Source organism: Mucilaginibacter sp. P1_D10, from assembly GCF_056406215.1.
The window spans coordinates 1-57,671 of record NZ_JBFUAP010000016.1 but is presented as its reverse complement, the minus strand read 5'-3'; the positions used below and the strand labels follow the sequence as shown (position 1 = coordinate 57,671).

Below are 57,671 nucleotides of genomic sequence, written 5' to 3'. Positions count from 1 at the left end.
AAATTTATTTTAATATTTATAATGGGCTGTCTATGGCAGGTTTCGGAATGCTTATTTATCGGACTCGAACTCCTGGTCTACGGCCTCGCGTAAATCGTACAGTAGCCATTGCTTATCGGCAATGGCTACTTTTTTGGCGGCCAGCAGTTTGATGAAATCGGCAACGCCTATGGGTTCGTTGCCGTTGCCGTGAATAAGCACGATGCTGCCGGCATGGACTTGTTGCCCCTTGGCCAACCAGGCATCGGTACCGATGGGGATAAGGCCGAAACCGGTGATCCGATACACCAGCTGCTGATCTGATACCAGCCCCGGGAACCTGAAGAATACCGATGGCAGTAGCCCGTTGCGCAGCATGGCCTGCTCTGTTTGCAGTACTTCGTAGTTAATATCGGTGCCTGGTTCCAGCAAAAAATTCTGTTTGAGTGGGGCGGTGGCGCTCACCCGATGGTTAAAGGAGTGGTTTATCCACGTGATGTGTATCTCGTGCATTGCCTCCATCTTTTTTAGCCAGTCGAGGTCTTGCGGGTGCCGCCGCATCCACACGCCGCTTACCGATAATGCGATGGGTGCGGGCCTTCCAAACTTCTTAAAGCCCGTAAAAATATCGCTGAAGATGCGCTTGTCTAAAGGCCGGTGCGAGGGGCATAAATCGGCCGTAAGGCTGATGCCTGTTTCGGTAGGCAGGCCGGTTTCTATACCGGCATCCTGTATAGCAATGGATTGCTTTTCGGCGCGGGCAAGCGCTTTTTGGTAAGGCGTATCCTTGAATAGGGCGCGCAGCTGCGGCAGCGTCATTGGCGTAAGTTGATAGCCTGCGGCTTCGTCTACCCGGGTTTCCAGCGTCTGCGGGTTCACCAGTAGCAGGGTTTGGCGGTTATGGTTCTCAAAACTGCGCAGCGCGACCCATGGCTGCCCAAAGCGTTTGGCCAGCGCGTAATACACCCGGTAATTTTCAACCTGCACGTTATTTATTTGGGCAATGGTATCGAGCGTAAAGGTGATAAGCAGAAGTATGATGAAGGGTATTCTGATGTGTTTCATATCGGCGGAGGCAAATATATGGCTGTTTGACTGTTATTGATGCCGATAGTTAACCCCCTTATATTTTTTAAAATGTATTTGGGGGATGCTCGTCTACCCTGATAAGCGGGGCCTAACCCTGCACCATTAAGATGAACACGATCAACGATAAAAAAATAGCCATTATAGGCGGCGGCCCCGGCGGTTTAACACTGGCCCGCCTGATGCAAATGAACGGTGCCGACGTAAAAGTTTATGAACGCGACGCGCATAAAGACGCCCGGGCCAAAGGCGCAACGCTGGATCTGCACGAAGAATCGGGCCTGGCTGCTTTGGAAGCGGCGGGACTGATGGAAGCCTTCTGGGCTAATTACCGCCCCGGTGCCGATGCCCTGCGCATTGCTGATAAGCACGCTAATTTGATATACGATGATAAAGATACTCCGCGCCAGGAAACCAAGCGCCCGGAAATTGACCGCGGCCCCCTGCAAAATATCCTGCTCAATTCGCTGGAGCCGGAAACGGTTATATGGGATAGCCAGTTTGTAGGCATGCAGCCAAAAGGTGAGGGCTGGAATGTGGAATTTAGAAATGGCGTTACCATTTATGCCGATCTGGTAATAGCGGCCGATGGCGCTAACTCCAAACTGCGCCCGTACTTAACGCCCATCAAGCCTTTTTATGCGGGCGTTACCGCGATTGAAGGCGCAGTTTATCATTCGGAAGTAGCTATCCCAAGGATGCATGAGTTGTTAAACGGCGGGAAGATATTCGCATTTGGCGATGAGAAAAGCCTTATCGTAAGCTCTAAAGGCGATGGCAGCCTGGTGTTTTATCCCGGTTTTAAATGCGCGGAGGATTGGGTACATATCAGCGGGATAGACTTTACGGATAAAGCACAAGTACTCGCCTGGTTTAAAGCCGAGTACGCCGGTTGGGATGACATCTGGCTGGAACTGTTCGAGAACGCCAACGGCCCCTTCTTTGCCCGCCCGCAATATTGCATGCCATTGGACCAAACCTGGGAAGCCCAATCCAACCTGACCATGTTAGGCGATGCCGCCCACCTGATGCCACCCTACGCCGGCGAAGGCGTAAACATGGCTATGCTGGATGCATTGGAGCTTTCGCAATGTTTATTGAGCGAGGATTACCGGGATACGCTTTCTGCTATTGCTGCTTACGAAAAGCAAATGCGGGCAAGGGCATCCGAAACAGCGGAGACGACGATGCAATCGACGGAGGCTTTGCATTCTGAGGAGGCGATAGGGTTTATGATGGGGGTGATAGGGTAGATTTTTTAACCGCAGGGCGCGGAGGAGGCGCAGAGATTCGCGGAGCTTTTGCGTGGTGAGTTTTTCACGCAAAGGCGCGGAGACGCAAAAGAAGGCTCAGAAACATTTGAATAGCTCTACGGTAAATAAAGGTTTCATTATCGACACCGTATTACTTAATTTAGTGCACACGGGCGAAATAAACTCCGCAATGATTAAACCTAATTATAACCTACAATGGCTTACCGACAGATTCGACAGCGGTGAGCCTATTAAATACATATTCTTCTGGGGGCATACCAACAAAAGACGCGAGGATGTCGGGAAATTTTGTTTCAGCCAATGGTTTGAATTGCCTTTTACGGTAGACGGCGTAAAATACCGCTCAACCGAACATTGGATGATGGCAAACAAGGCTTTATTGTTTCAGGACAAAAATACCTACTGTAAGATTATCTCAGCCACTAGCCCTGCCGAAGCAAAAAAACTAGGGCGGGAAATTTCGGGTTTTGACGAACAAGTTTGGTTAGCTCACCGATATGAGATAGTTGTAAAGGGCAACATCCATAAGTTCAATCAAAATCCAAAGTTCAGCGACTACCTTATTAAAACGGGTAATCGCATTTTGGTTGAAGCCAGCCCGGCAGACAAAATCTGGGGCATAGGCATGGCAGAAAACGATGAAGGTGTCGACAATCCTTACTTTTGGGAAGGGTTGAATCTTTTAGGTTTTGCGCTAATGGAGGTGCGCGAATTCCTGATAAAATACGGCTATTTCCAGGAACTCGCGGATGCTGTCTCGCCCCCATGGAAAGTACATCCAGAAATTGATCCCTCAGATATGTTTTGGCGCATGGGTGCTGGAGAAAGCATCGTAATGAACTTCAGTAAATATTATGACGGCCTTAATGAGAGAGACAAAATCATTTTCGACTTAACTCATCCAGCACCTTTCAATTGGCCATAACGCTCAATGATAAACTTGTAAATCTCTGTGTTGAAAAATCACCGCGCACTTTCTTTTAACCGCAGAGAGGCGCAGAGGAGCCACAGAGGTTCACAGAGCCTTGCAGGCGAATTATTATCACGCAAAGGCGCGGAGACGCAAAGGAATCTCATCAAAGATAATCTGCTATAAAAAACAGTTTATTTTTGTGTTTTATAGCAGACTCGCATATCTCGAGTATTGCAGCAAACTCCTTTTCAACATTAAGTTCATCCCGCAATGTAATAGATTTGAGGTGCACGTAAAACTCCTCAAGCCGATCTACCTCCACCTCGCCTTCGGTATAATCTCCCCAAGTCTCCTTTCCGTATAAAGTCGACCAGCAATATTTATAAAGAATACTTTCCTTGGGAAGAGACTCGTAATCAGGATATGAAAACAAAATCCAATCGAAATAATACCACCAAATCAAAATCTCAAATATGGTTTCGCCAGCCATATTTTTTTCTTTAAAAACTGCCTCATTGATCTGAGCGACAGACCTTTTCTGAAAATCGCTTACTAAATCGATTGTTTTTATAACGTTACTCACTTGTAAAGATTAAAAAATTCAGCCTCTTCTCAACCAAAAAAGGCCCCCAAAATAGGAGCCTCAATCTAATCATTTTATCTGCACATTTGAAATCTGCACATCTGCACATCCGGATTTACGTTCCGTATTCCGGCGTAGTTACTTCGCTTTCTTCAAACTCGTAATCGCTTAGCGGCGGGCAGGAGCATATTAAAGTCCTGTCGCCATAGGTGTCGTTTACGCGGCCAACCGATGGCCAGAATTTGTAAGCTGCTACATATGGCAGCGGGAAACCTGCTTTCTGGCGAGTGTATGGGTGCTCCCATTCGTTGCTGGTAATTACGGCTGAGGTGTGCGGCGCATTTTTCAGCGGGTTATCTGTTTTATCTAACAGGCCTTTCTCTACATCCTCAATTTCGTGGCGGATGGAAATCATGGCATCGCAGAAACGGTCAAGTTCATGCTTCGGTTCCGATTCTGTTGGCTCTATCATTACCGTACCTGCAACCGGGAAGGATACTGTTGGCGCGTGGAAACCGTAATCCATCAATCGTTTGGCAATATCCACTACTTCGATGCCATAGGCTTTAAACGAGCGGCAATCCAATATCATCTCGTGCGCACAACGGCCTTTGCTGCCGGTGTACAATACGTTATAATGCGCTTTAAGGCGGGTTTTGATATAGTTGGCGTTGAGTATAGCGTAACGGGTGGCGTTGGTTAGCCCGTCGCCGCCCATCATAGCGATGTAAGCATGCGAGATAATCAGGATAGAGGCCGAACCCCATGGTGCCGATGACACCGCGTGGATAGCTTTGCCGTTATCGATATCAACCACAGCATGGCCCGGCAGGTAAGGCACCAGGTGTTTCGCAACACCGATAGGGCCCATACCCGGGCCGCCACCGCCGTGCGGTATGCAGAAGGTTTTGTGTAAATTCAGGTGGCAAACATCGGCACCTATATTGGCGGGGCTGGTTAAGCCTACCTGCGCGTTCATGTTAGCGCCATCCATATAAACCTGGCCGCCGTTAGCGTGGATGATCTCGCAAATCTCGATAATCGACTCCTCGAACACGCCGTGGGTTGATGGGTAGGTCACCATCAGGCAACTTAGTTCGTTTTTGTATTGCTCGGCGCGGGCACGCATGTCTTCCACGTCGATATTACCGTTCTCGTCGCATTTTACCACTACGATCTTCATCCCAGCCATTGCTGCAGATGCAGGGTTGGTACCGTGGGCAGATGACGGGATAAGCGCGATGTTCCGGTGCGTATCGCCACGATCGTGATGATATGCGCGGATAACCATCAGCCCGGCATACTCGCCTTGTGCGCCGGCATTCGGCTGCAGGCTCATGGCGGCAAAGCCGGTAATTTCGCTCAGCCATTTGTTCAATTCATCAAACAATTGCATGTAGCCGCCAACCTGGTCGGTTGGTGCAAAGGGGTGCATCTTGCTGAACTCAGCCCAGGTAACGGGTACCATTTCGGTTGTGGCGTTCAGCTTCATGGTGCAACTGCCCAGGGCAATCATCGAGTGGCAAAGCGAAAGGTCCTTGGTCTCTAATGATTTGATGTAACGCAGCATCTCGTGCTCGCTGTGGTGCGAGTTGAACAAGGCGTGCGTTAAGTAAGCCGAGGTACGCTGCAAATCGGCCGGGATAACCGACTCGATGCTGTCGCGCAACCCATCGAAATTGGCATCGCTCAGGCTTTTGCCTTTTACTTTGGCAAAGAAACGTACGATGTTCTTCACATCCTCAGGCGAGGTAGTTTCGTCTAAGGAGATGGTTACCTCGGTACCGTTGTAATGGAAATTTGATTCGTTGTTTAAGGCCTCTGAATGTATCGGCCCGGCCAATACGCCCAGGTCGAATTTCAGGGTATCAAAATATACTTTGTTCAACTGCTCAAAGCCTAATTCGTTAAGCGACGAAGCCAGCAATACGGTTAAGCCGTGAATGCGTTCGGCTATCAGCTTTACGCCTTTTGGGCCATGGTACACGGCATACATACCGGCCATAATAGCCAGCAATGCCTGTGCGGTACAGATGTTGGAGGTTGCTTTGTCGCGGCGGATGTGCTGCTCGCGGGTTTGCAGGGCCATGCGCAAAGCGTAGTTACCCGCTGCATCGATAGTTACGCCGATGATACGGCCGGGGATAGAGCGTTTGTATTCTTCTTTAGTAGCAAAGTAAGCCGCGTGCGGGCCACCGAAGCCCATGGGTACGCCAAAGCGCTGGGTGCTACCCACCACGATATCCGCACCCCATTCGCCCGGAGGGCTGAGCAGGGTAAGGCTCATAATATCGGCAACAACGGTCAGTTTTATATTTTTTTCGTGGAGCTGGTCGGCAAAGGCTTTGTAGTTATACACCTGGCCATCGCCGGCAGGGTATTGTACAATGGCGCCGAACATATTATCGGTTAGCTCCGCGTTTTGGTGGTTGCCTATCTGCAGGGTAATGCCATAAGGCTGGCTGCGGGTTTTTAAGATGTCGATAGTTTGGGGGAACAGCTCCTCGCTCACAAAAAACACGGTTGCTTTTTGGTTTTTGCGCAGGCTGTATTGCATAAACATCGCTTCAGCAGCGGCGGTGCCTTCGTCCAGTAACGATGCGTTGGCAATTTCCATCCCGGTAAGGTCGATAACCATGGTTTGGAAGTTGAGTAGCGCCTGTAAACGGCCCTGGGCAATCTCGGCCTGGTACGGGGTGTATTGGGTGTACCATCCCGGGTTCTCCAAAATATTGCGTTGGATAACGCCCGGCACGATCACATCATAATAACCCTGGCCGATGTACGATTTAAAAACTTTGTTTTTTGATGCCGTTACCTTCAGTGTGTTCAGGTAATCGAACTCGCTTTTGGCAGCGGGTAAATTCAACGGCGCTTTAAGCCTTATTTTGGCCGGTACCGTTTCATCTATCAGTTGCTCAAGCGTTTCCACGCCTATAGTCTTCAACATTTTTTCGGTATCTGCGGGGTTGGGGGCTATGTGCCTGTGCTGGAATTTTTCCTGGTAATCTATGTTCAGCTTCATCAAATGGGTGTCCCTTAAATTTAGCGCAAAGGTACAATTTTAGGCGGTGAGTAACAATTGAGTAACATGATATTGACAGGGTATTTACAATAAGCAAAGTTTGTATCTTTATAGCTGTACCCAAATATGAAGTTGCTCAAATGCCTGATATTGCTGTTGTTGATACGCGGCCCGCTCATAACTTCACGGGCAGCAGGGGCGCCTTTGCCGAAAAAAAGTATTACCCGCCCAAATTTCGATTGCCCCACTATTACCTACGAGAACGAAAAAGTGGTGATGCCCGGCTGCGGCAAAACCGACGGCAGCATTAGCGGGCTCACCATCCACAGCGATGGCACCAAGGTAACCTACGCCTGGCGCAACGGCAGCAATACCATAGTGGGCCATAATCTGGATTTGCCCGCCATAGGCGAAGGGATTTACCGGCTGGAGATTACAGATAACAGCGGCTGCAGTAATTCGGTATTTTCAAAACCGTATGTAATAGCCGGTGCAAACGCCATTACCTTAGATGATGATAACCCTGCTATCGGCAGCGCTACCTGTACAACAAGCGGCTCTATTAAAGGCATCAAAGTAGTTAATGCTTCATCTTATTCGTGGAAGGATGTTTCGGGCAAGGAGTACGCCTCAACTACCACCGCTGATTTGCTGAACGCCCCGGCCGGTACTTATACGCTTACGGCTACCAATAGCAGCGGCTGCGTAGCCGTAAGCAAGCCTGTTACTATACCTATGCAGGCCAATTTCAGTACGCCTACAGTAATCGATTATTCTATCACCAACGGTAGTTGCACGGTAGCCACTTCGCTCATCATCAATCTTTCAGTAGAGCAGGGCGGGCCAACGCTCACCCGTTTCTTTATACTTGCCGATGACCCGGCGCAGTTACACGTAGGCGAAGGGTTGTTGTTTACCGATAGGCCAACCTTTAAAGTGGAATTGAGGGATGTAGACCAGGGTACTTACAACTTTTATGTGCAGCTAGACGGGGGCTGCCCGGCATTGCTGGGCACATACACCATCGGATACGATGACCCCAGCATCGATATGGCGAAAAGCTTCGTAGCCAACGACAGATGCGGGCAGCACATTGGCGGTATTACGCCGGTTACCATCGGCGTGGCACTTGGAGCCACTTATAAATGGGTAGACCTGAAGACGGGCCAAACCATAAGCACTAATAAAACGCTTTTTAGAGTGGGAGAGGGCCGTTATGAATTTACGGCCCGTAAGGGCCCTGCGTGTAAAGCCACGGCTATTTTTACCTTGCTGAACGACTCGCCCCCGCTGCCACCACCAATAGTGGATGGTGCTACCCTTTGCCTGCCCGGCATTGCTGCGCTGAAGATAAAAGACCATGTAGATACTACCGATATTTTCAAGCTTTATCTATCAGAACAGGACACGCTAGCGGTCGACAGTAATAAATTCGGCGAGTTTTACAGGAAGGTGTCTGAGACTACCGATTTCTACGTGTCGCGCAAGCGTTTCGATTGCGAGAGCGAACGCATAAAAGTTACCGAAGTTGTGGTAGCCAGTATTGATTTCCCCAATGCTTTCACCCCCAATAGCGATGGCGTAAATGATGTATGGAAGATATCGGGCATCGAGGCCTTCCCCGATGCGGATGTAAAGGTATTCGACCGTTACGGGCACACGGTATATAGTTCCAGAGGTTATGGCGTGCCGTTTGATGGGCGCAGCCGGGGCCGATTGCTGCCCAATGGCGTTTACTACTACACCATCGACCTGAAAAAGCGGGCCTGTTACGGCGAAATAGCAGGCAGCCTCACTATTCTGCATTAAATTGAAGAATTGCAAGGCAATTGGCTATTTTGCAGGTTGAATATCCGATGCGTTACTCCAGGCTTTTTACCTTCATCATCTTGTTACTATGTGCTTTTACCGCAAAGGCAGATGTGTTTACCGTAACCAGTAATGCCGATAGCGGCCCCGGCACTTTGCGGGAGGCTTTGACGCTGGCCGCGGCGAATGGCAGTGGCGTGAAAGATTTTATCAACTTCAATTTCCCGGATGTAAGCGTAGCGGGGCGGACGATAACGATTGCAACCAATTTGCCCGATCTGAGTTCGAACCTGGCTATTGACGGAAGCACGCAGCCGGGCAATAAGATCGGCATTTCTGATGCGAAAGTTATTTTAAGGACAAACTGGGTGTTTGGAACAACTGTGCAGGGATTATATGGCAAGAGGATTGCCAATATCGAAATATATGCTATCTACTTTACAAATTTCTTTGATTTTGGCAACACCGCCGCTATTCGCATTTGGGATAGCAGTAATATATTGATAGGAAACACCGGCAAAGGCAATGCTTTTGGTTATACCGATGACGGAGTTTATATATTGAGAGGAAATAATATAAAGGTATCATCTAATATTTTTGGCCTGGATCTGGAAACAAACGAGCCGGCGTACGCCACCTATACCAGTAGTTTACGCGTATATGCCTCTACCCCTGTTGTTGTTGGCGGAGATACCGGTGCCGAGGGTAATGTTTTTGCTTTTGGCGCGTACGACAGGCCAAGTTTAATTACAGGTTTCGACGCCAACACCGGCGGTACCGTGCCTATCGCTAACTGCACTATTAAAAACAACACGTTTGGCTTTAAAGCAAACAGTGTAGGAACAACGGGCCAATATTACTTTAAGGCAATTAAAAATCTTTTGATTGAAAACAACATTTATAATTATGATGCAGCCAATCTGATAAGCGATGTAAGCGGCATGGTGGAGATAAAAGGTAACATAACAAACCTAAATGCGGCGCATCAACCCGATTTACAAAGCACCTCTAACACGCCATTTTATCTTTTCTATGTTACTAATGCTATTGTAGGCGGGCCTGCCCCGGGCGATGCCAATATTATAAATAATGGGGCGTATAACAATTATAATATCCCTGCTGTATATTCACATCATTGCGACAGGGTGCGCTTGCAGCGCAATTCGTTCAGTTGCAAAACAACAGCAGAATCTTTCAAGATCATCGAATCCGAGGTTCCGGTGCCGGTGATATCCATAAGTAACATAGATAACGGCATCATCACAGGCACTGCAACACCTGGTGCCGAGGTTGAAATTTTTAGCGATAGCCAATGCCAGCTTTGCGAACCTTCGAAATACCTTGCATCGGTAACGGCTGATGCAAGCGGCTCGTGGCAATACATAACCGCCAATCAGTCCATAGGTTATACGGCATCCGCAACTATCGATGGCCGTACCTCCATGTTTGCCAAAGTAGCTTATGATGATTCAAAACTTGTAAAGATCAATCCGTCGTGCGGTAAGAGCAATGGTTCTATTACAGGCTTAAAGCTCGCCAACTCAACGCGTATCGAATGGAAAAATGCCGCAGGTACGATAGTGGGGACAAATTTAGACGTTAGCGGCCTTCCGGCAGGCGATTACAAATTCACAGCCTACCTAAGCGATAAGTGTAGTATTACCAGCAATGGTTATACATTGGTTGATGCAACCCCGGTAATTAATGATGCGAATATCAGCGTATCGCCAAATTCATGCAGCGGTAACGATGGTTCTATCGGAGGTTTATACATAGAGAACAGCAATGTTGCCAGCATTCAATCTAGCATCTGGCGAAACCAAAGTATGGTTATAGCAGGCAGGGACCTTTACCTGAAGGATGTGCCGGGCGGCGTTTATACATTAACGGTTACAACAACAAACGGCTGCGAAGTTACCTATGGTCCTGTCAACCTCGCAAATGCCTCTGTACCTGTAATTGTAGAATCTTCCTACACCACCACCCCGAGCGATTGCAACAGCCCCACAGGCGCCATCCATGGTATTTATGCAACGGGCGGTACCGGCACCTTAAAATATAGCTGGCGTAACGCGCAGGACCAGGAGGTAAGTACATCGGCAGACCCTACCAATCAATATTCCGGCAAATACCGGTTACGGGTAACGGATGAGTCTAATTGCGCCCCGGTTTATAGTTCTGAGATAGAAATATTGGAAAGCAACGGCGTATCGCTCGATCTAACCGGCCAGGGCGGCCGCTCGGCAACCTGCAATCAAAACAACGGCTCTATCACCGGCCTGAAGGCGCCCGGCGCAACTGCCTTTGAGTGGGCCATCACCGGCACTGCCACCAACGTAGGGCACCTGTTGGATCTTACAGGCGTGCCGGCTGGCTTTTATACGCTAACCATCAGCAACACTACCTGCAGCAAAAGCTATGATTTTGAGGTAGCGGGTTTTCCACCTGCCGTTTTTACAGGCATAACTTATACTTCTACAAAATCGTGCCAGGCGTTTAATACAGGTACGCTAACAGCTAATACCGATAACGCCAACGCGCAGCCCCTCAAATATCGTTGGGTTAACAGCGCGGGCGAAAATGTCGGCTTCGATAAGCTTGTGCAATTCCTGCCCTCCGGAACCTATAAACTGTATTTAACCGATAACAACTATTGCGAGAACCTGTACCGTGACGATTATGTGGTAGCGCAGTACCCCGAATTTAACGTAACCAACTTTGGTACGGTAACTAATACGCAATGCGGCGTTGGCATTGGGGGCGTATCTGGCATTGCCATAAGCGGGGGTACCGGCAACTATACCTATCAATGGCTCGATGCCGATAACAACGACAGCCCAATACCCGGCAAAAATCAGCCGACATTAACCGACGTTTTAAAAGGCCATTATAAACTGCGTATTACCGATGGTGGCTGCAGCCTTGCCGAAATCCCTTACACCATAATTGATGAGGCGGTAACGCCCCCCTCGCCATCTGCAAATAATATACAAGTTTACAATACCGGCCCCGCTGTTATAAAGGTTAACAGCCCCTTCCCAACGGCCATATACCGCATATACGAAACAGCAACCAGTCCGCAGCCCATTAAAGATACAATAGGAGGCAATATCAAAATTAACGTAACCGAAAGCCGCAGCTATTATGTGAGCCTCACCTATGGTTATTGCGAAAGCGCCCGTACAGAAGTTAAGGTGTTTTTGAGTGCCTTAAATGGCAATATCCCCAATACGTTTACCCCCAATGGCGATGGCATCAACGATTACTGGAACATACCGGGCCTGGATACTTACCCAAATGCTAAAGTGAATATTTTTAACCGCTACGGAACCCCGGTTTTCCAATCAATAGGTTACGCAAAACCGTTCGACGGCACAAGCAACGGCAAACCGTTACCAGTGGGTGTGTACTACTATATCATCACTTTGAAAAAGGGCGATGTGTTATCGGGTAACGTCACTATCATCCGTTAAGCCAATTGGCGCAGGTACATCTGTATGGTGTTTTCAAGGCCGTAATACAGGGCGTCGCTGATGAGGGCATGGCCTATACTTACCTCATCCAGCGTGGGGATATTTTGGGCGAAGTATTTGAGGTTGTGCAAATCCAGGTCGTGCCCGGCGTTTATGCCCAGGCCAAGTTCATGGGCTACTTCGGCGGCCTTTACATAAGGCGCAATGGCTTGCGCTTTGTTTTGGTGATATTGGGTGGCGTAGGCTTCGGTGTATAGTTCTATGCGGTCGGTACCGGTGGTGGCGGCGGCTTTCACCATATCAACCACCGGGTCCACGAATATCGAAACGCGAATGCCTTCATCTTTGAACACCTTGATTATCTTTTGCAGATAATGCTGGTTGGCTATGGTGTCCCAACCGTGGTTGCTGGTAATCTGCCCCAAAATATCGGGCACCAAAGTAACCTGCTCGGGTTTATTGGCCAGCACCAGGTTCACGAATTTTTCTTCCTCGCAGTTGCCCTCTATATTGAACTCGGTTTTTACCACCCGCTTCAGTTCGAAAACATCGTTGTAACGGATGTGCCGCTCATCGGGCCGGGGGTGTACCGTTATGCCCTGTGCGCCAAAACGTTCGCAATCTTTTGCAACCTGTATCAGATTGGGGTTATCGCCGCCGCGCGAATTACGCAGCGTTGCAATTTTATTGATGTTTACAGATAAGCGTGCCATAGGGGCAAAGGTAATAGTTATGGCAATATAGCGGTAAGGTTTATATTTATGCAGGAATTACCACAATTTCCTTATCGTTGCCTTTATCTACAACTTGTTTTACGCCGGCTGCTGCGAGGTCGTTAGCAAGGCTCGTAATCATCCTGTTGTCCCAACCATCCTGCCAGGGCACTAAAATTGCCAGGGTTTTTTGCTTACATTCCATTTGCAGGATATTCCTGAGCGGCTTTGAATGCCCGAAGCGGACGCCAACAAACTCTCCAGGGCCGCGCCCATAATAATCAAATCGTTTTTTATAAGTGAAGTACGCTTCCTCAAAAGGCACTGTATCTATTACCGTATTCGTGCGGCTTTTGCTTACGACGATTACCTGCTTTTTATCGGTGTTGATCACCACGCTGTAGGTATATTCCCATCTCAACTGCACGGTTGTGAAAATAGTTGTGACGATTCCTACTATTATGATAATGCCTAATGGCGGTTGGCTACAAACAAGCAAAAACACAACAAGGATTGCAATGAGCGCTATCATTGCAAAGCCTTTTCTTTCAACAGAATAAGTTATCGCAGGCATAGTTGGTCACCGAATAGCGCCCTCATGCAAATCGCTTACCGGGAATATCAACTCATAGTCATTCCAGTTGAGGTTGCCGTCAATCAACTTGAATTGTTTAAACAAATCTTCATTTAGATACCTCGATACAGATGGGTGTAAAGATTTGCAGAGAAATGGTTTAAAGTCTACTAATTTTTCAATACCATCGTTAAAAAATATCCTGATTGCATAATCCCCGATATACTTTGCAGAAGTAATTTCTATTACATCAACAGACTCATAGCCTGTATAATCCTGGATGATTTTCATTTTAATTTCCCGGTGATTCGTTCAAATTCTATGTTCTTATGGTAGATAAAGTAATCGACCCATTTTTCAACTATCTTATCAGCATAGACTTCTAAGAATACTTCAAAATCTTTGAGCTTAGCGCCTTTTAATGGTTTTCTGTCCTTTACTAATTTAATCCTGATCTCTGATATTTTGCCATTCACAATATAAAACTCAGCCTTGCTTTCTGATCCACTATGCGTTGCATGGACATGAATTGGTTCATGTTCATTCGAATAGAAAAAGAGGATGATACCTAAGTATTCAAATATTTTCGGCATAATTTCTTAACGCTAATATACCAAAATCGGCGTTAAAATCCACCTATTTCCCCCTCACTGCTATCACCACGCTATTCCGGCCATCGCGCACTTCGGGGTTTAGCCCTACGGTCATCAGGTACTTGCCCGAGTAGCTTGCGGTGGCGATGCCGGCATTGTGGCCCGGCATCAGGTTGGTTTCGCTTACTTCGTATAGCTTATCTTCCTGCAAGCCCTTCATGCGGATGGGCAGGTGGCTGCCTGCCTGGTAACGGTTGCTCACGAGATAGTTGAACATGATAGCATTGTTTTTGGCGGGGTCTACGTACATCACCGAGGCAAAATCGTTGCCCCATGGGCTTTGCAGGCGGTATTGGTCGCCGTGCCAGATGGCTTCGCTGAATTCTTTATAGGTTGCCAGTGCGCCGTGTGCATAAGCCAGTTCTTCGGGTTTTAGTTTGCTTACCACAATATCGAAACCTAGCTTGCCCATCATGGCTACATCCGTGCGGAACTTGATGGGTTGCTTGCCCCAATCGGTAACGTGGTTGCTGCTGGTAAGAGCAGGGTAAAAGTATGAGTATTCCCACTGGATAAACACGCGTTCGATTGGCTCGGTATTATCGCTTGCCCAAAATTCGGTAAAGTATTTAAGCGCGCCGTAGTCAACACGACCGCCGCCGCCGCTGCAAAGCATCATGGGGACTTTGGGGTATTTGGCCCGCAGCCTATCCAGCACGCTGTACAGCCCGCGTACGTAGTCGAAATAAAAATTGCCCTGGTTTTTTTGGTATGGCGAGTATGCATTGTACATCAGCGCATTGCAATCCCATTTGATGTAGGCCAAATCGGGGTTCTCTACAAAAAGCTTATCTACCACGCCGAACACGAAGTTTTGCACGGCAGGGTTGCTCAAATCGAGCACCAACTGGTTGCGCATATAAAATTCGGGGCGGTTGGGTTGTTTTACCACCCAGTCCGGGTGTTTTTCATACAGCTCGCTTTTGGGGTTCACCATTTCTGGCTCTACCCAAATGCCGAATTTTACGCCATTTTCTTTAGCTACCTTAACCAAAAAGGGTATTCCATCGGGCAGCTTGGCTTTATTTACTTCCCAATCGCCAAGGCCGGCGTGATCGCCGTTGCGGGGGTACTTATTGCCGAACCAGCCATCATCCAGCAAAAACAAATCAACTCCCAAGTCCTTGGTATCTTTCAGCAAAGCCGAAAGCTTATCATTATTGAAATCGAAGTAGGTAGATTCCCAGTTGTTCAGCAGCGTTAAGCGCGGCCCCTGCCCGTCGAGCACTTTGTATTTGCGTGCCCAGCTTTGCAGGTTGCGGCTGGCGTCGCCTTTGCCTTTATCGCTAAGGGTGTAAACAAACTTCGGCGTTTCGAAGGCTACACCTGCTTTAAGGGTATAATTGGCGGCGTAGTTATTGGCACCGGCTATAATGCGCAGGTTGTTAGTTGGGTCAACCTCCAGGTCGATACGGAAGTTGCCGCTCCACTCCAGGTTGCCGTATAGTACCTGGCCCTCGTCTTCGCCGGCAGGCTTGTTTAGCGATACCATAAATACCGGCGGCTGGAAGATATCTGCGCGCGACCCCAGCTTGCTATCCAGTGTTTTGATGCCGTGGTTTAGCTGCTCTTCCTCGGGGCGCATTTCCTGCGCCCACTCGCCATGGTAATGCTTCAGCCAGTAGCTATCGGCCTGTACGTATAGATTTGCCGATGCATATTTGTTCAGCACCACGTCCTTTTTTTCGTGATGGGTAATAACGCTCCATTGCTCGGTTACGTTTTCGGCGTAATAACTTTGGTAATTCAGTGTCACCTCGAAATTGTAAAGCGAATCCTTAAGATGCACGCTCACTAGCGATACATCATCGCTTATTTTGGTAACCGTATGGCTTACGTATTGCAGCTCGAGCGATTTATTGCCATCGGCATGGGTAACCTCAATGGCGGGCTCCAGCAGGTTATGCGTGCCCGATGTAGTGTAGGCCGAGTTGTACACATTATCGTACCTATCCAGCTTAGTGGTTTTGGGTACTGCCGCGTATTCGCCCGGGTTGTTAAGCCTGCCGCCGAAATGCACCATGCTGAGCCGTTTATCATCGCCTACGCGCAGTACGATGGCGTTGTTTTTGGTTTCGATAGGGATAACGATAGATTGTGCAAGTGCGAACAAGCTATTAAATGTCATTGCGACAATAATTGTTGCCGGGCGCAGTGAGAAGCGAAGTGCGGAATTCATAATACAGGTTATATCGGTTGGCTTTGTTTATTTGTTAAGCGGATAGATAACCCCGTCTTTCATTACCAATGTAACTTGTTTTACCGCTTTGATATCTGTAGAAGGGTCGCCGTTTACGGCCACAATATCGGCTAAATAATTTACTTTGATGTTGCCTAAGTCTTTCAATTCAAAAACCTGGGCGTTTACAGATGTAGCCGAGCGCAGCACATCAATAGGCTTCATGCCATATTCTACCATCAGCACCATTTCGCGGGCATTATCGCCGTGCGCGTAAACGCCTACATCGCCGCCCATACAAATTGTTACGCCGGATTTAAGGGCTTCGGTAAAAATATTTTTTTTGATCCTTACGCTTGCAGGGTCCGGGTCGATGCCCTTTTTCCAGCCGCTGTAGGTGCTATAGGCTTCTGTTGCCGATAAAGTGGCACATAATGCGATACCTTTAGCTTTCATTTGTTTAAATAGTTCCGGTGTACCGCCGTCGCCATGCTCAATAGTGCTGGCGCCCGCCAATATCGCTCTGCGCATACCCTCTTCCGTACTGGAATGCATTACCACCTGCCTGCCGCTGCTATTGGCTACCTGCACGGCGGTTTTCAATTCATCCAAAGTAAAAGTTGGCGTGGTAGTATCGTTGGTTCCCCAAAGGTAGTCGGCATATATTTTTACTATATCGGCACCATAACCAATCTGCGAACGTACAACATGGCTTATGCCGTCAATGCCATCAGCTTCTTCGGCACCTTTTATCAGTTTAAGGTCGGTAACTTCAGTTTTTGGCCCATAACTGCCGGTTGCTACAATAGCCCTGGTAGCCACCAGCATCCGCGGACCGGGGATAATGCCTTTATTGATGGCTGTTTTAAGGCCCACATCGTCGTAGCCTGCGCCTTCGGTGCCCAAATCGCGCACGGTGGTGAAGCCTGCCAATAAAGTTGCCCTGGCATGGTTTATGGCACGGGCAAGGCGCTCAGGGCGGCTTTCGGTAAGCACCTGGTTATCCCAGCTGGTTTCGTTATAGGGGTGCAAAAAAAGGTGCGAGTGGCCCTCAATGATGCCGGGCATCAGCGTGCAGCCTTTTAGTTCAATAACCTTTGCATCGGCAGGGATAGTGATAGATGAGGGCAGGCCTGCGGCTTCGATGCGTTGATTTTTTACCAGCACCCACCAGCCGGCGTGCATATCCTGCCCGTCGAAAACGCGATCGGGCTTCAAAAGGGTGTAATGTGTTTGCGCAAAAAGGGTTTGGCCAATAAAAAGCGCGCTTATCAGCAGGGTAAGTAATTTTTTCATAGCTATATTAGAAAGTTAGGTTACAATTCTCCGGCACTCTTCAAGTGCAAGGTTTTCCGGCATCGGGGTTATGCGGAAATTAGTTTACTTTATTTTGCTTATCAAGGGTTTGATTGAGGGAATTAAACCAAATGCTTTGCTCTAGATAATAACGCTAATTGTGCCGGTAACAGCTATTTCTAATTGTTATGCAAGCTTCCGGGCTTTTAAGTCGTCTAATATAACAGTACTATTCGTTATTTTCTAATGCCAAAGTTATTTTCGTCGCCGTGGTAACCGGAAAATAACCACAATGTCTCCCGCTTTCGGAAGAGAGAGGGAGGGGGTGAGTTGACCCGCGATGCGGACATTACCGCCAGGTCTCCAACCTCCTTTTTTTCAACGCCATCGCTATTATCATTTATATTCGCAAGCCCCGTCAAACGAGCCTTTACTTTTCTCCCTCAAAATAGTTAGAATTATTTTATTGTGCATGCAACCATTTTAACCAGTTTCCCATCTTACTTTTAAATGATGTTTTTGGAACCTAAAATCACTATTGACGAACTGGTACACCGTTGCAAAACCGGGCAGCGTAAAGCGCAGGAAATGCTTTACAAACGCATGGCCGCAAAAATGATGGGCGTATGCCTGCGTTACGCTACCGACCGTATGGAGGCCGAAGACATGCTGCAGAATGGCTTCATCCGCGTGTTCCAAAAGATAGAAGATTTTAGGGGAGATGGCTCGTTTGAGGGTTGGGTGAGGCGGATAATGGTGCACAGTTCTATAGAATATTACCGCAAACACCACCGCATGATGCAGGTTGTAGATATCGACGAGGCAGGGCAGGAGCCATCGGTTAACGCAGCGGCAGCATCGAGCCTGGAAGCAAAGGATTTATTGGTACTGATAACAACCCTTTCGCCGGGCTACCGCATGGTTTTTAACCTTTACGCCATAGACGGGTATTCGCACAAAGAGATTGCCGAAATTGTGGGCATTACCGAGGGTGCCTCCAAATCGCAATTATCAAGGGCGAGGGCCATTTTAAAAGAACAGATACTAAAGGCAGAAAAAAAAAGCTATGAATATGCAGGATAAGGAATTCGATGAATTGTTCCGGAATAAACTGGGAGACCTGGAGGTGGAACCTTCCAAAGGCTTATGGGATAATATTGCTGTAGAAGTAGTTATCGATAAAAAGGACCGCTCGGCGCTGCCGTTCATTAGTATAGCTGCCAGTGTACTGGTTTTGATAAGCGCGGGCCTGTTTTTTATCCCTAAGATAAAGCCCGATATTACCAAACCATCAAAGTTGATAGCCCTTAACCATGCCGGCGGCCAAAAGGTAAACAACGTGCTGCCAAAACCCGCCGAAATTAAAGCGGTAGCGCCGCAAGCCCAACAGGTAGCCATTGTAAGCTTGCCCGCAAAACAGCACAGTGTTAAGCAAAGCATCAAGAAACAAAAAAGCGACCTGCCCTCGTTGAATACCGGTGCCATAGCTCAGCAGCAACCGCAACAAATTACACAGCAAACACCGCATAACGATGCTATATTAGCGGCCGTTAACCCCGGTGGGGATGCACTGGCCACCATTACGCCAACCGTAACCGCCGAAGTAAAAGATACGCACATAGCCGCGCTCACCGTGCCTGCCCTGCCGGCCAAAACCATTGCTGCCGTGCAGCCAAAAAAACGTCGCATCCGCAGCTTTGGCGACCTGATAAACGTAGTGGTAGCCAAGGTTGACAAACGCAAGGATAAGCTGATAGAATTCAGCAACAAAGACGACGACGAGTCGCTGATTACCGGGATAAACCTGGGTATCATCAGAGTAAAAAAAGAAGAAGTTATTGCAACTAATAAATAATCATGAAAGCATTTATATACACCCTCATCATATGTTTTGCGGCAAGCAGCCTGTTTGCCCAAACCGATACCATCAAAACCCGCTCCAGCGACAAAGGTGATGCCGATACCATCATCATTATCAAAAGCAAAAAGCGGCACAAGTACAAATTCGGCATAGGGCAGGATGTCGCCGAAGTAAACATCAATAATAACGAATACGATACCACCTACACCGCCTCTAAGGCCCCAGGATTTTCGTTCGGACTTACCTTTACCCGTTTTGATATCGGGCTGGCCACGCTGAACGATAACGGCAGCTTTAAACTGTCGCCGCAGAACCAGTTTTTGAACTACCGTTCGTGGCGCAGCAGCAGTATTGGGTTCGATGTGCTGCAGTTGAGCTACCGTTTTAACTCATCTTTCAGGATATACACCGCCGGTGGTTTCGATTGGTTTAACCTGCGCCTGCGCGAAAGCGGCACCATACAGCGCGATGGCGACGTACTTACTTTTGTGCCCGATGATATCAAATACACCAAAAACCGCCTGAGGGCAAGCTACCTGCGCATCCCGGTGGCGTTTGATTTCCGCACGCACGATGATGCCGATGGCCGCAGGTTCCACTTCGTAGGCGGGCTTGATATGGGCGTGTTGCTAAGCAGCAGCCTGTTGCAGGAGAGCAAAGAGAACGGCAGCCAAAAACGCGGCGGCGACTACCACTTCACCAAGTTTCGCTACGGCCCCTTCGTGCGGGTGGGTTACGGCGGCATAGGCGTATTTGCCCGCTATTACATGAACGATATGTTTGATGATAGTCCAGCGCAAAAAGGCCTGAGGAATTTCTCCTTTGGGATGAGCGTGGGTTGGTAAACACGATTGGAAGAGGATTTTTTACAGGATTAAGGGATTGAAGGATTAAGCAGGATTTTTTGCCTATTCGGGAAGGCGGGCTGATTGGTTTGGGTTGAAAACGGTTAGATTTGATAAATTATTCCTACTTTGAATTATGGATAAGTTTGCAAATATTAACGAGTTAACGCACAAAATAATTGGGTGTGCGATGGAAGTTCATCGGGTTATTGGAACAGGATTTCAAGAGGTGATTTATCAAAAAGCCCTGGGGATTGAATTAGCCTTTCAAGGACTATTATTTGAACGGGAAAAAGAAATGCACATCTACTATCGTAATGAACTGATAGGCACTCGCAGAGTTGATTTTTTCGTCGAAAACCTTGTGATGTTAGAAATCAAAGCCTTAGATAAAATTGAAGACATTCATAAAAATCAGGCCATTAATTATCTGGAGGTTTACAACATAGCTGATGGGTTACTAATCAACTTCGGTGCACCTAGTTTAGATTTCAAAAGGCTTTACAATAAAAAGCTGATTAAGCCCTATAAGCCAAACAACAACTAATTTAAAGGGTATGAATTTTTGACGGCCTCCCAATCAGAAATCCGACAAAAGCTATAAGTCGTTAAATCCTATTCTCTCTATTGCAAGTAAAAAATCCTGTCAAATCCATCAATCCCTTAATCCTGTAAAATGCTGTCAAAATCGTGTGTATCTTTGTTTAATGGCAGATGTACCTTTTTTGCAGGCGGTTTCGGTAAGTAAAATATATCCCGGGGCGACCCAATCGGGGGTGAAGGATATAAGCATAGAGATCATCCCCGGCAAGATAACTGCTATCATTGGCGAAAGCGGCAGCGGCAAAAGTACCTTGCTGCGCATGCTATACGGTTTGCTATCGCCAAACGAGGGCACCGTTTTCTTTAAGGGCGAACGCATATGGGGACCCGAGGAAAAGCTTATCCCCGGGCACGACGAGATGAAGATGGTTACCCAGCATACCGACGACCTGAACCTCTTCGCCCGTGTGTGGGATAACGTGGCCGCCATGCTGCCCAGCACCAACGTAAAGCTTAAGGAAGAGAAAACCGAAGCCGTACTTACACAACTCAATATGATGCAGATGGCCTACAAGCGTGTAGCTGACCTGAGCGGTGGCGAAAAACAACGTGTAGCTATAGCCCGCGCCATTATTACCCGCCCGCAGGTATTGTTTTTAGATGAACCCTTTAACCAGGTAGATACCTCATTTAGGGAGGGCCTGCAGCACGATATACGCCAGATAGTACGCGAAAGTGGCATCACCGTGGTCATGGTATCGCATGACCCTGCCGAGGTGCTTTCCATGGCCGATGAGCTGGTGGTGATAAGGGGTGGTGCGATAGTAGAAAAGGGTCACCCTAAATACCTTTATCAAACCCCGCAGCACCTGTACACCGCCGAACTGTTGAGCAATTGCAACGTACTTAGGCCCGCAGAAGCTAACTTATGCGGCATAGACACCCAAAAAGAAAGCGTCGTAGTGTACCCCGAATGGATAAGGCTGACCACCACGCCGGAGGCCACACAATGGACGGTACGCGAAGTACTTTTCAAAGGCTTTTATGAAGATCTGCTGCTGGAATATAACGGCGTTATCATCCGCGTGGTGAACGGTGAGAACGACAGGTTTAAGCCGGGAGATATGATTGGTATTAAAGTAAAGAAGTGGCTGGAGTATTAGGCCCCTAGTCCCTGACGGGGGTGCTTTTTAATGGTAAAGAGCCCGGCTACACTAAGTAGGCGGACTCTTTGCTTTTATATGTCACCAAAATTATATCTCAAAAGACGACAACTGCACGAATTGCTGTACGCGTGCGGCAACTTCCTCCTGGGTAAGGTTCTTGATTTTTTCTGTTCCGAATTTCTCTACGCAGAACGATGCCAGCGCGGAGCCAAAGATGATGGCGTTCTTCATGTTATTGAAGTTTACAGTGCCTACCTTGGCCATATAGCCTATGAAGCCACCGGCAAAGGTATCGCCCGCACCCGTTGGGTCGAAAACTTCGGCCAGGGGAAGGGCAGGGGCAGAGAAGATGTGGTCCTCGTGGAAGAGCAATGCGCCATGTTCGCCTTTTTTAATGATGAGGTATTTTGGGCCCATCGCCAATATTTTGCGGGCGGCTTTCACCAGCGAGTACTCGCCTGATAGCTGGCGTGCTTCGGCATCGTTGATAGTAAGCACGTCGATCATTTTAATGGTTTCGAGCAAATCATCCAGCGCAATGTCCATCCAGAAGTTCATGGTATCCATAACGATGAGCTTGGGGCGGTTTTTAAGGCGTTTGATAACCGTTTGCTGTACCTGCGGGGTGAGGTTGCCCAGCATCAGGTATTCGCAGTCCTGGTAGCTATCGGGGATGATGGGGTCGAAATCCGCCAGTACGTTCAGGTCGGTGATGAGCGTATCGCGGCTGTTCATATCATTATGGTACTTGCCGCTCCAGAAGAACGATTTTTCGCCTTGCTTTATCTGCAGGCCCTCGGTGTCGATGCTATGGGCGTTAAAGTCGGCAATCTCTTCGGCGGGGAAGTCGTCGCCCACTACTGCAACTATCTTCACCTTATCATAAAAGTACGAAGCGGCCAAACCTGCGTAGGTTGCGGCACCGCCAACGATTTTATCTGTCTTACCAAAGGGGGTCTCAATTGCGTCAAACGCCACAGTACCAATAACTAACAAACTCATGCGAAAATATTTTAATTTTTTTTTACGCAAATATTGCGAAATTACCCCAATAATCATACTTTTGCACACTCCAAACCGGAAAATACTGCTGACGAGTTCAACAGTATAAAAAAAGGAAGATTCCTGAGTAGCTCAGCCGGTTAGAGCATCTGACTGTTAATCAGAGGGTCGCTGGTTCGAGCCCAGCCTCAGGAGCAAAGCCCCGCACGTCTGCGGGGCTTTTTTTATGTTACTACGTTTCATGAGGGAACATCCCGGCCATTAGTGATATATCGAATTTGGGATCTGAGGAAGCGGGCGTGCCCTGCATCATACGCAAGGGCCTAAGATCAGTACTTGCTTATTTAATGAAAAGATCAGCAAGCCGCTTACATCACTCTTTGAACCGGCAGATCATATCTCGTTCGCAACCTTCGCAAACTTATTTCTGTACTCTATTGGTGTAAGCCCTGTTATCTTCCTGAAAATATCCCTGAATGCTTTGGTATCGGTATAACCTACGCCATACATCACTTCAGTAACATTCTTTCGTGAGGCTTCAAAAAACTTCTTTGCAGCTTCTATCCTTACCCGTTGTATGTACTCGATCGGTGTGTTGGTTGTTGCATCCTTAAATCTTCTTTCAAAAGTTCTGCGGCCAACATTGATAAGGTTTACCAGATCTTCAATGGTGATCTTATCTTCATAATTTTCTTCGATATACGCCTGTACCTTTTGAATGCCCGCATCACCATGGCTTTTCTGTCCCTTGAAAATGGCGAATTGGGATTGGCTGTCCCTGCCTATATCCAGGGCAAAATATTTGGAGATTAGGACAGCCGTTTCCCTGTCGGAAAATTTTTCGAGCAGATACAGGATCAAATTCCACAAACTGCTTGCACCACCACTGCTGTAAATGTTATCGTGTTCTGTGATAACCGCACCGTCTTCTACTTCTACCAGCGGATATTTTTCTTTGAACTCGGTTATGTGTGCCCAATGGGTAGAACACTTCTTTCCATTTAACAGTCCTGTTTCTGCCAGCAGAAAAGCCCCTATGCATAAACTGGCAAGGCTGGTGCCATTCTCATGGAGCTTTTTGAAGTAGGGTATCGCTTCGGCATTGGCCCGTATCCCCGTGTCGGTGTTTCCGAAAGTGGGTGGTATAAAGAGCAGGTCTGTATTGCTAACATCTTTGAGCAGCCTATCTGTTTTTACCGTGTATTCGCCACTATTGGCCGGTACATATTCATTTAAGCCCACATACTCTACTTTGAAAATGGGCGCTTTACCAAATGCAGTTAGAAACTCATTGGCCGTGTGAAAGGTCCTGAATGGTGGTGTAATAGCTTCTATTACTCCATACTGGGGAACGAAAACCGAAATTTGCATAAAACTTATCTTAATTAAAGATACGCATGTCTTGTCGTAATCCTACCCCTAATTTGTCGTTTTTACAACATACCAGATCCTGGGGCCTATAGCATCTTTGTACTGTAAACTTTAACTAAAAATATATACGATGACAGCACAAACAAAAATTACGGTAGAAGCAACAATAAATGCGCCGGTAGAGAAAGTATGGCAGGTTTGGAATGCCCCGGCCGACATTGTGAAATGGAACACTCCCGACCCAAGTTGGCACACCCCGCGCAGCGAGAACGACCTTCGATTAAACGGCAAATTCAAGAACAGGATGGAAGCTAAAGATGGCAGTTTCGGTTTTGATTTTGAAGGCACCTATGATAAGGTTGACTTGCACAAGGAAATAGCCTATACCATGCCCGATGGCAGAACCGCCACAACATTGTTTGCAGCTAAGGAAGGTATAACCACGGTTGCAACAACCTTTGATCCGGAAACAGAGAACGACCCTGAATTTCAGAAACAAGGGTGGCAGGCTATCTTAAACAGTTTTGTGAAATACGTGGAATCAAATAATTAACAATAAAACTTAACAATATGAAAAAGAATAAGATCATTTTTTGGGTGGCAACTACTATCATCGTTCTATGGGAAGGTGTAATGCCACTTGGTACCATGCTGTTTGCACCACAATATGTAACTGCAGGTACAAAACTTTTAGGCTATCCTGACTACTTCGCTTATGCGCTTATTATTTGTAAGGTGCTTGGAGTTATAGCAATTTCTTACCCTAATGCCCCGGCTAAGTTAAAGGAATGGGCATATGCAGGGCTAACATTTAATTTGATGTTTGCGTTCATCAGTCATACCTATGTAGACCAAAATATTGGGTTTATGTTAATGCCATTGGTATTTCTGGGTATTCTTGCCGTCTCGTACCTGTATCACGATAAGATCCGGGATCATGGCCAAACTAACGAAGCGATCAATGAGTACCATCGGTCATTAAGTGTAAAGCTTTAGGAATAATAATTGACAGATCACAAAAAACTTAAAAAAATGAAAGATAACACAGTTTCATTACACCGGGTAATTCAGGCAAGTCCTGAAAAAGTATTTCGTGCCTTTGCAACCCCAATAGCACATTCTAGCTGGATACCCCCTTACGGCTTTATATGCGAAGTGCAGCAAATGGACTTTAGGACAGGCGGCAAGTTCCGTATGACCTTTATTAATTTCAGTACCGGCAACGGCCACTCATTTGGCGGAGAATATTTAGAGATAAAACCGAATGAGTTTATTAAGTTCAGCGAGAAGTTTGACGACCCTAATTTACCAGGGGAAATGATAACGACAGTATGGCTGGACCAGGTTTCCTGCGGCACCGAACTTAAAATAGTACAAACAGGTATTCCTGATGTCATTCCGGCTGAAATGTGTTATTTGGGCTGGCAGGAGTCCCTTGAGAAATTGAAAAAGCTGGTTGAACCCCAAATACCGGATGCCTAATTTATTGTAATATGTTATTTCAAAATAGCGATAGATTAACCGGCGGGGTCTTCATCACATTTTCTGGAAATTGCAAAAAAGCACTTACTTTTTACCAGACCTGCTTTGGCGGCACGCTGCATTTTGAAACTTTTGATAAGGAATTACAGGGTTATACGGAAATACCTGTCATTAGCGGTTCCCTGGTTTCTGATAGTATAGTTATTCACGGTTCGGATCTGGTACACAACGAGGGCAGAAAAATTGGAAATTATATTTCGATCTTTCTGCCATGTAAAAATGCTGGTGCCAGAAAGATACTTATCGAGAAAATAGGATCTGACCGCCGTGGTGTGGCAACCAGGAATTATGCAGCGGATAGTCTGATCGAAGTGACTGATGCTTTTGATGTGAAGTGGGTGTTCGGTTTGTGAGTTGCACGTACCACGTCCGCCCGGAAAGTAAACGTTCAACTTGCCTGAGAGAGTCTCCTGAAAGCACAAACCCGCTTTACCCAGGATAAAGCGGGTTTGCAGCCATAGGGAGATCGAACCACTTAAGTTGCTTCGAATAGGCTTAAGAGTTTCAGTTGCCCTACCAAATGGTTCGGTGCAGCCTCAGGAGCGAAAATAGTTCGGTAGTACCGAAGGTTACTGTAAAAGCCTCACTAAAATTTTTAGGAGGCTTTTACATTTACTTCATCCACCTTAAAATGAATTAGCTAAGCCTTTTCATCGTCACTTTCCAGATGTGGGGGAATTAATTTATATATCACTGGTGTTACGATCCGCGATAGTATAGTAGAGCTAAATTCGTCCATTACAATTTTGCCAATATTTTATTTCAAAAAGCAATAGATCATAGGCGGCTCTCGCCAAAATTTCCAATTCTCTTTAATTTTTCTATAAATGGAGCCTCGTGACTACTCTGCACTTAAACTGATCGACTTTTGTGGTTGTAACAGATTAGACAAAATTTTGAGCGTGATTGCCAATGGAAAAGAGACAAGCAATAATTTGTAACGCTTATATATTAAAATGTTCCAGATTTTAAATGCAATTTGCTTAAACACTTTGAACAACCTTGTTTAAGTATAAAATAACAATGCTTGATTTTTTTAGCATTTGTAGTTTAGGTGTGCTTAATGTATTTTAATACTGTTTAAATGTAGTTCAAAACAGAATCAATTGGGAATGGCGGAGTTATTACATCGGATACAACATAACGGCGATGAATCGGCCTTAAATGAATTATACCGGGAGCAATATCTTAAATTGTATCAGTATGCATACTCATTTTTAGGCGAGAAAGAGCCCGCCGAAGAAATTTTGCAGGATGTTTTCTTGAAGATTTGGATAGGGCGCCATAAATTGCCCGTGATTAAAAATGTACAAGTTTATTTATATGTGGCGGTTAAAAATGCATGCCTAAACAATATCCGCAGCCAAAATTCAAAAAAACTGAATGAAGAATATGTAAGCGATGCATATTATTTTCAGCTTACTCCTGATCCTTCTCAATTGCTTATATCCAAGCAACTTCACAGCAACATACTGCGTGCGGTAGATGGTTTGCCCACAAAATGCAAGATGATATTTAAGATGGTAAAAGAGGATGGCCTCTCCTGCAACGAAGTTGCACAGATACTTGAGCTATCGCCTAAAACCGTTTTTGCCCAATTAGCGATAGCACTTAAAAAGCTGGAGAGCACTCTAAAATAGCACCGCCCGGCAGCTATTAAAATTTATTTAAAAATCTTTTAGGAAAAACCCAACGGTTGTGTGTCCTTACAAATAGAATGACCAACCATGGGAAAATCAAGGTTTATTGAATTGATGGCTAAATGCCTGGACAAGTCTGCCAGTGCAGAAGAACTAAAAGAGCTTGAAGTTTTTTTAGAAGAGCATCCGCATTTAAAAAAAATGCATGATGTTACCTATGCGCTTAAAACCGGGTCATCCCCGTCTGATGCAAACTTACAGGATGAAGATATTAACACAAAACTTGATGCACTGTGGGTAAATATCAAAAACACCGAAAATGCCCAACAGCACAACTATAAAAAGATTATCCCTATTCGCACATACCTTAAATGGGTTGCCGGGGCAGCGGCTATATTGGTAATAGGTGTTTTAAGTATAACATTTTATAGCCGTACAGTAAATAAAGATAACACGTTATTGGCCGCTGTCAATCAAAAAATAGACGTGCCTTACGGACAGACGATTAAACTTACCCTTCCCGATGGCACTAAGGTACGGCTGAATGCGGGCAGCCATTTTGGATACCCCGCAACCTTTGTTGGCACCCGCCGCGAAGTTACCCTTGACGGCGAAGGCTTTTTTGAGGTAACTAAAGATGCCCAAAAGCCTTTTTTAGTACATACAGCGGGCTTTACCGTAAAGGTGTTAGGAACAGTATTTAATGTGAGGGCTTATAAGCAGGACAAAAAAACCGAAACAACGCTGTTTAAAGGTAAAGTACAAATTGAACTAACGGGCGACCCCGACAGGAAAATAGTTTTAGCCCCGCGCGAAAAACTTACCGTGCTAAACGATGCTGCACCCGCAAACCATATACCTAATGCGCATAAAGAGGTGGCTAAGTTAAAGTACGAGCTATCGGTACTGCCGGTAGTAGATAATGATGAATACCAGGAAAACGCCTGGCTGGAAAATAAACTGGTTTTCACCAACACGGAATTTGAAGATGTTGCTGTAAGTATGGAACGCAAATACAAAGTACGATTCGTATTTGAGGATGAAGCGCTTAAAAAAGAACAGATAAGCGGTGTACTTCAGGACGAGAACCTGGACAGTGCATTGTTCATTCTAAAACAGATCACCTCTTTTCAATCAAGGGTAGCCGATAATACGGTTTATATAAGCCGGTTAAACAAGTAAAAACTATACACTATTTAAACTAAACTAAACGTATGCAGAAAAACAATTACTTATCAGATTCCTGATAGATCCATATAGAACAAGCAAGGGAAGAGTTGGCGCTCTTCCCCTCAAAAATTCTGGGATTTATTATTAAGAGTAAGGAGTTTAAGAGCACTTACTCTATCCATTAATTTTCAAACAAATGTAATGAAAAAAACAAGAAGGGCATTTTCATGTCACGGTATTCCTGTATGCCTTAAAGTCATTTTGCTAATGAAAGCGGTATTTTTTCTTATCCTGGTTACATGTATGCAGGTGTCTGCAAAGGTGTATTCGCAGCAAAAATTTTCACTTAACATTAAGCAGGCCGATGTAAGTAATATTCTTACCAAAATCCAAAAACAAAGCGATTATCGTTTTTTCTACAACTATGCTTCAGTGAAAAAACTGGGCAAGGTTGATCTGAATGTTAAAGATGCATCTATCAGCGAGATACTGGCTACCCTGATGGATAATAAGCTATCATTCAAACTGGCCGAAAACAATGTGGTGATCATCACCTCGCAGGATGAAGCTAACAGCCAGATAATTGTGAAAGGCAAGGTAGTGGATAAAGCAGGCCAGCCGCTGATTGGCGTAAGCGTTAAGATCCAGGGAACTACCATTGGTATCACCACCGATGTTAACGGTAACTTTACCCTGAACGCACCCGATAATGGCGTACTGGAACTAACTTATATAGGCTATGTAAAAAAACTGGTTACCATAACCGGCAGCGAGCCTATAACCATCACTATGGAAGAACTACCATCTGCACTTAAAGAAGTTGTGGTAGTAGGTTATGGTACCAGTAAAAAAATTGATATCACGGGTTCTGTTGCCAGTGTTAAAGGCAGCGATTTTCAAAACCTGCCGGTAAGCTCGGCCGCACAGGCATTAGAAGGCCGTGCAAGCGGTGTAAATATTGTACGCAATGATGGTTCGCCGGGTGCCGCGACCAGCATTCGTATCCGTGGTACCGGTACTTTAAATGATTCCAACCCGCTGATTGTTATTGATGGTGTGCCAACCAGTAACCCCGATGCATTGAGCGATATTAACCCAAATGATATTGCTTCAGTAGATATATTAAAGGATGCATCATCCGCGGCTATTTATGGTACCCGTGCTGCCAACGGTGTGGTATTGGTAACTACTAAAAAAGGCGGTTACAACCAAAAGCTAAACACTACGATTAATTTTTACAACGGTTTCTCTAACCCCACCAAATACCTTAGTCTGCTAACCGCGCCCGATCTGTATACATTAAAAAGGGAGCGTTATACAAATGACGGTGTTGCTATTAATGATTTATGGAATAACAGTTATTACGCCACGCAGCGTACCGACTGGCAGCGCGCCATTATGGGTACGGGCCATGTTACTAATGGCGATGTAAGCATACAGGGCGGCAACGAGGTTTCTAATTACTATCTCTCTACCTCTATTTATAACGAGAAAGGTACTATTGATAAATCGGAATTTAAACGGGTAAGTACGCGCATCAATTCTGAGCATAAAATTAAACCCTGGTTTAAACTGGGCGAAAACATCCAGTTATCTTACGCCGAGCTGAACGGGTTTGATAATAACAACTCGCAAACCGGGCTGCTCTTTTCGGCCCTGCGTTTTAACCCGGCTATACCGCTGATAAATGACGACGGCACCTACGGAACTGCTAAAGCTAACTCTGAATTAGGCGATATTAACAGCCCCTACTCTACCATACAGCAGGCAGACAGATACAATAAAAAGTACCGTGCCTTGGCTAATGCCTTCGCAGAGGTAAGCTTTGTTAAGGAATTAAAATTACGTGTTAACTATGCGTTTGATGGCACCCTAAACCGGGGGTATAATTTCAATATCGCCGATGCAAACCAGGTAAGGCAAAACCCGGCCTCTGTATTAACACAAACAGAAGAAGAGATCTCATCGCAACTGCTGGAGGCTTTTCTTACTTATGATAAGGTATTCGGTAAAAGCCATGTTACTTTTACAGGGGGGTATTCTTACCAAAATTTCAAGGATTATGGTTTTACAGCTTCACGCATTGGATATGATGATACCGACCCGGCCCAAAGGGTACTTAGCACCGGGAACGCTCAGTTCAATTCCAGCACGCCTTATCCGTTTCAGCCCTCTGCTTTACAATCAGGTTTTGCCAGGTTATTTTATGATTTCGACAGCCGCTTCCTGGCCACAGTAACCTTCCGTGCGGATGGCTCTTCCAGGTTTGCGAAAGGAAACCAATGGGGTTACTTCCCAGCGTTTTCATTAGGATGGAGGTTATCGAACGAGGAATTCATCAAAAATATAAGCTGGATAAGCAACCTGAAACTAACCGGCGGTTATGGTGAACTAGGCAATCAAAGCGTTCCTCCGTACCAGTATTTAAGCTTAATAAAAACAGGTACTACATACCAGAATGGTGGTTACGCATTTGGTGGTACCGGTGTAAGCGGTGCTGCTATTACCACAATTGCCAACCCGGATATTGCCTGGGAAAGAACAGCAATGACCAACATCAGTTTAGAGGCAGGTTTTTTAAATAACAGGCTAAACACAACTCTAACCTGGTTTAATAAAAACACCAAAGACATGCTGATAGCCCCTCCTGTAGTTGGCTCAGCAGGTTCGGTTACTATCCCTACGCAAAATATCGGCGCCATGAATAACAAAGGCGTTGAGATTGACCTGAATTACCAGGGCGGCGATAAAGTGCGTTACTCGGTGGGTGCAAATGCATCATTCATCAAAAATAAGGTAACCAGGCTTAATGGCGAAGGCACATTTGTGGGCTCAACTGTTTACGGCAGGTCAAGCCAGGAAATTTCCCGTACTTACCAGGGGCAGCCCATAGCATCTTTTTACGGCTGGAAAACCAACGGTTTATACCAAACCCAGGCAGAAATTGACAGCGATCCTGCTCTAACCAATGATTCTCGTAAAGGGAACATCAAACCCGGCGATGTGCGCTTTCTCGACCTGAACAGCGACGGCTTGATAGATGGTAACGACCGCGCCATCCTGGGTAACCCAAACCCTAATGCGGTTGTAGGTTTACAGGGCAGTGTATCTTATAAAGGTTTTGACCTGGCTGCAAATTTCACCGGCGTATTTGGTGTGAGTTTATACAATGCCGATAGGATGCAGGGCATCGACCCAACCTATCCATTTAATATGTATGCCGAAACTTTAAACAGGTGGACGGGCCAGGGTACAAGTAATACCATTCCGCGGATGTCTTTAGACCGCTCTAACGATAACTACCGTACGTCGGACCTGTTTGTGGAAAGCGGTAATTATTTCAGCCTTAAAAACGTAACACTGGGTTACACGCTTCCCTTAGCGTGGAGCAAAAAAGCGTCGCTAAACAGCGTAAGGCTTTATGCATCCAGCCAGAATGTGTTTATGATCACTAATTACAAAGGTTACACGCCAGAGCTGGGTTATACAAACGGTAACGTACAGCGTGGAGTTGATGTAGCGCAATATCCCGCTGTAAGGACAATCACATTCGGTTTAACAGTTAAACTATAAAATCATGAGATCGAAAAAAATCATATATACAATCATTGCCCTTGCGTTATTTAACAGCGCATGTAAAAAAGCACTTGATCTGGAGCAACAGGGTGTTTACACCTCAGATAACTATTTCAGAAATGAAAAAGATGCGGTTAACGCAGTATCCGGTATTTACAGCTTATTAGAAGAAGAAGATTATATAGGCCATGCCGAAACTACTTTTGATACTCCATCTGATGACTACTGGCGCTCCGGCGACCACGGTGAAGACGAGGGAATTGAAAACTTAACCTACGATGCGTCAAACGCGGCTATCCGGTATCCATGGAAATGGCGTTATGAAGAGATCAACCGTTCTACAAACTGTATCATTAATATCCCAAAAATCACCGCAATATCTGCCGCTGTTAAAAACCGCAGCATGGGCGAAGCTTATTTTTTACGCGCTTTCGGTTACTGGCGTTTGATGGTTATCCATGGCGATGTGCCTATCATTACTGATGAGGATTATAGCAAGCAGAACTTTAACGTTCCAAAATCATCTATCGAAGAAGTGCGCAAGCAAATAGAAGCAGACCTGTTAAAAGCGGTAGACCTTTTACCGGAAAGCTACGGCAGTGCAGATCGTGGCCGTGTAAGCAAGGGCACAGCTTTGGGTTTATTAACCAAGCTGTATATGTACTGGGAAAAACTACCCGAGGCTATTGCAACCGGGCAAAAAGTAATCGCTAACAGCAACTACGCATTGGCGGCCAATTACCGGGATAACTTTACCCGCGCTAACGAAAGCAGCACCGAATTGCTGTTTTCTATCCAGGCGGTACAAAATGTGGTACAAAACGATTTTACAATTTATTACATACCAAGGGCCTGGGGAGGTTATGGCTTCAGCCAGCCGCTGCAAGGTTTATCCAACGAGTTTGAGGCCAATGACCCGCGCAAGCAAGCTACCTTATTAACTGTTGGTGACCAAGTGGATTTAGGTGATGGTAATGGTTTAACCACTTTTACGGCAGACCTATCAGCCACCGGCTTTGCCTTTAAAAAGTATGCCGTGTTTAATACGGTTGCTGGCGGCGGCGGCGTAGACCATACCTTTGCTGTGCCGTTAATGCGCTCGGCAGACATTTATCTACTGGTTGCCGAGGCGCTGATCCGTACGCAGGGAGCAGGTGCGGGTGATGCGATCATCAATCAGATCAGACACCGTGCCTCTACGGCTTTACCACCGGTTGTTGGTGCAGGTATGAAGGAATTGATTCACGAACGCCGTGTTGAACTGGCCGGTGAAGACCAGCGCCACCAGGACCTGATGCGTTGGGACAAAGCCAAAATTATTGATATTGCTGCTATTTATAACCTGTCGGTTTCAAAGGCACCGATAGACCAAAATAAAACGGTAACATTTGTACGCCCTAAAAATTACTACTTCCCTATACCACAGGTAGAGATAGATAAAAGTAAAGGCGTTTTGATTCAAAACCCTAATTTCTAATATACAATTACATAAGCCGGCAACCTGTTATAACACTATTACCAATAGCTTATACAGGTTACCGGCTTTGTTATTAATAAAGTACTGATTAATGAGAAAGTGGTTATTTGTTTTTATAGGGATAACAATAAGCTTAAAAGCCGCCGCACAGGTTGATGAGCAGGTCTTAAAAGCATTTATAAACAGGGTGATACCCGGCGATAGGGCTGATGCTTTTATCATAGAAAGTATTCCGCAGCAAAACGGTAAGGATGTATTTGAACTGGCCGACCGCAATGGTAAAATTGTATTACGTGGCAACAACGGCCTGTCAGTTGCGTCGGCATTAAATTACTATCTTAAAAATTATTGCCTGGTAGAGATCAGCTGGAATACGGATGTGAAAATACCGGCAAACCTGCCACAGGTTACAGGCACCATCCATAAAAACACGCCGTACCAATACCGCTACTATCTTAATTATTGCACGTTTAACTACTCTATGTCATGGTGGGATTGGGAGCGTTGGCAAAAAGAAATTGACTGGATGGCCCTGAATGGCATAAGCATGCCTTTGGCTATTACCGGCGAAGAGGCCGTTTGGCAGGATGTATACAAAAGCATGGGATTCAGCGATAAACAGTTGGACGAGTTTTTTAGCGGCCCGGCTTATTTCTCGTGGTTTTGGATGGGTAACATTGATGCCTGGGGCGGCCCGCTGCCACAGCATTGGATGGATAGCCATAAAGACCTGCAAAAAAAGATCCTGGAGCGTGAGCGCTCATTCGGGATGAAACCGGTATTGTCATCGTTCACCGGCCATGTGCCACCATCGTTTAAAGACAAGTTCCCGGGAGCTAAAGTTAAAAAGACCAACTGGGATGCCGGTTTCCCGGATGTTTATATCCTTGACCCGGATGACCCGATGTTTGAAACCATCGGAAAAAAATATATCGAGGCGCAAACCAAAGAGTTTGGCACCGACCATCTGTACTCTGCAGATACCTTTAATGAGAATGTGCCGCCCACTAATGATTCTACCTACCTGGATGGGATGAGCAAAAAAGTATTTAACTCCATGGCCGCTGCCGACCCGCAAGCGGTTTGGGTAATGCAGGGATGGATGTTCCATTACAACAATAAATTTTGGCAGCCGCAACAGATAAAAGCATTGCTTAATGCTGTACCTAACGAGCAGATGATCGTGCTTGATCTGTACAGCGATGCCCACCCGGTTTGGAACCGCACCGATGCCTATTACGGTAAACCCTGGATATGGAGCATGCTGCAAAACTTTGGCGGGAACATCAGTTTATTTGGCCGTATGCGACATGTAGCCGCCGACCCGGCCATTGCCCTGCACGACCCCGAATCTAACAACATGCGCGGTATCGGTATCACACCCGAAGGGATAGAGCAAAACCCTGCCCTTTTTGCCCTGATGCTGGAAAACGTTTGGCGTGATACACCGATAGATGCCGATGCCTGGCTAAAAGATTATGCACACAGGCGCTATGGCAGCGTAAACCAGCAAGCAAATGAGGCCTGGCATATTTTATTAAATACCGTTTATAGCGGCGGCCTTACCGAAGGCGGCCCCGAATCGATCATTATAGCGCGCCCAACTTTAAAGAAAACGATAGACCGCGTTTTAACCAAACTAAATTATGACCCAAAAAAACTGTTAACCGCCTGGGGCCATTTGATACATGCTGCAGATAGCCTGAACGAAAGCGACGGTTTTAAATATGACCTGGTAGATGTAACCCGCCAGGCGCTGACCAATTATGCCACACCGCTGCAACAGCAAATGGCGGCTGCCGTTAATAATAAAGACCGTGCCGCATTTAAAAAATACAGTGCCGATTTTTTACAGCTGATGGATGATATGGATGCGTTGTTGGCTACCCGTAAAGACTTTTTATTGGGCAAGTGGATAAATGAAGCACGTGCCAATGGCATCACTGCCCGGGAGAAGAATTTGTATGAATTGAATGCCCGTAACCTGGTTACCCTCTGGGGCGATAAGGAAAGCGGCTTAAGCGAATATTCTAACAGGCAATGGTCTGGTTTAATTAAAGGCTATTACAAACAACGCTGGGCAATGTATTTTACCCAAATGGATAAGGCCTTAGCATCCGGGGCACCGTTTGATGCCGGGAGCTTTGACAAGCAGGTGAAAAACTGGGAATGGCAATGGGTAAACACCCATAATAATGCTTACATCGACGTTGCCACTGGCAACGAGGTAGCAATGGCTAAAAAGATGTTTGCTAAATATGGCACCCTTGCGCAACAAGCTAATTACTAATAACGGATGAGCAAATGTCTGTATCTGATTCTTGCAATAGTCTTATCGGTCATTAATAGCAAGTCCGTTTTTAGCCAGGCCATAAATGATCATATGTTTGCGGCATCTGCTGCTGCCAAACCGTTTATAGATTTTGACAGTAAGGGTTTCCTGGTGAACGGTAAACGCACCTTTATCGTATCGGCAGGGCTGGAATATGCCCGTGTACCGCATAAATTATGGTATGACAGACTTTTGCGCATTAAACGCGCCGGCTTCAATTGCGTAGAGATCTATACCATCTGGAATTTTCACGAAGCGCAAGAAGGTAAATTTGACTTTACCGGCGACCGCGATCTGGGCGCTTTTCTGGATATGACGAACAAATTGGGGCTGTACGCTATAGTACGTGTTGGCCCCTATTATTGTGCCGAATGGGATAGCGGAGGTTACCCGATATGGTTAAAATTTAAACCCGGTCTGCGGGTACGGGAGCATAACGCACCTTTTGAAAAGTATGTAGATCGTTTTTTTGATCATCTTTTGCCTATAGTGTTTAAGAGGCAGATCAATAAAGGCGGCCCGGTGATATTGGTGCAATTAGAGAATGAACACAACAACGGCTGGGGAACCGTAACGCCAGATGCCTATTTTAAACATCTGCAAACCAAGGCGCTGGACATGGGTTTACAGGTGCCCTACTTTTTTAGCGGTTTGCATCATGCCAGCGACCCGGCTATAAATGGTAATTTTGATGATCTTAAAAGGCCAAACCCCTGGTTCTCTACCGAGTTTTGGAGTGTTTGGTATTCACAATATGGTGCCAAAGCCGATGATGATTCACTGTACGACCGTCGCACCTGGAAGATTATCGCCAATGGCGGCAACGGGTACAATTATTACATGGCACATGGCGGCACCAACTTTGGTTACACCAATAATGATGAAGACGCCGCCTCGTATGATTATGGTGCGGCAATTGGGCAGGCGGGTGATATACGGCCTATTTATCATGCCTTTAAACGTGCAGCATGGTTTGCCCGCAGTTTTCAGGATGTGCTGGAAAACAGCACAAATGATAGTACCACGTACCAAAATTTAGTTGCAGATACTACCTTAAAGATCACTGCACGCAAAAGCCCGCATGGCGATATTGTTTTTATTGATAACCCAGGTAAAAAAACGTTAACTGCTAAGCTGCAAGGGATGGACGGCACCTTGTTGTTAACACCTGGCGAGGTCTATCCGCTGGTGCATCACTTTAATATTACGCCGTATGTAATGCTCAATTGGGCCTATACCCGCATCTTTGCTATTGTAAAGCAGGATAAAACCACTACCCTGATTGCCGAGGCAGAACCGGGCAGCCCCCTGTCATTACAGTTTTCAACCAAAGGGAATGTTACAGCGGTTACTCAATCATCGCTGTTGAAAATTAACGGTAACCAGGTAAGTTTAAAAGGGCTTGCACCGGTAAGTAATAAACCATCAGAATACAGCTTTAAAACCGGCGACCATACCATCCGCATTTTGGTAATGAGCCGCAGCCAGACAGATCATACCTGGATAGCAGATAACAAGGGGCAAAATTATATTATTAGTGGTGCTGCTTACACCGGAGATATAGTTATAAAAGATAAAAGCACTAGTATAACAACAGAACAACCCTTAACCCGGCAAGTAGCAGCTGATACCTGGCTTTATACCGCTAAGCAAGCTATCTTACTAAATAAAAACAATAGCTCTGGCATACAACAACCCGCGAATTTGGCCTTAAGTAAATGGGAATACAAAACGGGAGCACGTGCTGCCGGTAAAATCGCAAACACAACAGGCTGGCTTAAAACCAAACTCCCGCTACAAATGGGTGCCGATGGTGATATCACTGCTGATGCCTGGTACCGCACCACCTTAAATATCCCAACAACGGGCAAGTACACTTTGCAGGTAAAAGGCGGCGGCAGGGCGCAAGCGTACATAGATGGTAAGCAAATAGCTATATGGCAGTTGAGTGCCGGCGAATTTACCCTCCACCTTAAAAAAGGCAGGCATACACTGGCAATATTTACGGCACATGACGGGCGCGATAAACTGGCAGCGTACGTAGGCCCGATAAACAATGTGGACAGGAAGGGGATTTACGGTGCCGTCTACCTAAAAAAGGGCGGCCCATACCTCAGCAATATTAACAATTGGTATTTTGAGAAAGCAACAAACCGCGATGCACTTAAAAATGGACCGCCGCAGTTTGATACGGTATCGTTTAAAAAATATAAAATGGGTGCCGACGCATTTAACTTAAAACAAGGTTTTGGTTGGTTTACTACACTTATACCAAAGCCTGCAACAGGTACATCTAAAGTAACGCTGTCATTTAAAAGCGTTGATGAAAATGCAACCGTATTTGTAAACGGCCAACAAGTTAAACACCACGAAGGCTGGAATATCCCGTTTGAGATAACCATTAGCGATGCTGCCGTGCTAAAGCAACCTATCAGGATAACACTTTTTATAGAGAACTATTCTAACGAAGGCGGTATTGACCGGCCGGTTAGTTTAAATACTATTGGCAATGCAGCTACTGTAACCGGTTGGGCAATGCAAGGCGGCCCCGACAACCTTAATCGAACAATCGGTTGGCAAAAATTAAGTGCCAAATCGCGGACTGCTACCGGACCATGCTTTTATCGCTCGGCGTTTATTACCAACCTGGTTGCGGGGCAAACTTTTATATGGCGGGTTGATCCCAAAAACATGGGGCATGGATCGATATGGGTGAATGGGCACAACCTGGGCCGCTATCCCGAAAAGATTGCTGTTACCGGGCTGTATATACCCGAGTGCTGGTTAAACAAAGGCAGCAACCAGCTGGTGATTTATGATGAGGACGGCAAACAACCAACAGCTGTGCGGGTAATTGCCGAGCCGGCTGCAGGCAGGGTTGAATATCAATTATCGTCAGAAATTAAATAATACATTATAATAAGCATGGCTATGGCTGCAGAACGATTTACCGCGCTTGATGTGTTCCGCGGTATTACTATTTGTTTTATGATCATTGTAAATGCGCCTGGTTCGGGTGCAACGGTATGGGCCCCGCTAGACCATGCCGCATGGTTTGGTTTTACCCCAACAGACCTGGTATTCCCTTCATTTTTATTTGCCGTTGGCAACGCCTTAAGCTTCTCTAAAAAGAAACTGGAAACTGATGCGGCCTTTATCGGCAAGATCCTGAAACGGACTGTTATTATATTCCTGTTGGGTTACCTCATGTACTGGTTTCCTTTCTTTCACCGGGTTAATACAGGCTGGGAGTTTAATGCTTTAGGCCATACACGTATCATGGGTGTTTTGCAGCGGATTGCGCTTTGCTATTTTTTCGGGGCACTTATTGTACATTACGGTTCCAAAAAAACGGCGGTGATCATAGCCATTTTACTATTAATAGGCTATTGGGCATTTTTAATTCGATTTGGTGAACCGGGTAATATCTATAACATGCTTGGCAATGCAGGCACGCGGCTGGATATCCTAATCATGGGGAACGAGCATTTATACCATGACAAAGGCGGCCCGATAGCATTTGATCCCGAAGGGCTGCTAAGCACGCTCACCGGTATTGTAAATGTGATAGGCGGCTACCTGGCGGGGGCATTCATCCAGCGGAAAGGTAAAAACTACGAAACTGTTGCCAGGCTATTTATTTGCGGGGCCTTGCTTATTGTATTGGCTTTATTTTGGGGGCAGTTTTTCCCGATAGCAAAAAAATTGTGGACCAGCTCTTTTACCCTCCTAACCCTCGGGATAGACCTATGTATATTAGGCTTTCTTATATATGTTATCGAGATAGAAAAGATAAAACGGGGTGCCGGTTTCTTCCTTGTATTCGGTAAAAACTCGCTGGCCATTTATCTTTTATCAGAGTTGTTGTTAACCACGCTGCAGCTGATATGGGTGGCCCCTGGGGTAAGCTTTTACGAATGGATCAACCGGGTATTTTACCAGTACTTGTTCCCCGGTGCTTTGGGTACGTTGGTATTTGCCATTTGCTACATGCTGCTTTGTTGGCTGGTAGCCTATGCTATGGATAAGAAGAAAATTTACGTTAAAATATAACAGCGTTATCCAAAAAATATGCTAAAATTATTTGCTGCACGTGTACTGTTTATTGTTACAGCAACTTTAATGTGGTTTTTTAATGCTGATGCTCAGCAAGGCAATCACCTGCAATATGTAAACCCACTGATAGGTACAACTAAAAGCAATGTAATTACCAAATGGGGAAACAACGGCGGCACCTATCCCGGTGCGGTTGCACCATCCGGCGCGCTACAGCTAAGTCCCGAAACCCGTGTTACCGGGGCAAAAGGGTATGACTATGCCGATAGCGCGATTTACTATTTTAGCTGCTTTGGGCATATGAGCGGTTTTCCGGAAGGATCTGCAGGGCGGTTTTGGGTTATGCCGGTAGCTGTTGAGGGTCTTTTTGAAGCCGGCAAAAGCAGCAGGCATTTTTCACATCAGGAGGAAACAGCTACGCCTGGTTATTATAAAGTAACTTTTAATGATAACCATACCACGGCAGAAGCTACCGTTACTGCAAGGGCAGGATTGTTCCGTTTTACTTTTACAGATGGCCAGGCACCGCAGCTCTTTATTGGCGATGCCGGTGAGATGAGCACGCCATCCAAAAGTGTAGTGTGGGCTTCAAACCGCAATACCGTTATCAATTTCAGCGAGGCATATCAGGATAAAAAACAGGTAAAAGGCGGCTGGTTGTTCACATTTAAATCAAACCTTAAAGTAATTGTAATGAAGATGAGTACATCATCTATTAGCTTTGAGGCTGCACAAGAAAATATCGATAGCGAAATTGGCAGTTTAAGCTTTGATGAGATCCATCAACGCACCCGCAGCAGCTGGATGAAAACATTGTCTATTGCAGATGTAACGGATAAAAACACCCAGCATAAAACCAGCTTTTATACAGCATTATACCATTCGCTTTTAATCCCCTGGGTAATTGATGATGCCGATGGCCGCTATAAAGGTGCCGACGGGTTGGTACATCAAAAAAGTGGCAACAACCAATACGGTGGTTTCTCGCCCTGGGATACCTTTCGTTCGTTGCATCCGCTTTTAACATTGCTTTTTCCGGATAAACAAAATGATGTTATCTTGTCTATGCTGGATATTTATAAGCAAACGGGGCATTTGCCAACAGAATCTATGACGGGTAACCATGCCATCCCGATTATTGTTGACAGCTATTTGAAAGGCCTAAACGGGTTTGATAAACAGTTGGCTTACACCGCCATGAAAAAAAGTGTTATAGAGCCTCCTTTTATGCAGCCGGATATGGAGCAGTATAACCAGATGGGGTATCTTCCTTTTACCCGGTCAGAATCGGTAACCCGTACGGTTGAGTACGCTTATGACGACTGGGTACTGGCACAATTTGCAGGCAAAACGATGAACCTGCCGCTTGATTACGCCCGGTTATTAAAAATGGGATACAATTACCGCAATTTGTTTAATAAGGATGCATTGTTTGTGCTTCCCCGTAATGGTGACCAATGGAAAACGGAACCGGGCATGTCTGGTTATAAAGAGGGCGATAAATGGGTTTACTCTTATTATGTTCCCCAAAACACCCAGGACCTGATCAACCTGAACGGTGGCGCAAAGGCTTTTACAGCCCGGTTAGATTCGGCTTTAACCAATAACATTATCTTATTTGATAACGAAACCGTATTTCATTTGCCCTATTTGTTTAACCAGGCGGGGTTTCCAAATTTAACCCAAAAATGGTGCAGGCAAATTATGCTGAACAGGTTCAGCGCCACACCGGGCGGATTGCCCGGCAACGATGACCTCGGATCTACATCCAGCTGGTATGTTTTTAGTGCCTTGGGTATTTACCCGGTTTGCCCGGGCAGGCCATATTATGCCATTGGCGCCCCGGTTTTTGATAAGGTAACCCTACACCTGCCCAACAGGAAAAACCTTATTATAAAAGCCGGCAATGCATCCAACGGTGATTATGTACAGATGGTAAAAGTTAACGGTAAACCATGGCAGCAATTGGTATTACCACACGCTACCTTAATTAACGGCGGCAGTATCAATTTTACTATGGGCAGCCACGCAAGTAACTGGGCCATTAACAAAAAACCACAGATATTATCAGAAACCAGGGGTGCCCCGTTTTTTGAGTTATTGAATTACAAGGTAAGTAACAATACCGTTTTATCTAACCAGCCGCTAATGGTTAAGTTTACGCTGCTGAACACCGGCAGAATGGGTACTAAAAAAGTAACCGTATCTGTTAACGGGCAAGCTTATGCATTTAAAAACTGTTTACTAAAGACGGGGCAGAAACTTACAGATTCTATCCAAATAAGGTTGTTTGCAATCGGTAACGCCAGCTTACGTGTTGATCAGCTTCCAACTGTTTTGATTAAGGTTAAACAGCCTGAAGTGGCCGCAGGCCATGCTTACGCGATAAGCAGTTTAATAGCACGCGCTATGGTTAAAGTGAACGATGAACAAAAGGTAAGCTACATCATTCAAAATGTCGGCGGTGTTACACAGATCTTTAATATCCCGGTGATGTTAGGCAAAGTAGTGTTATTTACGGATAAAATAACCCTTTTTCCAGGCGAAAAAAAGCTAATCAACCATGAGTTTACCGTACACGATACCGGCTTCAAACAACTGCGGATAGATAGCGTAATAATCCGTTTTAAAGTTTATAGCGATGCTCCTGAATCGCTCTTGCTTGATATTTTGCCGGGTAAAAATACAGCTTCTAAGAATATACAAGACAGATCGGGCTTTGGCAACAACGGGATGTTTTTACCGGCTATGGGTAGATTGCCTGAAAGCGATACCGCTGTACTATTTGGCGACAATACTTATGTAGAAGTGCCAAATTCCCCCGCATTGGATGTGATGGATAAGACGATAACAATGATGGCCTGGGTTAAACCAACAAGCGGCGAAAACGGATTGGTAGACATATTTACCAAGGGGGATAGCCATGTGCTACAAGTTAACGATGGTAAAACACTCACTTTTTTTGCCGGCGGCTGGGGCCGTGGCGATTGTACGGTACCGCTGCCCGTAAACTGGCGGAATGAATGGCACCATATTGCTGGCGTATGTAACGGTAAAACCTTATATGTTTATATTGATGGTGTTTTAAAAGGCACAACAATAACAGATGAACCCGCAGAGCTTTCCAACAAAAACAAATGGACACTTGGCCGGAATGAAGAATTCCCGTCGGAAAGGGTATATCATGGCTATATAAGTAAGGCGATGGTATTTAAAGAGGCATTATCCGCCGAAGAAATTACACACATATATATAACATCGAAATAAATGAGATAGAAGAGATACATTTTTCTCGCCTCTCGCTTAACAAACGAGCATATATCAGCATTGATCTGCCAAAGGATGGTATATTTACGGTAAATCATACCATACTGTCGCTATGAATCCTTTCCTTCTTGCCCTTAAAGCGCGTAACCTAACCGTAGAGATCCACCATCACTCCGCCTACCAAATCGTATTATCGAACGACACACCCTTTAATTCTACCATCAACGGAACGCTTTACGAACGGATATACGGTTTTTTGATCAAACCGCACGTGCCGCACTTTTGCGCGGCCGAAAAAGGGACATTGAATGTTTTAAATATAGAGCCCTACTCTACTATTGGTTTAGAGCTGGCGGGCAGGTTTGCAGCGGATCAGAATTATATTGTTTTTGACTCTCCTGCTGAAACGAATGCTTTCTTTGAAACAACTAAAGACAGTTTGGCGATTAGCCAGATAGTTGATGCGTTAATATCTAAATTGCCTGCTATCGATTATGATGAGAGAGTGACGAAAATAGTGGATTACATCAAAACCAATTATTTCGAACAAAACATCACGCCGCAAACATTTTCCGATATCGTTTTTCTTTCGCCCTCGCGTTTAGCATCTCTTTTTAAGCAGCAAACAGGTAGCAGCTTATCCAAATATTTATTGTGGACCCGGTTACGCCAGGCGATCTATCTCACCCTTTCTGAAAAAGACAGAAGCCTCACCGAGATTGCCTACGACACCGGCTTTTACGACCTTCCACAATTTAATAAGTATATGTATGAAATGTTCGGGATGCCTCCTAAAGCCCTCAAATTCAATAGTGATCTGATAGAGGTCCTATAATTACAGTGATTTGATACAAGTTTCGTCACCAGGCTGTCCGCATCTTTGTGATATCATTTTAAACAATTAAAAATAAGATCATGAAAGCAATAGTATATGAAAAGTTTGGAACCGCAGATGTGTTACAAACTGTAGAACAAGCAAAACCTACTATCAAAGCAGATGAGGTATTAATCAAAGTGAAAGCATTTTCTATCAATCCAATGGATTGGAAGATCCGGAAAGGCGAAATGACCCTGATGTCCGGTTCAAAATTCCCAAAGCATACAGGTGTCGACTTTGCGGGTATCGTAGAAGAGCTTGGAGCTTCTGTCATTGGCTTAGCAAAGGGTGATGAAGTTTTTGGGGTAGTAAAGAATATGATGAAAGAAGGTGTATCAGCCGAGTATGTTGCCGTAACGGCTTCACTCGTCTGGAAAAAGCCCGCTAACATCAGTTTCGCCCAGGCCGCTTCTATCCCTGTAGCCGGAATTGCTGCTGTTACCGCAATAGAAAAAATGGGTAACATCAATTCACAAACCAGCATTTTAGTAAATGGTGCCACCGGAGGCTTTGGTATGTTTTTACTGCAATTATTAAAGCATCGGGGCGCTAACGTAACAGCGGTGGCCAGCAGCCAGGGGGCAGCATATGCAAAAAAATGGGGTGCAAACTCCGTGAAAGATTACAAAAAAGAAAATGTGCTTGCTCAGAAAGCCGCTTATGACATCGTTATCGACTTATCCGGCAAAATGGGTTACAAAACTGCTAAACAGATCATGAAGCCTAAAACTTTATTCTTAAACCCGACACCAAAACCGATTGACATACCGCTATCGCTATTAGGTAACTTATTTAGGGGTAAAAAGCATGTGGTCGTTCTTTCCAGCCCATCTACTAAATACGCTAACGTTCTGCTAAGTGCCGTGAATAATGGGCTGGAGATCGAAGTCAACAAAGTATTTCCATTTGCGCAGTACAAGGAAGCTTATGAATATGCCGAGCGCGGCGGTTACATTGGTAAAGTAGTTATAGAGATCAATTAAAATGCTGGCCAAGTTAGATAATACTGTTCGTGAAATTAGTGCTGATGAAAGCAGTTAGAACTATGCTGACAGATGCCCCGGCGATCATAAAAAATGATCTGGAGAGCGACCAATTGGAAAACGGAACCATCTGGAAGCAAAATTAGGAACAGTGATTTGATACAAGTCTGTCCGCTATTTAGCAGGCACCTTTGTAGGCAACATCAAAAATAAAATCATGAAACTATTAGAAAATACACAATTAGGGAATTTAACCTTAAAAAATAAAATGGTGATGGCTGCGATGACCCGCAGCCGGGCAGACATCAACGGCATTGTAGGTGATATGACCGTACAATACTATATGCAAAGAGCAGGTGCCGGGCTGATGTTTACCGAGGCCATCCGGATAAGTGAAGAGGCGACCGGCAGCCCGCTGACTCCGGGGATCTATACCCCTGAACAGATCGCTGCCTGGAAGAAAGTCACTCAAGCCGTTCACGAAAATGGTGGCCTGATCGTTGCCCAGCTTTGGCATACCGGTCGTGCAGGACATTCTGTGGACCGTAATGGAAAATTGCCGCTGGCGCCATCCGCACTACCTATAACAGGCGCACAGCATTTCACTTCACAGGGTCCAAAGGACTATGAAACGCCACAGGAAATAACCGTTGCCGAGATCCAACAAACCATTAGAGATTACCGGCAGGCTGCCAAAAGCGCGATCGAAGCCGGCTTTGATGGAGTGGAATTACATGCAGCAAATGGTTATTTACCAAGTCAGTTCCTGGCAGAAAGCGCCAACCAAAGAACTGATGATTATGGAGGCAGCATCCCCAACAAAGCCCGTTTCTTGCTGGAGGTGAAGCAGGAACTGATCGATGCGGTGGGTGGCGGGAAAGTTGGTATAAAACTTTCGCCGTTCCATCCGTATGGCGATATGGTTTTGGATGATCCTGCCGGAACCTACACTTATTTTAATTGAAGAGTTGAACAAACTCAACTTTGCTTATGTAGAATTGATGAAGCGCAGCCCATACTTTCCTTCGCCTGCTCATTATCCGGCAGATGATGAAATTGCTTTATTTGGCAGCATGATACAACAAACTGTTATTGCCAATGCAGGCTATGATAAAGCAACTGCCGAAGCAGAATTGGAAAAGGCATCGCCAAACTCGTTTCATTTGCCACGCTCTTTTTAGCGAACCCCGACTTGCAGAAACGTTTTGAGTTAGATGCCGAACTCAATCAGCCTGATAGGGCAACTATGTTTGGTGGCGGTGCGCAAGGTTATATTGATTATCCATCTTTGAACTATTAAGATGTGGAAACAGCATTTAGTAAGAATGTGATCTGTGTGTGAAACAGTGCAAAGCCCCACACGTCTGCGGGGGCTTTTTTTGTGCCATAGGTTTTTACGATTGATGGTGTGGTGATAACAACTGATCAGTCCGAAAAGTTGGGGGATGGCATATTTGCGCATATATTTTAGCAAGCCTGAAAAGGAAGAAACCAGTATCTCTTACGCCTCTTGAAGTAGCCCTGAAATAACTCAATTCAGTCCTGATAAAGTTGTATTTCTGCTGATTTTTCGAGGTCTTGAATCCAGTTTCGGATATAAGCATACAGATCCTTTCGTTCCGGGGATGATTTTAATTCGCCATGGGAGCCGAACACAATGAGGCCGAGCGCGATACAATGTGCGATATCGAGTTGCAGAAGCGCACCAATGCTATAGCCGGCGATAAAGTTTTGTCGGGCATCTGAAGCAATTTCTATACTATGCTCCACCTTCTTTCGTGAAAGAACAAATTGTTGGTCATCAGCATATAATATCGCGTTGTTCGCCGAATAAATCAGGAGCCGGGAAATATTCATCGTTCTGAAAATAGAGATGTACTTCTTTTTCAGATCGGCGGCCGACTGCTCAATAATTTCTGTACCCGGTTGTACGCCATTTAATATCATCCATAACCAGATAGCTTCATTTTCATCCAATGCAAACGTCACTTTTCCATGCAATGAAAAGGCGCTGATGATGTCAAGGGCTTCATCTACCTCAAAAGAAAGCTTTTTGGTAGGGTCGCCCAGGTAGAAAATAAATTCCAGATCGATTTTACCAAGCGGCCTGATGACATCTCTCAGCAGCCCGTCCCACAAAACAGAGGCCCCGCTTATTGTTGCCCAATCATCAAAAGCAATGGTGCGGCAATTGCTGAAGATCGATTGAAGGTCTTTGATCATTTCACCATCCTTAAAAAAATCCCGCATACATTTTTCCGTTGCGGGTGCTGCGGCATTGAGCCGGGAAAGCGTCTCCTCGTGCTGAACGGAATTTAAAGTGAGGCTGCGTATTCCCAGTGTATTTAAAATATCAGGTAGCGGCGATTCCGTGATATCAAATGCGCTTAACGATGAACCGGATGCCGCCGGAGTTAGTTGTTCTGCCGATGTTATGCTACTTACATACACATGGTCTGCAGCATTAAAGCTCTGAACTGCGCTTAACAGGTCCGTTAATATCGGACCCGGATTCTTGATTTCCATATTGTAGGTTATCATGGCTATTTTTTTAAGGTTAACGATTAGATGATTTGCGTGGGGCCAAATATGAGTTGGCTTTAAATCCATTTAAATATTTCGATCAAAGGGCTGCTCCACCATTCTTAAGGCATCGTCCATATACTCGCCGCCTTCGCTTAAGCTTTCCTCATTCGGGTCGAAATTTTTTAGGATTTCCCCATCAGTTTGCCCGTTCTGGTTAGTTTTAGGATCTGCGTAAGACCCAAATAAAAAATCTTTCATTTCGCTTGATTTTAATAATTCATACTCGTGCCACGGAAGATTCTTTGACAACCTGCCACCTATCCGATAAATATTCCCAGATCACTGTAAAGAATTTCCTATTCAATTTTCCGTCAAATACCAATTCACGGGTAATCACCACCATCCCCATATTTCCATCGGATACAGCGTAGTGATACTCAGTTTTAGTAGAAAGGGGCTCCATGTTTGCCTCTTTATTCCCCCGGACGAAGCTCATCAGCTGTTCCTTGTTCATGGTATCTACCGCGCCATTTTCGTCTACTTTAACAATCAGCAGCTTATCTGAATAAATTTGCTCCACATAAGGCACGTTAAAATGTGTTGCATTATAGATGAGCTCTTTGGTTAATTCAATTAATTGTTCACTGTTCATTTTTAACTTTTTGAAGGAGTTGTGTAATTAGGCCGATTGTTGTCTTTTCATTTTTATAAATAGGCTGAAAGGTTGGCCTGCTGCCTGTTAACTTGCCGTGTTGTTGACCGGCTTTCATAAGAATCATATGCCGGCGTAAGGATACCCTCATGTACGAACAGGTAGAAAGCGCATTCCCATTACAACCGCCTCGGCAAACTGGCACCTGTCATCTTCGTTTTAACAGCCAGCAGACCAATTTATCTCAGACTTTTTGTAATTGGTTACTCCACCATTTTTCAAAGTTGATGGCCCCCAGTTCTGCCTGCCCGGCGGGTACTAACGCTTTATGACTAATTTCCCCGCCGTAGTATGATGGCTTACCGTTAGGTACTACCTTCCGCGGATCATTTGCATGCCGCAGGTATTGGGCCGCCACTTCATACATGGCAAAACGTTCCGGACCAGCTATTTCTACCTTGCCATTGATGGGCGCCGCCACGGCATATTTGGCGACGAAGGCCGCTACGTCATCTGCAGCGATGGGCTGGAACCGCACGTCTGAAAGATGTACTTCGTTCCCGTCGGTGGCCTGGTCGGCGATACCTTTCAGAAATTCAAGGAATTGGGTGCTGCGGATGATGGTATAAGGTACCCCCGACTGCTTGATAACATCTTCCTGGGCTTTTTTGGCCCGCATGTAACCGATGTTTTGCATAATGTCGACGCCAACAATCGACAGAGCCAGGTGATGTTTTACGCCTGCGTTGATTTCTGCCGCCAGCAAATTGCGGCCGGATGTCTGGAAAAAATCCATGACAGCCTGGTCTTCCCAGGAGGGTGAGTTGGCAAGGTCAACAACAACATCGGTATCGTTCATAGCTTCCGCTAAGCCTTCTCCGGTAATGGTGTTGATGCCTGTGGCCGGAGAGGCGGCAATTACCTGGTGCCCTGCCTGACGAAGATGGGCAACTACTTTGGTTCCAATGAGGCCGGAGCCTCCAATAACTACGATTTTCATGATTTAATTTTTTTAATTGTTTCAGCACTATTAATTCAAATGCGATGCCAATCAATTAAATAATTGATAATCAAATAAATGCGAAAATTAAGGGAGCTGATTTTTCACTGTATTTAGTGAAAACACTACTTGTTTCACCTTATAAAGGGAACAATGCGGAGTATCGCAGACATGGATTAGCTAAAATAATCCTTTTTGGTGATGGCTAATTTCTTCAATTTGGAGTGCAATGTATTGCCGGGTATCTTCAATATTTCGGCGGCGCTGCCGGGGCCTGAAATTTTGCCCGAACAACGCCTCAGTATTTCAATAATATAATTGCGTTCAACCTCTTCAAGGGAATGGTTTAAAAGATAGGGTAACTCTTGTTTATCTGTAACGGTACTTTGCGGGATGTACACATCATGCAAAATATCATCGGTGGTAAGTAATATGCTGCGCTCTACCAAATGCTCCAACTCCCGCACATTGCCCGGCCATGTATAGCTGCGCAATTGCTGTATCACTTTTGGTGCGATCTTCCTGATCTTACGGCCTGTATTCCGGCTATACTTCTTTACAAAAAAATGTGTAAGTGGTTCAATATCTTCCAGCCGCTCACGTAACGGAGGCAGATTGACGGGAAATACGTTTAACCGGAAATACAAATCTGCGCGAAAACGGCCCGCCTTTACTTCCTCTTCCAGGTTACGGTTGGTAGCAGCAATCAAACGCACATCAACTTTAATGGTTTGTTTGCCCCCCAAACGTTCCAGTTCGCGTTCCTGGATCACGCGCAGCAATTTTGCCTGAGCCTCGGGCGGCAATTCGCCCACTTCATCCAGAAACAGGGTGCTATTATTGGCCAGTTCAAATTTACCTATGCGGCGATCTATGGCACCGGTAAATGAGCCCCGCTCGTGACCGAATAATTCACTTTCTATTAAATTGGCAGGTAAGGCGGCGCAGTTCACCTTCACCATCAATTTGTCATTACGCGGCGATGCGTTATGAATGGCCCTTGCAATCAATTCTTTTCCCGTACCTGTTTCGCCCAATATCAAAACGGTGGTGTTGGACCCCGCCACCAGTGACATGAGCCGGTACACCTCCTGCATCTGCTCACCGTTGCCAATAATTTCCGAAAAATTATAGATGGTTTTGATCTGTTCTTTCAGATAGTCATTCTCTACCTCGAGCTGCTGTTTATAGGCCAGTAGTTTTTCATTGGCTTGTATATTAGCAATAGCAGTGGATATCTGTGCGCAAATGCCTTTTAGCATCAGCTTGCTCAGCCGGTCTGCCAGTAGCCAGATGGTGCCGATATTTTTGTTGCCAACCCGCAATGGTAGGCCGTACATGTTTTTTAAGCCGGTAGTTTTCCATAACCTTGCGTATGTGTTGCCGGTTTTTAGCTCTTCCTCTATATTAAATACTATCCCGTCTTCACTGGCAAGTACTTCTGCTGTATAAGCTTCTTCGACAGTGACGCGGTTGGCAAGTAATTCTGCGAAATGTGTTTTTGCTGTTTCAAATAACGTTTCATCATACATAAACGCCGACAAGTTATAGTCATCCTCGTCTATTATTCGGATCATTGACAACTGTGTATGCATGGTTTTGTCCAGTACCCTAAAAATAGCTGCCTGTAGGTCCAACTTGGTTTTTACCTGTGCAACGTCGCTACTGAAATCGAGCAAAAAAGCCTGCTCTTCCTGCTTTTTATTGATTTGCTCATTGGCCATAATATTGGCGAGGGCGATGGATATTTGCGAACAGATGCCCTGCAATAACTGAACATTGATCTCTTGAATGTCCAGGAACAAAATTCCATGATTCGTTTCCCCGTTCCGCAAACGGATGCCTACAATTTCTTTGAATCCCATCGTCTTCCAATATTGTAAATAAGAGGAGGCGATGCCGCGCTGTATTTCCCTGTCTACGTTGAACAATAAAGGGATAGCGCTATTTAGTACACGGTCCTGCAGTCCGTCATTAATAGGATACCTGGCTTGCTCCAGCGCATTTATCACCTTCGGATCATGCGTTTTAGTAAGATCATAAGCATAGGGGCTCATGGTGGTATTATCTTCATTTACCCTGCGAATGACAAAACCACCCGGTGGGTTTATTTTTTTTAACACGGCGCGAACGGCCAGGGCCAGTTCTTCTTTCGTTCTTACCGCTGCGATGTCATTACTGAAATCGAGGAGGAAGGATTTCTCCTTTTCTTTTTTAATTATCTCTTCATTTTTGATGATGTTGGATACAGCGCCCGATAACTGTGGTGCAATACCTTTAATAACGTTTCGGAATTCAATGCTGAAACTATTAGGTTTATCGGAATAGATATGAATAAAACCCATTGGCTTCCCTTCTTTCATAAGCCTGGTCATTAGTATTTCTTTTACGCCGGCTTCATAATTGGCCCGCAAAAAGGAAGGGCTTTGCGGCTGGTCCATAATATCTTCCAGCAAAAAAGAGATGGGTTCCTCTGCACGCAATGCAGCTTGGATGAATGGCTCGTTCAGTGAAAAATGCGCCTTTATCAATTCCGGGTATATCGCGTGTGACCGGATGGGAGAGGATTTATGATCGAGAAGGAAGGGGGTATAGGTTTCATCCCTGGCATCGATGAGGGTCACGATCGTATGCGTAAAATAAAACAGGCTCCTGATCCGATTTGAAAAAAGGATAATCAGGTCATTTTTATCCCGTACCCCGGTAATATCGTTGCCCAGGTCCGATAAGATTCTTCTTTCCTGTTCAAGTACAGCGAGGGAAGGAACTGAAAGCCCCGGATCCATATCTTTTACCCTTTTCATGAAGTGTTATAAGATAGCTTGTTGAGCTGGCAATTTAGGGAAAATAAAGGTGAGTCGGGCCAGGGGCTGCCCAAAAAGTAAATGGCATTTATTGGCAATCCCTGTTTCAAGTGTTAAGTTAACAACCGACTATAAAAGAATGATATAGTTGGAATAGCATTAATTTATTCGCCTGAATTTCCAACTCGTCTTAATTTTTCAATGAATTGGTTCGAAAAAATGCCACTGTGGGGAGCATCAAAATCAATAATTTAACCCCACTTTGGCGAGTTGGGTTTTTTATTTGGAGAAAATTTGCAGGAAAATATCGAAAAACAAATATTACTCCCTTTTTGCAGAACTTTATTATCGCGCTGATCAGATGTTTATATACATTAGCGCATTTATTCCGGGTGATACCGATCACGTGATAAGCATACTCCTCGAATATCTTGCTGTTCCGATTTTCATTGGCTTTGGCAAGATTACTTCGGGTCACGCTTCAGAGTTAGGTTATTTATATTCTGGTGATCAGATAAGGAATAGCCACTTTTATCTCGTTAATTACGAATTTATCTTACTTTTATGCTATCGTAGTGTACCGGCTTGCTAAGGGCAGGTTCCTGATTTCGAAGATGTCAACTAAATTTCAATGCGTTTAAAACTTTATATTGTCGTTTCAGCATTGTTTTTTGCTTATACAAATAACTTTGCGCAAAACAGCCAATACCAATTTTCACGGCTCAATATAAGCACCGGGCTATCGCACAACCAGGTTAATTGCATATTTAAAGACCCCAACGGCTTCATGTGGTTCGGCACAGCTTCGGGCCTTAACCGTTATGACGGTTATACTTTTAAAGTATTTAAGCATAACGTAAATGATAAAAACTCCATTAAGGAGGATTACATAACTAATATTTTTGAAGGGCCCGACAAAAAATTGTGGATAGCAACCCCAGGCGGATATTCCTTTTACGACCCCGAAACGGAGCAGTTTAGTAATGACGCACCGTCATTGGGTAATTCTTTCAAACTTCCGGAGTATCCGCTCGTTTCCAAGATACTTAACAACGGCAAAGGCGACTTTTGGTTTTTGTGTCCCGATTCGGGCCTTTACAGGTATAACGAGCTGAAAAAAACTGCCACGCGTTATTATCATCACCGTAATTCCAACCCATCATTATATTCAAATTCTGTTACAGACATTGAGCGGGATGCAAGCGGGAATTTATGGCTTGCTTATAACGACGGCGTAGTAGAGCTATTTGATGTAAAACGCAATGCCATTACGTACCATACCGATATTTTTAAAAAAGCTGCTAATAATAAAGCCAGGAAATACTCGATAACTATTGACAGGGATGGCGATCTCTGGGTGTTTAACCCCAACATGGATTCCGGCGTTTATTATTACAGCCCCCGTACCGGACGGTTTCGGTACATTACGAAAGAATCGGCAGAGACACCGCTTACATCGAACATCATCATTAATATTGTTCAGGCCGACGACGGCCTTATATGGATCTCCACTGATCATGGAGGGATAAACTTATTGGATAAAAAAAGCGGCAAAATTACTTATTTAGTAAATAGGGAAGATGATCCGAAATCATTGGGGCAGAACACGGTATTGCTTTATAAAGACAACACAGGCATTATGTGGGCCGGCACGCTTAAAGAGGGGGTAAGTTATTATCATAAAAATATTATCAGGTTCCCGTTATACAGGCACTTCGCCTCAGATCCCGCAAGTGTTAGGTTTGAAGATGTTAATAAATTTGTTGAAGATAAAAAGGGTAACTTATGGATTGGGACCAATGGTGGCGGTTTAAGTTATTTTGATCGCAAAACAGGCAAGTTTACGCAGTATAAACACGACCCCGGAAACCCTAATAGCCTCAGCAGTGATATTATTGTAAGCTTATGTATCGACCATGATCAGCAACTATGGATAGGTACGTATTTTGGCGGGCTGGACCATTTTGACGGCAAGAAATTTATCCATTACAAACATAATGACAAGGTGCCTACGAGTATTGCCGATGACCGGGTGTGGAATATCCTGGAAGATTCGTCGAACCGGTTATGGATAGGCACTTTTGCGGCGGGGTTGCAAATATTTGACAGAGACAAAAAAATATTTTTCGCTCCTTTTAAGCAAACGGTTATCAAGTCGCCTTATGTATCCGCTCTTTTTGAAGACACCAAAGGTAATCTCTGGGTAGGAGGATATTTTGGAATAAGTAAAATATTGAAAAATGGGCGTGGCGTTATATATTATAATAACAAGAAAAACGACCCTAACAGTTTGATCAACGATGACATCTATAATATCATGCAGGACAGCCGCGGCCTGATGTGGATAGCGACAAGGGACGGACTGAGCATATTGAACCCGAAAACCAACCTTTTTATCTCGCTGACGAAAAAGGACGGGTTGCCCGACAATCAGGTTTTGAAAGTATTGGAAGATAGTAGGGGGGCAATGTGGTTAAGTACGTCAAACGGGCTGAGCCGGATAACGTTGACACCCGGCAACGGCACGTATAAGTTTCAATTTGAAAATTTTGATGAAACTGATGGCCTGCAGGGCAGAGAGTTCACTGTAAATGCAGCTTTAAAAACCAATAAAGGGGAATTGATATTTGGCGGCTCTCACGGCTTCAATATCTTCGACCCACTGAGTATACACCCGAATATCGGGAAGCCTAAATTAATTTTCACCGGTTTTCAGCTATTCAACAAAAGTATAGCAACCAATGAAGCGGTTGACGGCCATGTTATATTAACTAAAGCAATTTCGGCCACCCAGGAGATAACGCTGAATCACAGCGAAAATGTGTTTACCATTGAATTTGCGGCGTTAAATTTCTTCAACCCCAATAAAATAATGCATCAATATATGCTGGAGGGTTTCGATAAAGGGTGGCTTACTGCCGACAATGCTACCCGGAAAGCTACCTATACCAACCTTGACGGAGGCGATTATACCTTTAAGGTAAGGGCCATTAGCCAGGAGGGAAAATGGAAACCCAGCTATATAAAATTGAAAATTAAGGTATTACCTCCGTTCTGGAAATCGCCAATAGCCTATGTTATTTATGTTTTCTCCATCCTGGCGGTCTTGTATTACATCCGCAAACAAGGCATTAAAAAAATAGAAACCCGGTTTGAGATCGAGCGCGTGCGAAAGGAAGCACAGGATAAGCACGAGTTGGATATAATGAAAATAGATTTTTTTACCAACGTTAGTCACGAATTCAGAACGCCTATCGCCCTGATTATGGCACCAGTTGAAAAATTGTTAAAACAGGCTGATGATAATTATAGCCGGCGAAAACTTCAAATGATCCACGAAAATTCTAAGCGGCTGCTTAATATGATTAACCAGCTATTGGATTTTAGTAAAATGACAGTAAAAAAACTGCAGCTTGACCTGTGTGAAGCTGATATCATTAAAATTATAAAGGAAGCAAGCGACTTGTTTACCGATCTGGCAGACAAAAAAAACATTAGTTTTTCATTTAAGTGTGATACTGATTCGGGATTCGTTTTTTTTGATCAGGACAAAATTGAAAGGATACTTTTTAACCTGCTTTCAAATGCATTTAAGTTTACCCCCGACTTTGGTAGTGTAGCCGTTGAAGCAAAGTTGTTGGAATCCAATAGCGTGGAAATGACCTTGCTCGAAATTAAGGTAATAGATTCGGGTGTTGGTATTCCGACCGAAAAACATAATAAAATATTTGAGCGTTTTTTTCAGAATGACATGCCCGCTTCACTAATTAACCAGGGAAGTGGTATTGGCTTGTCAATTACTAAAGAGTTTGTTGATCTGATGGGTGGCGCCATTTCTGTTGAAAGTGAACATGGGAAAGGGAGTTGTTTTATTGTGCGGCTGCCATTAAAGATATCCCAGAAAAATAATTTTACCGTTATTGAAAATACTCCCGAAGAAGTGGAAGCTCCTAAACCCGACAGGCCAAGTCAGGAAAAACGCAATAAAAATATTACCATTTTAATTGTGGAGGATAACCCCGATTTCAGGGCCTGTCTAAAAGATGATCTTAAACATTTATATACAGTTGCCGAAGCCGAAAATGGTAAAGACGGCTGGCAAAAGGCACTGGCTTTACATCCCGATCTGATCATCAGCGATATTAATATGGCCGAAGTTGATGGTATTGATTTTTGCAAAAAGATCCGAAGCGATAAACGCACCGAACATATTCCATTTATATTAATTACCGCTTTTACCGGCGATGAAAAGCAACTGGTCGGTTTGGAGACGGGGGCGAACGACTACCTTTCAAAACCGTTTAATTTTGACATATTACGCTTTAAGGTTCATAATTTGCTTAAGAATCAACAGGTAGTAAAAGAAACATATCGAAGGCAAATTGAAGCGAAACCGGGCGATTTGGAAATCGAAACTCCCGATACGAAGTTTATGAAAAAGTTGTTGACGGTTATTGAAGAGAATATTCCAAATGCCAGCTTTTCAGTTGAATTGCTAAGCAGTAAGATGAATATGAGCCGCACAACGTTATATAATAAAGTATTTAATCTTTCTGGCAAAACTCCGGTTGAGTTTATTAGGTCGGTAAGGTTAAAAAGAGCAGCACAATTCCTGGTCACAAAACAATTCACCATAGCCGAAACTGCCTATGAGGTAGGTTTCAATGATGCGAAATATTTTTCTAAAGTATTTAAAGAAGAATTTTTGATGACGCCTTCTGAGTACCTGGACAGTATAGATTGATATTCTCACCTCAATCCCGCCGATTTAAATAGTTTATAGTCGTAAAAAAACTGCCTTTTTCAAAGGGCGACTATAGACATTTTTCCCCCGTTTATTATGTTAATAATCTTATTATCAATTATTTGATTTTTAAGGAGATTAACATTTTTCATACCAATCACCCACATTAGCACACTCGGCAATCTGGGCACACAGGGTACATTTACCTTAATATAATACGACCAACTTATTATATGTAAAACCTGATTTATAAACCAACAAGTTAGATTATTCCTAAAACCGGATTTACGCGTTTTTGGCTTTTTTGATTTTTTCACCCTGCAGAAATTCTTTTACTTGAGAGTTTCCTGCTTTTAGGGTAACCTCAATATAAAGCCTTTTTGATATGAGCGGATAATTGGAAGGCTAGCTTTTAGGGCACACCTGAATATTGAACAATAAATTTAAAAACCAATAAAGATCACCTTACTAGATTATGAAGAAAAACCAAGATTGAAAACAACCAACCAACCAACAATGAACCAATTAAAAAACCTTAAAATCCTTTTATAAGATGGATAAAAATTTACAAAAGAGAGTGAAATACCGAATTTCATTAATTATTATGGGCATGTTTCTTTTTATTTCGGCCCATGCACAAACCTTAAATTTTTATTTCGGCCCATGCACAAACCTTAAAT

At 45.0% G+C, this 57,671-nt stretch carries 42 protein-coding genes and 1 tRNA gene; 27 read left to right on the top strand and 16 right to left on the bottom strand.

Annotated elements, in window-relative coordinates; all coding sequences use genetic code 11:
- Positions 1–51: 51 nt before the first annotated feature.
- Positions 52–1,044 (bottom strand): polysaccharide deacetylase family protein, encoded by a 993-nt coding sequence (locus tag AC1DYT_RS21665; protein WP_477471603.1) that lies wholly within the window; start codon positions 1,042–1,044, stop codon positions 52–54.
- Between the two features lie 131 nt (positions 1,045–1,175).
- On the opposite strand from AC1DYT_RS21665, the gene AC1DYT_RS21660 reads away from it, so the two are divergent.
- Both AC1DYT_RS21660 and AC1DYT_RS21655 read left to right on the top strand, forming a co-directional pair.
- Complete coding sequence (locus tag AC1DYT_RS21660; protein WP_477471602.1) at positions 1,176–2,318, top strand: FAD-dependent oxidoreductase; 1,143 nt, start codon at positions 1,176–1,178, stop codon at positions 2,316–2,318.
- A 190-nt stretch (positions 2,319–2,508) separates the two neighbouring features.
- The gene (locus tag AC1DYT_RS21655; protein WP_477471601.1) at positions 2,509–3,264 is read left to right on the top strand and encodes an NADAR family protein; all 756 of its coding nucleotides are present in this window, start codon (positions 2,509–2,511) and stop codon (positions 3,262–3,264) included.
- Between the two features lie 151 nt (positions 3,265–3,415).
- Here the strand turns inward: AC1DYT_RS21655 and AC1DYT_RS21650 are convergent, their stop codons facing one another.
- Entirely contained in the window at positions 3,416–3,835 is a 420-nt protein-coding gene (locus tag AC1DYT_RS21650; protein WP_477471600.1) for a hypothetical protein, read from the bottom strand.
- 115 nt (positions 3,836–3,950) lie between these two features.
- Complete coding sequence (gcvP, locus tag AC1DYT_RS21645; RefSeq protein ID WP_477471599.1) at positions 3,951–6,860, bottom strand: aminomethyl-transferring glycine dehydrogenase; 2,910 nt, start codon at positions 6,858–6,860, stop codon at positions 3,951–3,953.
- 126 nt (positions 6,861–6,986) lie between these two features.
- Here gcvP and AC1DYT_RS21640 point away from each other — a divergent pair, with 126 nt between their 5' ends.
- Entirely contained in the window at positions 6,987–8,669 is a 1,683-nt protein-coding gene (locus AC1DYT_RS21640) for a gliding motility-associated C-terminal domain-containing protein (RefSeq protein ID WP_477471598.1), read from the top strand.
- Between the two features lie 47 nt (positions 8,670–8,716).
- Positions 8,717–12,142, top strand: coding sequence for a gliding motility-associated C-terminal domain-containing protein (locus AC1DYT_RS21635; RefSeq protein WP_477471597.1), 3,426 nt, complete (start codon positions 8,717–8,719; stop codon positions 12,140–12,142).
- Here AC1DYT_RS21635 and AC1DYT_RS21630 read toward each other — a convergent pair.
- The 6 genes from AC1DYT_RS21630 to AC1DYT_RS21605 all read right to left on the bottom strand — a co-directional run bounded on the left by AC1DYT_RS21630 (position 12,139) and on the right by AC1DYT_RS21605 (position 17,557).
- On the bottom strand, positions 12,139–12,855 hold the full coding sequence (locus AC1DYT_RS21630) for a pyridoxine 5'-phosphate synthase (RefSeq protein WP_477471596.1): 717 nt from the start codon (positions 12,853–12,855) through the stop codon (positions 12,139–12,141). The genes AC1DYT_RS21635 and AC1DYT_RS21630 overlap by 4 nt on opposite strands.
- Positions 12,856–12,901: 46 nt before the next feature.
- Positions 12,902–13,282 (bottom strand): hypothetical protein, encoded by a 381-nt coding sequence (locus AC1DYT_RS21625; RefSeq protein WP_477471595.1) that lies wholly within the window; start codon positions 13,280–13,282, stop codon positions 12,902–12,904.
- 153 nt (positions 13,283–13,435) lie between these two features.
- Positions 13,436–13,720: a DUF2442 domain-containing protein gene (locus AC1DYT_RS21620; RefSeq protein ID WP_477471594.1), complete on the bottom strand. Its 285-nt coding sequence runs from the start codon at positions 13,718–13,720 to the stop codon at positions 13,436–13,438.
- Positions 13,717–14,022 carry a DUF4160 domain-containing protein gene (locus AC1DYT_RS21615; protein ID WP_477471593.1) on the bottom strand — a complete coding sequence of 102 codons (306 nt, stop codon included), beginning with the start codon at positions 14,020–14,022 and terminating at the stop codon, positions 13,717–13,719. The genes AC1DYT_RS21620 and AC1DYT_RS21615 overlap by 4 nt, the downstream gene beginning before the upstream one ends.
- A gap of 43 nt (positions 14,023–14,065) precedes the next feature.
- Positions 14,066–16,210: an alpha-galactosidase gene (locus AC1DYT_RS21610; RefSeq protein ID WP_477471592.1), complete on the bottom strand. Its 2,145-nt coding sequence runs from the start codon at positions 16,208–16,210 to the stop codon at positions 14,066–14,068.
- Positions 16,211–16,288: 78 nt separating this feature from the next.
- Positions 16,289–17,557, bottom strand: coding sequence for a metal-dependent hydrolase family protein (locus tag AC1DYT_RS21605; RefSeq protein WP_477471591.1), 1,269 nt, complete (start codon positions 17,555–17,557; stop codon positions 16,289–16,291).
- A 513-nt stretch (positions 17,558–18,070) separates the two neighbouring features.
- On the opposite strand from AC1DYT_RS21605, the gene AC1DYT_RS21600 reads away from it, so the two are divergent.
- From AC1DYT_RS21600 to AC1DYT_RS21580, 5 genes are all read left to right on the top strand, one after another.
- The gene (locus AC1DYT_RS21600) at positions 18,071–18,640 is read left to right on the top strand and encodes an RNA polymerase sigma factor (RefSeq protein WP_477471645.1); all 570 of its coding nucleotides are present in this window, start codon (positions 18,071–18,073) and stop codon (positions 18,638–18,640) included.
- Positions 18,630–19,412, top strand: a complete 783-nt coding sequence (locus AC1DYT_RS21595) for a hypothetical protein (protein ID WP_477471590.1) — start codon at positions 18,630–18,632, stop codon at positions 19,410–19,412. Before AC1DYT_RS21600 ends, AC1DYT_RS21595 begins: the two co-directional genes overlap by 11 nt.
- 2 nt (positions 19,413–19,414) lie before the next feature.
- On the top strand, positions 19,415–20,263 hold the full coding sequence (locus AC1DYT_RS21590; protein WP_477471589.1) for an outer membrane beta-barrel protein: 849 nt from the start codon (positions 19,415–19,417) through the stop codon (positions 20,261–20,263).
- A gap of 136 nt (positions 20,264–20,399) precedes the next feature.
- Positions 20,400–20,810 (top strand): GxxExxY protein, encoded by a 411-nt coding sequence (locus AC1DYT_RS21585; RefSeq protein WP_477471588.1) that lies wholly within the window; start codon positions 20,400–20,402, stop codon positions 20,808–20,810.
- A gap of 160 nt (positions 20,811–20,970) precedes the next feature.
- Entirely contained in the window at positions 20,971–21,969 is a 999-nt protein-coding gene (locus tag AC1DYT_RS21580) for an ABC transporter ATP-binding protein (protein WP_477471587.1), read from the top strand.
- Between the two features lie 90 nt (positions 21,970–22,059).
- On the opposite strand, the gene AC1DYT_RS21575 is transcribed toward AC1DYT_RS21580, so the two are convergent.
- Positions 22,060–22,974, bottom strand: a complete 915-nt coding sequence (locus AC1DYT_RS21575; RefSeq protein ID WP_477471586.1) for a PfkB family carbohydrate kinase — start codon at positions 22,972–22,974, stop codon at positions 22,060–22,062.
- Positions 22,975–23,095: 121 nt separating this feature from the next.
- On the opposite strand from AC1DYT_RS21575, the gene AC1DYT_RS21570 reads away from it, so the two are divergent.
- Positions 23,096–23,169, top strand: a tRNA-Asn gene (locus AC1DYT_RS21570).
- 198 nt (positions 23,170–23,367) lie between these two features.
- Here AC1DYT_RS21570 and AC1DYT_RS21565 read toward each other — a convergent pair.
- A complete protein-coding gene (locus AC1DYT_RS21565; protein ID WP_477471585.1) occupies positions 23,368–24,345 on the bottom strand; it encodes a GlxA family transcriptional regulator in 978 nt (325 codons plus the stop codon).
- A 130-nt stretch (positions 24,346–24,475) separates the two neighbouring features.
- On the opposite strand from AC1DYT_RS21565, the gene AC1DYT_RS21560 reads away from it, so the two are divergent.
- From AC1DYT_RS21560 to AC1DYT_RS21485, 16 genes are all read left to right on the top strand, one after another.
- Positions 24,476–24,898, top strand: coding sequence for an SRPBCC family protein (locus AC1DYT_RS21560; protein WP_477471584.1), 423 nt, complete (start codon positions 24,476–24,478; stop codon positions 24,896–24,898).
- Between the two features lie 17 nt (positions 24,899–24,915).
- Complete coding sequence (locus AC1DYT_RS21555; RefSeq protein ID WP_477471583.1) at positions 24,916–25,341, top strand: DoxX family protein; 426 nt, start codon at positions 24,916–24,918, stop codon at positions 25,339–25,341.
- 36 nt (positions 25,342–25,377) lie between these two features.
- Complete coding sequence (locus tag AC1DYT_RS21550; RefSeq protein ID WP_477471582.1) at positions 25,378–25,827, top strand: SRPBCC family protein; 450 nt, start codon at positions 25,378–25,380, stop codon at positions 25,825–25,827.
- An 11-nt stretch (positions 25,828–25,838) separates the two neighbouring features.
- Entirely contained in the window at positions 25,839–26,240 is a 402-nt protein-coding gene (locus AC1DYT_RS21545; RefSeq protein WP_477471581.1) for a VOC family protein, read from the top strand.
- A 759-nt stretch (positions 26,241–26,999) separates the two neighbouring features.
- The gene (locus AC1DYT_RS21540; RefSeq protein ID WP_477471580.1) at positions 27,000–27,527 is read left to right on the top strand and encodes an RNA polymerase sigma-70 factor; all 528 of its coding nucleotides are present in this window, start codon (positions 27,000–27,002) and stop codon (positions 27,525–27,527) included.
- Positions 27,528–27,614: 87 nt separating this feature from the next.
- Positions 27,615–28,709: a FecR family protein gene (locus AC1DYT_RS21535; RefSeq protein WP_477471579.1), complete on the top strand. Its 1,095-nt coding sequence runs from the start codon at positions 27,615–27,617 to the stop codon at positions 28,707–28,709.
- 255 nt (positions 28,710–28,964) lie between these two features.
- Complete coding sequence (locus AC1DYT_RS21530) at positions 28,965–32,270, top strand: TonB-dependent receptor (protein WP_477471578.1); 3,306 nt, start codon at positions 28,965–28,967, stop codon at positions 32,268–32,270.
- Between the two features lie 4 nt (positions 32,271–32,274).
- Positions 32,275–33,750, top strand: coding sequence for a RagB/SusD family nutrient uptake outer membrane protein (locus tag AC1DYT_RS21525; RefSeq protein ID WP_477471577.1), 1,476 nt, complete (start codon positions 32,275–32,277; stop codon positions 33,748–33,750).
- A gap of 91 nt (positions 33,751–33,841) precedes the next feature.
- Complete coding sequence (locus tag AC1DYT_RS21520) at positions 33,842–36,040, top strand: alpha-N-acetylglucosaminidase (RefSeq protein WP_477471576.1); 2,199 nt, start codon at positions 33,842–33,844, stop codon at positions 36,038–36,040.
- 93 nt (positions 36,041–36,133) lie between these two features.
- On the top strand, positions 36,134–38,992 hold the full coding sequence (locus tag AC1DYT_RS21515) for a beta-galactosidase (RefSeq protein WP_477471575.1): 2,859 nt from the start codon (positions 36,134–36,136) through the stop codon (positions 38,990–38,992).
- Positions 38,993–39,013: 21 nt separating this feature from the next.
- Complete coding sequence (locus tag AC1DYT_RS21510; protein ID WP_477471574.1) at positions 39,014–40,135, top strand: acyltransferase family protein; 1,122 nt, start codon at positions 39,014–39,016, stop codon at positions 40,133–40,135.
- 18 nt (positions 40,136–40,153) lie between these two features.
- On the top strand, positions 40,154–43,405 hold the full coding sequence (locus AC1DYT_RS21505; RefSeq protein WP_477471573.1) for a GH92 family glycosyl hydrolase: 3,252 nt from the start codon (positions 40,154–40,156) through the stop codon (positions 43,403–43,405).
- Between the two features lie 112 nt (positions 43,406–43,517).
- Positions 43,518–44,240, top strand: coding sequence for a helix-turn-helix domain-containing protein (locus tag AC1DYT_RS21500; RefSeq protein WP_477471572.1), 723 nt, complete (start codon positions 43,518–43,520; stop codon positions 44,238–44,240).
- An 80-nt stretch (positions 44,241–44,320) separates the two neighbouring features.
- Complete coding sequence (locus tag AC1DYT_RS21495) at positions 44,321–45,265, top strand: NADP-dependent oxidoreductase (RefSeq protein WP_477471571.1); 945 nt, start codon at positions 44,321–44,323, stop codon at positions 45,263–45,265.
- Positions 45,266–45,482: 217 nt separating this feature from the next.
- Positions 45,483–46,229 carry an alkene reductase gene (locus tag AC1DYT_RS21490; RefSeq protein WP_477471570.1) on the top strand — a complete coding sequence of 249 codons (747 nt, stop codon included), beginning with the start codon at positions 45,483–45,485 and terminating at the stop codon, positions 46,227–46,229.
- A 4-nt stretch (positions 46,230–46,233) separates the two neighbouring features.
- A complete protein-coding gene (locus AC1DYT_RS21485; RefSeq protein ID WP_477471569.1) occupies positions 46,234–46,446 on the top strand; it encodes a hypothetical protein in 213 nt (70 codons plus the stop codon).
- A gap of 355 nt (positions 46,447–46,801) precedes the next feature.
- On the opposite strand, the gene AC1DYT_RS21480 is transcribed toward AC1DYT_RS21485, so the two are convergent.
- The 5 genes from AC1DYT_RS21480 to AC1DYT_RS21460 form a co-directional block, all read right to left on the bottom strand.
- Positions 46,802–47,791: a hypothetical protein gene (locus tag AC1DYT_RS21480; RefSeq protein ID WP_477471568.1), complete on the bottom strand. Its 990-nt coding sequence runs from the start codon at positions 47,789–47,791 to the stop codon at positions 46,802–46,804.
- A gap of 84 nt (positions 47,792–47,875) precedes the next feature.
- Positions 47,876–48,049 carry a hypothetical protein gene (locus AC1DYT_RS21475; protein ID WP_477471567.1) on the bottom strand — a complete coding sequence of 58 codons (174 nt, stop codon included), beginning with the start codon at positions 48,047–48,049 and terminating at the stop codon, positions 47,876–47,878.
- Between the two features lie 19 nt (positions 48,050–48,068).
- On the bottom strand, positions 48,069–48,443 hold the full coding sequence (locus AC1DYT_RS21470; protein WP_477471566.1) for a hypothetical protein: 375 nt from the start codon (positions 48,441–48,443) through the stop codon (positions 48,069–48,071).
- A 244-nt stretch (positions 48,444–48,687) separates the two neighbouring features.
- Entirely contained in the window at positions 48,688–49,443 is a 756-nt protein-coding gene (locus AC1DYT_RS21465; RefSeq protein WP_477471565.1) for an SDR family oxidoreductase, read from the bottom strand.
- Between the two features lie 176 nt (positions 49,444–49,619).
- Positions 49,620–52,247 (bottom strand): sigma-54-dependent Fis family transcriptional regulator, encoded by a 2,628-nt coding sequence (locus AC1DYT_RS21460; RefSeq protein ID WP_477471564.1) that lies wholly within the window; start codon positions 52,245–52,247, stop codon positions 49,620–49,622.
- 631 nt (positions 52,248–52,878) lie between these two features.
- Here AC1DYT_RS21460 and AC1DYT_RS21455 point away from each other — a divergent pair.
- Positions 52,879–56,991, top strand: coding sequence for a two-component regulator propeller domain-containing protein (locus tag AC1DYT_RS21455; RefSeq protein ID WP_477471563.1), 4,113 nt, complete (start codon positions 52,879–52,881; stop codon positions 56,989–56,991).
- The last annotated feature ends 680 nt before the right edge of the window (positions 56,992–57,671 follow it).

Coding starts and splice junctions, on each gene's coding strand:
- AC1DYT_RS21490 (WP_477471570.1), top strand. CDS start 45,483: ATGAAACTATTAGAAAATACACAATTAGGGAATTTAACCTTAAAAAAT.
- AC1DYT_RS21590 (WP_477471589.1), top strand. CDS start 19,415: ATGAAAGCATTTATATACACCCTCATCATATGTTTTGCGGCAAGCAGC.
- AC1DYT_RS21460 (WP_477471564.1), bottom strand. CDS start 52,247: ATGAAAAGGGTAAAAGATATGGATCCGGGGCTTTCAGTTCCTTCCCTC.
- AC1DYT_RS21475 (WP_477471567.1), bottom strand. CDS start 48,049: ATGAAAGATTTTTTATTTGGGTCTTACGCAGATCCTAAAACTAACCAG.
- AC1DYT_RS21515 (WP_477471575.1), top strand. CDS start 36,134: ATGTTTGCGGCATCTGCTGCTGCCAAACCGTTTATAGATTTTGACAGT.
- AC1DYT_RS21500 (WP_477471572.1), top strand. CDS start 43,518: ATGAATCCTTTCCTTCTTGCCCTTAAAGCGCGTAACCTAACCGTAGAG.
- AC1DYT_RS21565 (WP_477471585.1), bottom strand. CDS start 24,345: ATGCAAATTTCGGTTTTCGTTCCCCAGTATGGAGTAATAGAAGCTATT.
- AC1DYT_RS21585 (WP_477471588.1), top strand. CDS start 20,400: ATGGATAAGTTTGCAAATATTAACGAGTTAACGCACAAAATAATTGGG.
- AC1DYT_RS21655 (WP_477471601.1), top strand. CDS start 2,509: ATGATTAAACCTAATTATAACCTACAATGGCTTACCGACAGATTCGAC.
- AC1DYT_RS21630 (WP_477471596.1), bottom strand. CDS start 12,855: ATGGCACGCTTATCTGTAAACATCAATAAAATTGCAACGCTGCGTAAT.
- AC1DYT_RS21520 (WP_477471576.1), top strand. CDS start 33,842: ATGAGAAAGTGGTTATTTGTTTTTATAGGGATAACAATAAGCTTAAAA.
- AC1DYT_RS21555 (WP_477471583.1), top strand. CDS start 24,916: ATGAAAAAGAATAAGATCATTTTTTGGGTGGCAACTACTATCATCGTT.
- AC1DYT_RS21455 (WP_477471563.1), top strand. CDS start 52,879: ATGCGTTTAAAACTTTATATTGTCGTTTCAGCATTGTTTTTTGCTTAT.
- AC1DYT_RS21560 (WP_477471584.1), top strand. CDS start 24,476: ATGACAGCACAAACAAAAATTACGGTAGAAGCAACAATAAATGCGCCG.
- AC1DYT_RS21620 (WP_477471594.1), bottom strand. CDS start 13,720: ATGAAAATCATCCAGGATTATACAGGCTATGAGTCTGTTGATGTAATA.
- AC1DYT_RS21495 (WP_477471571.1), top strand. CDS start 44,321: ATGAAAGCAATAGTATATGAAAAGTTTGGAACCGCAGATGTGTTACAA.
- AC1DYT_RS21640 (WP_477471598.1), top strand. CDS start 6,987: ATGAAGTTGCTCAAATGCCTGATATTGCTGTTGTTGATACGCGGCCCG.
- AC1DYT_RS21605 (WP_477471591.1), bottom strand. CDS start 17,557: ATGAAAAAATTACTTACCCTGCTGATAAGCGCGCTTTTTATTGGCCAA.
- AC1DYT_RS21545 (WP_477471581.1), top strand. CDS start 25,839: ATGTTATTTCAAAATAGCGATAGATTAACCGGCGGGGTCTTCATCACA.
- AC1DYT_RS21610 (WP_477471592.1), bottom strand. CDS start 16,210: ATGACATTTAATAGCTTGTTCGCACTTGCACAATCTATCGTTATCCCT.
- AC1DYT_RS21525 (WP_477471577.1), top strand. CDS start 32,275: ATGAGATCGAAAAAAATCATATATACAATCATTGCCCTTGCGTTATTT.
- AC1DYT_RS21535 (WP_477471579.1), top strand. CDS start 27,615: ATGGGAAAATCAAGGTTTATTGAATTGATGGCTAAATGCCTGGACAAG.
- gcvP (WP_477471599.1), bottom strand. CDS start 6,860: ATGAAGCTGAACATAGATTACCAGGAAAAATTCCAGCACAGGCACATA.
- AC1DYT_RS21600 (WP_477471645.1), top strand. CDS start 18,071: ATGTTTTTGGAACCTAAAATCACTATTGACGAACTGGTACACCGTTGC.
- AC1DYT_RS21635 (WP_477471597.1), top strand. CDS start 8,717: ATGCGTTACTCCAGGCTTTTTACCTTCATCATCTTGTTACTATGTGCT.
- AC1DYT_RS21480 (WP_477471568.1), bottom strand. CDS start 47,791: ATGGAAATCAAGAATCCGGGTCCGATATTAACGGACCTGTTAAGCGCA.
- AC1DYT_RS21665 (WP_477471603.1), bottom strand. CDS start 1,044: ATGAAACACATCAGAATACCCTTCATCATACTTCTGCTTATCACCTTT.
- AC1DYT_RS21575 (WP_477471586.1), bottom strand. CDS start 22,974: ATGAGTTTGTTAGTTATTGGTACTGTGGCGTTTGACGCAATTGAGACC.
- AC1DYT_RS21595 (WP_477471590.1), top strand. CDS start 18,630: ATGCAGGATAAGGAATTCGATGAATTGTTCCGGAATAAACTGGGAGAC.
- AC1DYT_RS21660 (WP_477471602.1), top strand. CDS start 1,176: ATGAACACGATCAACGATAAAAAAATAGCCATTATAGGCGGCGGCCCC.
- AC1DYT_RS21540 (WP_477471580.1), top strand. CDS start 27,000: ATGGCGGAGTTATTACATCGGATACAACATAACGGCGATGAATCGGCC.
- AC1DYT_RS21530 (WP_477471578.1), top strand. CDS start 28,965: ATGAAAGCGGTATTTTTTCTTATCCTGGTTACATGTATGCAGGTGTCT.
- AC1DYT_RS21510 (WP_477471574.1), top strand. CDS start 39,014: ATGGCTGCAGAACGATTTACCGCGCTTGATGTGTTCCGCGGTATTACT.
- AC1DYT_RS21505 (WP_477471573.1), top strand. CDS start 40,154: ATGCTAAAATTATTTGCTGCACGTGTACTGTTTATTGTTACAGCAACT.
- AC1DYT_RS21580 (WP_477471587.1), top strand. CDS start 20,971: ATGGCAGATGTACCTTTTTTGCAGGCGGTTTCGGTAAGTAAAATATAT.
- AC1DYT_RS21615 (WP_477471593.1), bottom strand. CDS start 14,022: ATGCCGAAAATATTTGAATACTTAGGTATCATCCTCTTTTTCTATTCG.
- AC1DYT_RS21470 (WP_477471566.1), bottom strand. CDS start 48,443: ATGAACAGTGAACAATTAATTGAATTAACCAAAGAGCTCATCTATAAT.
- AC1DYT_RS21465 (WP_477471565.1), bottom strand. CDS start 49,443: ATGAAAATCGTAGTTATTGGAGGCTCCGGCCTCATTGGAACCAAAGTA.
- AC1DYT_RS21550 (WP_477471582.1), top strand. CDS start 25,378: ATGAAAGATAACACAGTTTCATTACACCGGGTAATTCAGGCAAGTCCT.